49 protein-coding genes and 1 tRNA gene (1 of these 50 only partly in view) are annotated in these 57,671 nt (G+C 52.5%); 30 read left to right on the forward strand and 20 right to left on the reverse strand.

Features of this window, described 5'->3' with window-relative positions; all coding sequences use genetic code 11:
• Positions 1-19: 19 nt before the first annotated feature.
• From AB7038_RS11990 to argE, 3 genes are all read right to left on the reverse strand, one after another.
• Complete coding sequence (locus tag AB7038_RS11990; RefSeq protein WP_369453388.1) at positions 20-1,804, reverse strand: autotransporter outer membrane beta-barrel domain-containing protein; 1,785 nt, start codon at positions 1,802-1,804, stop codon at positions 20-22.
• A gap of 277 nt (positions 1,805-2,081) precedes the next feature.
• Entirely contained in the window at positions 2,082-2,981 is a 900-nt protein-coding gene (metF, locus tag AB7038_RS11995) for a methylenetetrahydrofolate reductase (protein ID WP_072871468.1), read from the reverse strand.
• A gap of 197 nt (positions 2,982-3,178) precedes the next feature.
• Positions 3,179-4,339 (reverse strand): acetylornithine deacetylase, encoded by a 1,161-nt coding sequence (gene argE / locus AB7038_RS12000; RefSeq protein ID WP_369453389.1) that lies wholly within the window; start codon positions 4,337-4,339, stop codon positions 3,179-3,181.
• Between the two features lie 97 nt (positions 4,340-4,436).
• Here argE and argC point away from each other — a divergent pair, with 97 nt between their 5' ends.
• The 4 genes from argC to argH all read left to right on the forward strand — a co-directional run bounded on the left by argC (position 4,437) and on the right by argH (position 9,013).
• The gene (gene argC / locus AB7038_RS12005) at positions 4,437-5,447 is read left to right on the forward strand and encodes an N-acetyl-gamma-glutamyl-phosphate reductase (protein ID WP_369453390.1); all 1,011 of its coding nucleotides are present in this window, start codon (positions 4,437-4,439) and stop codon (positions 5,445-5,447) included.
• 42 nt (positions 5,448-5,489) lie between these two features.
• Positions 5,490-6,263 (forward strand): acetylglutamate kinase, encoded by a 774-nt coding sequence (argB, locus tag AB7038_RS12010; protein ID WP_368889516.1) that lies wholly within the window; start codon positions 5,490-5,492, stop codon positions 6,261-6,263.
• Between the two features lie 69 nt (positions 6,264-6,332).
• Positions 6,333-7,556, forward strand: a complete 1,224-nt coding sequence (locus tag AB7038_RS12015; RefSeq protein ID WP_369453391.1) for an argininosuccinate synthase — start codon at positions 6,333-6,335, stop codon at positions 7,554-7,556.
• A 77-nt stretch (positions 7,557-7,633) separates the two neighbouring features.
• The gene (gene argH / locus AB7038_RS12020) at positions 7,634-9,013 is read left to right on the forward strand and encodes an argininosuccinate lyase (RefSeq protein ID WP_368889515.1); all 1,380 of its coding nucleotides are present in this window, start codon (positions 7,634-7,636) and stop codon (positions 9,011-9,013) included.
• Positions 9,014-9,076: 63 nt separating this feature from the next.
• On the opposite strand, the gene AB7038_RS12025 is transcribed toward argH, so the two are convergent.
• Positions 9,077-9,298 (reverse strand): helix-turn-helix domain-containing protein, encoded by a 222-nt coding sequence (locus AB7038_RS12025; protein WP_072871459.1) that lies wholly within the window; start codon positions 9,296-9,298, stop codon positions 9,077-9,079.
• A gap of 198 nt (positions 9,299-9,496) precedes the next feature.
• On the opposite strand from AB7038_RS12025, the gene AB7038_RS12030 reads away from it, so the two are divergent.
• From AB7038_RS12030 to oxyR, 3 genes are all read left to right on the forward strand, one after another.
• Positions 9,497-10,273, forward strand: a complete 777-nt coding sequence (locus tag AB7038_RS12030) for a helix-turn-helix transcriptional regulator (protein WP_369453392.1) — start codon at positions 9,497-9,499, stop codon at positions 10,271-10,273.
• 79 nt (positions 10,274-10,352) lie between these two features.
• On the forward strand, positions 10,353-11,555 hold the full coding sequence (locus tag AB7038_RS12035; RefSeq protein WP_369453393.1) for an MFS transporter: 1,203 nt from the start codon (positions 10,353-10,355) through the stop codon (positions 11,553-11,555).
• 115 nt (positions 11,556-11,670) lie between these two features.
• Positions 11,671-12,582: a DNA-binding transcriptional regulator OxyR gene (gene oxyR / locus AB7038_RS12040; RefSeq protein ID WP_369453394.1), complete on the forward strand. Its 912-nt coding sequence runs from the start codon at positions 11,671-11,673 to the stop codon at positions 12,580-12,582.
• Here the strand turns inward: oxyR and sthA are convergent.
• Positions 12,579-13,979 carry a Si-specific NAD(P)(+) transhydrogenase gene (sthA, locus tag AB7038_RS12045; RefSeq protein WP_369453395.1) on the reverse strand — a complete coding sequence of 467 codons (1,401 nt, stop codon included), beginning with the start codon at positions 13,977-13,979 and terminating at the stop codon, positions 12,579-12,581. The two genes, oxyR and sthA, sit on opposite strands and share 4 nt — an antisense overlap.
• Positions 13,980-14,183: 204 nt before the next feature.
• On the opposite strand from sthA, the gene fabR reads away from it, so the two are divergent.
• Together fabR and AB7038_RS12055 are read left to right on the forward strand one after the other, a co-directional pair.
• Positions 14,184-14,843: an HTH-type transcriptional repressor FabR gene (gene fabR, locus AB7038_RS12050; protein ID WP_024473636.1), complete on the forward strand. Its 660-nt coding sequence runs from the start codon at positions 14,184-14,186 to the stop codon at positions 14,841-14,843.
• Positions 14,844-14,866: 23 nt separating this feature from the next.
• Positions 14,867-15,241, forward strand: coding sequence for a YijD family membrane protein (locus AB7038_RS12055; RefSeq protein WP_004236587.1), 375 nt, complete (start codon positions 14,867-14,869; stop codon positions 15,239-15,241).
• A gap of 65 nt (positions 15,242-15,306) precedes the next feature.
• On the opposite strand, the gene AB7038_RS12060 is transcribed toward AB7038_RS12055, so the two are convergent.
• Positions 15,307-16,779 (reverse strand): glycosyltransferase family 39 protein, encoded by a 1,473-nt coding sequence (locus AB7038_RS12060; RefSeq protein WP_368889510.1) that lies wholly within the window; start codon positions 16,777-16,779, stop codon positions 15,307-15,309.
• Between the two features lie 215 nt (positions 16,780-16,994).
• Here AB7038_RS12060 and yihI point away from each other — a divergent pair, with 215 nt between their 5' ends.
• From yihI to hemN, 3 genes are all read left to right on the forward strand, one after another.
• The gene (gene yihI / locus AB7038_RS12065) at positions 16,995-17,498 is read left to right on the forward strand and encodes a Der GTPase-activating protein YihI (RefSeq protein ID WP_072871450.1); all 504 of its coding nucleotides are present in this window, start codon (positions 16,995-16,997) and stop codon (positions 17,496-17,498) included.
• A 263-nt stretch (positions 17,499-17,761) separates the two neighbouring features.
• Positions 17,762-18,040: a SemiSWEET family transporter gene (locus tag AB7038_RS12070; RefSeq protein WP_046895005.1), complete on the forward strand. Its 279-nt coding sequence runs from the start codon at positions 17,762-17,764 to the stop codon at positions 18,038-18,040.
• A gap of 132 nt (positions 18,041-18,172) precedes the next feature.
• A complete protein-coding gene (hemN, locus tag AB7038_RS12075; RefSeq protein WP_368889508.1) occupies positions 18,173-19,543 on the forward strand; it encodes an oxygen-independent coproporphyrinogen III oxidase in 1,371 nt (456 codons plus the stop codon).
• On the opposite strand, the gene glnG is transcribed toward hemN, so the two are convergent.
• The 3 genes from glnG to glnA all read right to left on the reverse strand — a co-directional run bounded on the left by glnG (position 19,540) and on the right by glnA (position 23,626).
• On the reverse strand, positions 19,540-20,994 hold the full coding sequence (gene glnG, locus AB7038_RS12080; RefSeq protein ID WP_368889507.1) for a nitrogen regulation protein NR(I): 1,455 nt from the start codon (positions 20,992-20,994) through the stop codon (positions 19,540-19,542). The two genes, hemN and glnG, sit on opposite strands and share 4 nt — an antisense overlap.
• An 18-nt stretch (positions 20,995-21,012) precedes the next feature.
• On the reverse strand, positions 21,013-22,062 hold the full coding sequence (gene glnL, locus AB7038_RS12085; RefSeq protein ID WP_186702239.1) for a nitrogen regulation protein NR(II): 1,050 nt from the start codon (positions 22,060-22,062) through the stop codon (positions 21,013-21,015).
• A gap of 154 nt (positions 22,063-22,216) precedes the next feature.
• Positions 22,217-23,626 (reverse strand): glutamate--ammonia ligase, encoded by a 1,410-nt coding sequence (gene glnA, locus AB7038_RS12090; RefSeq protein WP_004236580.1) that lies wholly within the window; start codon positions 23,624-23,626, stop codon positions 22,217-22,219.
• Positions 23,627-24,187: 561 nt separating this feature from the next.
• Here glnA and typA point away from each other — a divergent pair.
• The 4 genes from typA to fabY all read left to right on the forward strand — a co-directional run bounded on the left by typA (position 24,188) and on the right by fabY (position 28,286).
• The gene (gene typA / locus AB7038_RS12095) at positions 24,188-26,008 is read left to right on the forward strand and encodes a ribosome-dependent GTPase TypA (protein ID WP_368889505.1); all 1,821 of its coding nucleotides are present in this window, start codon (positions 24,188-24,190) and stop codon (positions 26,006-26,008) included.
• Between the two features lie 221 nt (positions 26,009-26,229).
• Complete coding sequence (gene yihX, locus AB7038_RS12100) at positions 26,230-26,847, forward strand: glucose-1-phosphatase (RefSeq protein ID WP_072871441.1); 618 nt, start codon at positions 26,230-26,232, stop codon at positions 26,845-26,847.
• Positions 26,848-26,880: 33 nt separating this feature from the next.
• A complete protein-coding gene (gene dtd / locus AB7038_RS12105; protein WP_369453396.1) occupies positions 26,881-27,318 on the forward strand; it encodes a D-aminoacyl-tRNA deacylase in 438 nt (145 codons plus the stop codon).
• 50 nt (positions 27,319-27,368) lie between these two features.
• On the forward strand, positions 27,369-28,286 hold the full coding sequence (gene fabY / locus AB7038_RS12110; RefSeq protein WP_072871440.1) for a fatty acid biosynthesis protein FabY: 918 nt from the start codon (positions 27,369-27,371) through the stop codon (positions 28,284-28,286).
• 97 nt (positions 28,287-28,383) lie between these two features.
• On the opposite strand, the gene AB7038_RS12115 is transcribed toward fabY, so the two are convergent.
• Together AB7038_RS12115 and AB7038_RS12120 are read right to left on the reverse strand one after the other, a co-directional pair.
• Positions 28,384-30,147: a hypothetical protein gene (locus AB7038_RS12115; protein ID WP_369453397.1), complete on the reverse strand. Its 1,764-nt coding sequence runs from the start codon at positions 30,145-30,147 to the stop codon at positions 28,384-28,386.
• Between the two features lie 130 nt (positions 30,148-30,277).
• Positions 30,278-31,663: a uracil-xanthine permease family protein gene (locus AB7038_RS12120; RefSeq protein ID WP_369453398.1), complete on the reverse strand. Its 1,386-nt coding sequence runs from the start codon at positions 31,661-31,663 to the stop codon at positions 30,278-30,280.
• Between the two features lie 241 nt (positions 31,664-31,904).
• On the opposite strand from AB7038_RS12120, the gene gltS reads away from it, so the two are divergent.
• Complete coding sequence (gltS, locus tag AB7038_RS12125) at positions 31,905-33,137, forward strand: sodium/glutamate symporter (RefSeq protein WP_004236569.1); 1,233 nt, start codon at positions 31,905-31,907, stop codon at positions 33,135-33,137.
• A gap of 50 nt (positions 33,138-33,187) precedes the next feature.
• Here the strand turns inward: gltS and recG are convergent, their stop codons facing one another.
• The 5 genes from recG to gmk are packed head-to-tail and all read right to left on the reverse strand — an operon-like array spanning position 33,188 to position 39,069.
• Positions 33,188-35,269 carry an ATP-dependent DNA helicase RecG gene (gene recG, locus AB7038_RS12130; protein WP_368889502.1) on the reverse strand — a complete coding sequence of 694 codons (2,082 nt, stop codon included), beginning with the start codon at positions 35,267-35,269 and terminating at the stop codon, positions 33,188-33,190.
• An 18-nt stretch (positions 35,270-35,287) separates the two neighbouring features.
• Positions 35,288-35,983: a tRNA (guanosine(18)-2'-O)-methyltransferase TrmH gene (gene trmH / locus AB7038_RS12135; protein WP_368889501.1), complete on the reverse strand. Its 696-nt coding sequence runs from the start codon at positions 35,981-35,983 to the stop codon at positions 35,288-35,290.
• A 9-nt stretch (positions 35,984-35,992) separates the two neighbouring features.
• The gene (gene spoT / locus AB7038_RS12140) at positions 35,993-38,098 is read right to left on the reverse strand and encodes a bifunctional GTP diphosphokinase/guanosine-3',5'-bis pyrophosphate 3'-pyrophosphohydrolase (RefSeq protein WP_024473624.1); all 2,106 of its coding nucleotides are present in this window, start codon (positions 38,096-38,098) and stop codon (positions 35,993-35,995) included.
• A 17-nt stretch (positions 38,099-38,115) separates the two neighbouring features.
• Positions 38,116-38,391: a DNA-directed RNA polymerase subunit omega gene (gene rpoZ / locus AB7038_RS12145; RefSeq protein ID WP_004236565.1), complete on the reverse strand. Its 276-nt coding sequence runs from the start codon at positions 38,389-38,391 to the stop codon at positions 38,116-38,118.
• Positions 38,392-38,445: 54 nt separating this feature from the next.
• Entirely contained in the window at positions 38,446-39,069 is a 624-nt protein-coding gene (gene gmk / locus AB7038_RS12150; RefSeq protein WP_072871429.1) for a guanylate kinase, read from the reverse strand.
• A gap of 82 nt (positions 39,070-39,151) precedes the next feature.
• On the opposite strand from gmk, the gene AB7038_RS12155 reads away from it, so the two are divergent.
• Positions 39,152-39,313, forward strand: a complete 162-nt coding sequence (locus tag AB7038_RS12155) for a helicase DnaB (RefSeq protein ID WP_369453399.1) — start codon at positions 39,152-39,154, stop codon at positions 39,311-39,313.
• 52 nt (positions 39,314-39,365) lie between these two features.
• On the opposite strand, the gene AB7038_RS12160 is transcribed toward AB7038_RS12155, so the two are convergent.
• Positions 39,366-39,983, reverse strand: a complete 618-nt coding sequence (locus tag AB7038_RS12160; RefSeq protein WP_004236560.1) for a trimeric intracellular cation channel family protein — start codon at positions 39,981-39,983, stop codon at positions 39,366-39,368.
• Positions 39,984-40,121: 138 nt separating this feature from the next.
• Between AB7038_RS12160 and AB7038_RS12165 the strand changes: the two genes are divergently transcribed.
• Positions 40,122-41,402 carry a DUF3748 domain-containing protein gene (locus AB7038_RS12165; RefSeq protein ID WP_369453400.1) on the forward strand — a complete coding sequence of 427 codons (1,281 nt, stop codon included), beginning with the start codon at positions 40,122-40,124 and terminating at the stop codon, positions 41,400-41,402.
• A gap of 10 nt (positions 41,403-41,412) precedes the next feature.
• On the opposite strand, the gene AB7038_RS12170 is transcribed toward AB7038_RS12165, so the two are convergent.
• Positions 41,413-41,751 carry a YceK/YidQ family lipoprotein gene (locus tag AB7038_RS12170; RefSeq protein ID WP_072871423.1) on the reverse strand — a complete coding sequence of 113 codons (339 nt, stop codon included), beginning with the start codon at positions 41,749-41,751 and terminating at the stop codon, positions 41,413-41,415.
• A 466-nt stretch (positions 41,752-42,217) separates the two neighbouring features.
• On the reverse strand, positions 42,218-42,790 hold the full coding sequence (locus AB7038_RS12175; protein ID WP_368889498.1) for a DNA-3-methyladenine glycosylase I: 573 nt from the start codon (positions 42,788-42,790) through the stop codon (positions 42,218-42,220).
• 184 nt (positions 42,791-42,974) lie between these two features.
• Between AB7038_RS12175 and glyQ the strand changes: the two genes are divergently transcribed.
• Both glyQ and glyS read left to right on the forward strand, forming a co-directional pair.
• Positions 42,975-43,883: a glycine--tRNA ligase subunit alpha gene (glyQ, locus tag AB7038_RS12180; RefSeq protein WP_004236554.1), complete on the forward strand. Its 909-nt coding sequence runs from the start codon at positions 42,975-42,977 to the stop codon at positions 43,881-43,883.
• A gap of 9 nt (positions 43,884-43,892) precedes the next feature.
• A complete protein-coding gene (glyS, locus tag AB7038_RS12185) occupies positions 43,893-45,962 on the forward strand; it encodes a glycine--tRNA ligase subunit beta (RefSeq protein ID WP_368889497.1) in 2,070 nt (689 codons plus the stop codon).
• Positions 45,963-46,018: 56 nt separating this feature from the next.
• On the opposite strand, the gene AB7038_RS12190 is transcribed toward glyS, so the two are convergent.
• Positions 46,019-47,110, reverse strand: a complete 1,092-nt coding sequence (locus tag AB7038_RS12190; protein ID WP_369453401.1) for a two-partner secretion domain-containing protein — start codon at positions 47,108-47,110, stop codon at positions 46,019-46,021.
• A gap of 267 nt (positions 47,111-47,377) precedes the next feature.
• Here AB7038_RS12190 and AB7038_RS12195 point away from each other — a divergent pair.
• The 9 genes from AB7038_RS12195 to AB7038_RS12235 all read left to right on the forward strand — a co-directional run.
• Positions 47,378-47,454, forward strand: a tRNA-Pro gene (locus AB7038_RS12195).
• Positions 47,455-47,616: 162 nt separating this feature from the next.
• Entirely contained in the window at positions 47,617-49,164 is a 1,548-nt protein-coding gene (locus AB7038_RS12200) for a ShlB/FhaC/HecB family hemolysin secretion/activation protein (RefSeq protein WP_369453402.1), read from the forward strand.
• A 436-nt stretch (positions 49,165-49,600) separates the two neighbouring features.
• Entirely contained in the window at positions 49,601-51,214 is a 1,614-nt protein-coding gene (gene dppA, locus AB7038_RS12205; protein ID WP_368889610.1) for a dipeptide ABC transporter periplasmic-binding protein DppA, read from the forward strand.
• A 200-nt stretch (positions 51,215-51,414) separates the two neighbouring features.
• The gene (gene dppB / locus AB7038_RS12210; protein ID WP_015422405.1) at positions 51,415-52,434 is read left to right on the forward strand and encodes a dipeptide ABC transporter permease DppB; all 1,020 of its coding nucleotides are present in this window, start codon (positions 51,415-51,417) and stop codon (positions 52,432-52,434) included.
• A gap of 12 nt (positions 52,435-52,446) precedes the next feature.
• Positions 52,447-53,349 (forward strand): dipeptide ABC transporter permease DppC, encoded by a 903-nt coding sequence (gene dppC / locus AB7038_RS12215; RefSeq protein ID WP_004236547.1) that lies wholly within the window; start codon positions 52,447-52,449, stop codon positions 53,347-53,349.
• 10 nt (positions 53,350-53,359) lie between these two features.
• On the forward strand, positions 53,360-54,343 hold the full coding sequence (gene dppD / locus AB7038_RS12220) for a dipeptide ABC transporter ATP-binding protein (RefSeq protein ID WP_004236546.1): 984 nt from the start codon (positions 53,360-53,362) through the stop codon (positions 54,341-54,343).
• On the forward strand, positions 54,336-55,334 hold the full coding sequence (gene dppF / locus AB7038_RS12225) for a dipeptide ABC transporter ATP-binding subunit DppF (RefSeq protein WP_440590468.1): 999 nt from the start codon (positions 54,336-54,338) through the stop codon (positions 55,332-55,334). The genes dppD and dppF overlap by 8 nt, the downstream gene beginning before the upstream one ends.
• 190 nt (positions 55,335-55,524) lie before the next feature.
• The gene (locus tag AB7038_RS12230; protein ID WP_072871412.1) at positions 55,525-56,232 is read left to right on the forward strand and encodes a HAMP domain-containing protein; all 708 of its coding nucleotides are present in this window, start codon (positions 55,525-55,527) and stop codon (positions 56,230-56,232) included.
• A 164-nt stretch (positions 56,233-56,396) separates the two neighbouring features.
• Positions 56,397-57,671: the 5' portion of a M16 family metallopeptidase gene (locus AB7038_RS12235; RefSeq protein WP_369453403.1), read on the forward strand. 411 nt of this gene lie beyond the right edge of the window; only the first 1,275 of its 1,686 coding nucleotides appear in the window; its start codon is at positions 56,397-56,399; its stop codon lies off the right edge, out of view.

Here is a 57,671-nt window from a genome sequence, read left to right on the forward strand (position 1 = left end):
CACAGACTGAATTAATGGATCAGAAACGTACCCGGAAGCCGAGATCCGCACTGACCGGTGTTTCACTCTTATTGCCTTTCAGGTAATTGATTTCAGTATAGAATGCCGCCTGCGGCGTGATCTGTGCATCCAGTCCCAGACCGTATTTACCGGTGCTGCCGGAGAAATCGTTGCTGAAGGTATTGGCGCGGTTAATGGTCACATCATTCTCTTTGGTGAACTCATGAACCACTGCCAGGCGGGCATACGGTTTCAGCACGGCACTGCTGACATCAAATGAGGTGGAAATCAGTGTACCGGCTTCTCCCTGAAAACTGTCCGCACTGTGAATATCAGCACGCATACCGTTGCTTAACTGATAATCCGCGCTGCCGATCCGCGCATACTGCAGTTTGCCGTATGGCTGTACAGTCAGAGCCGGCAGTATTTCATAGTTAAATCCGCTTTCGATAGTGGCAGTAAAGGCATTCTGATGATAATCGCCACGGGCGGCACTGCCGTTTTTCATCCGGCCGTTATTACTGTTGTCCAGACGGTTGCCTTTGAGCATGGTATCTGCGTAGAAACCGCTGTCGTGCAGCCAGGTGGCGTAAAGGCCGCCATGCCAGCTTTCAACCGTACCGTTGCCATAATCAGAGGTGCTGACTTTGCTGTGGCTGAAGCCGGTGAATACACCAACCAGTACGGTGGAATCCTCCAGACGGAACGGTTTATCCACACCAATCTGCATACCGTCGAGTTTGTTTTTAAACGCGGTATCGTTTTTATCATTCAGACGGGTGTTATCATGCAGATAGCGGGTCCATAATCCGTAGCTGTGCTGCGGGTTACTGTAGTAATTCCCCAGACGCTGTTGCAGGGATACGGATTCCGCCTGTAATACCTGACGTGGTGCTGCCGCCATTGCCATAACGCCTCTGGCGCTGTAACTCAGGGCGTCTGAGCGTTTACCCTGTAAGTACCAGTCAGTGCTTTCGCCGGATTGTTTATTTTCTAATGTGTACCGGTAAGCACCCAGTTCAACCATTTCGTCATCGTTAGAGAGTTTAAATACCGCATCACCACTGTTGACGTGAACGACACTAAGGTCAGATGCATTTACCGGTTCTGAACCGGTATCACGAATATTAATCTTAAAATTACCGGTAGCGCGTTTGCTGACATTAATAAAGTCGCCCCAGCCATTTGCCAGCTCAGTAGCGAGCATAAAATCACCATGTCCGGATAATGTATCAATTTCAATGCGGTTAGGTTGGGCGGCCGGGTAATATGGAACGGTAATTAATTGTCCGCCCTGCATTTCCAGGGTATGGATTGTTGTTACTAATGGCTGACCGGGTCTATCCGGCGTTTTAGCAAAAATACTTTCATCAGCGTCATCGTCATATCCATCCGGAACATGCCAGACGGGTGCGACCTGTAATTCTCCGGCCAGACGAAGGTGACTGACTGATACATTACCGGACTTAACCGGATTATGTGTTGTTACATTAATATCTGTTGAATCATTATTATAGATATCGGCTTTGCCGCCTTTTTCTATCTCAAGCGTACCTGATGAAATACTATCAGGTCCGAAAGTCAGAACTGCACCATCTCTGATAGTGGCTGAGCCTGTCAGGGTTCCGCCGTCAATGAAGAGTTCACCACCTGATTCAACAATCGCACCAGCCATTGTCTGGCCTGTGTTAACGGTAATACTTTCTGTTTGTTTTATAATATTACTTTGGGTATCCGCCATTGTCCCGGCAGAATAGCCCGCAATAGCTGCTTCAATTAAACAAACTAACACTAATTTTTTCATGTGACTTCTGACCTGCTGATATCCGTGACGACAAGCATCACACTGAGAGAGAGTGAAAAAGAATAAACATTCTTATGGTTTTTACAGCCTGTTTGCCGGGTATTATGCAGGAAGTGCGGTAGTGATACATAAGTGAAATATAACAATGACGGATAAAGAGTGAGATATAGCGCAGCGGAGTTATATTATGGTTATTTAGGTTAGTGATGATTGAAAATAACGTCAAATGCGAAACAATTTAACGATACCAATGATTACTCAATGATATCGTTATGTTTTATGCCACACAGGCCGCAGGGCGGACACCCAGGGTATGGCAGATAGCGTAAGTCAGTTCCGCGCGGTTCAGGGTGTAGAAGTGGAAATCTTTCACGCCTTCACGGCTGAGCAGTTTCACCATCTCCATTGCTACGGAAGCCCCGACCAGCTTGCGGGATTCCGGGTCATCATCCAACCCTTCAAACATGGTACCGAGCCAGCCCGGGATGCGGACGTTAGTCATTCCGGCAAAGCGCTGTAACTGTTTAAAGTTAGAGACCGGCAGAATGCCCGGCACAATCTCCACATCAATTCCTGCCGCCGCGCAGCGGTCACGGAAACGCAGATAGGTACTGACATCAAAGAAAAACTGCGTGATAGCGCGGTCTGCGCCGGCATCAATTTTCTTTTTCAGGTTAATCAGATCCGATTGCGCGCTGCGTGCTTCCGGATGTACTTCCGGATAAGCGGCGACGGAAATATCAAAATCGGCGACCGATTTTAACAATCCGACCAGGTCAGCGGCATACATATCCGGTTTGCTGCTGCTGTCCGGCAAATCACCGCGCAGCGCCACAATATGGCGGATGCCGTTGTCCCAGTAATCTTTGGCGATGGTTTTCAGCTCATCACGGGTGGCATCAATACAGGTCAGGTGCGGAACAGCAATCAGCCCGGTTTTCTCTTTGATACTTTTAATCACGGAGTGAGTGCGATCCCGCTCGCCGGAGTTCGCCCCGTAAGTGACGGAAACAAATTTCGGTTTCAGCACACTGAGGCGTTCGATGGACTGCCACAGGGTTTTTTCCATTTCCGGTGTGCCCGGCGGAAAGAATTCAAAGGATACGGCCACACGACCGGCCAGTTCTGCCAGGTTCTGATTCAGTGCTTCGTGCTGGTCTATATGTAAAAAACTCATCGCTGCCCCCGCAGTTATCCATCCGTGATTATTTGAATGTCCATACGTTTAGACGTCTGGATGTAGATTACGGGATGAATTGGTTAAACGTCAACCACTAATTGTCACAGTGCGGGTGAGGGTTTCTCACGCACTGCATGAAAGATTGTCATGATGAGGGGAAAAGCGCGGACAGGCGGGCTGTCCGCTGAGAAGAATTATTCGGGAGTTTTGCAGCAGAAATGGGTGACAAGCTGAGTCAAAAGCTCGCGGGTCGGCTCAATAAAGCGGGTTTCGAGAAACTCATCCGGCTGATGCGCCTGTTCAATTGAACCCGGGCCAAGCACCAGGGTCGGGCACAGATCCTGAATAAACGGTGCTTCGGTGCAGTAATTTACGGTCTGCGCTTTTTCGCCGAGCAGATTTTCAATCACACCGACCATTTTATGATCCGTCGGGCAGGCGTAACCCGGGATCGGCGCATGCAGCTCCTCAATCGCCAGCCGTCCCGGCCAGCGCTGTTTCACCGGCTCCAGCGTGGTATTGAGCATGTCATCAATATCACTGAGGGTCATGCCCGGCAGCGGCCGGATATCCATATGTAATTCACAGCAGCCGCAGATACGGTTTGCTGCATCACCACCGTGAATATGACCGAAATTCATGGTCGGATACGGAATGACAAACGCCGGATTATTGAATTTTTCTTTCAGCTCGTTACGCAGCGACATCAGGTGAGTGATGGATTCATTCATCAGCTCAATCGCATTGACGCCGCGCTCCGGATCACTGGAGTGGCCGGACTGGCCGGTAATGCGGATAGCATTGGAGAGGTGGCCTTTGTGCGCCCGCACCGGCTGTAACGACGTGGGTTCGCCGATAATGGCAAAGGACGGGCGGATTGCTGCATTGGCGGCAAAATAGCGAGCCCCGGCCATGGTGGTCTCTTCATCTGCGGTGGCGAGGATATAGAGCGGGTGCTGCAAATCTTTCACACTGATATCGCGCAGCGCGTCGAGGATAAAAGCGAAAAAGCCCTTCATATCCGCTGTTCCCAGCCCGTACAGTTTGTTGTTTTGTTCAGTCAGGGTGAAGGGATCTTTGCTCCAGCGCCCTTCATCAAACGGAACGGTATCAGTGTGACCGCACAGCAGCAGACCGCCGTCACCATCCCCGAAACTGGCGAGCAGATTGAACTTGCCGCGTGTTTCCGGAACGGGTTGTACCTCGACATCAAACCCCAGGGTTTCAAACCAGGTCGCCAGCAGATTGATAACAGTTTCATTGCTCTGATCAGATTCCGCTTCCGTGGAACTGATGGAAGGTGCCGCGATGAGCTGACGATAAATCTCAATAAATGCAGGTAATTTAATATTCACTGTTGACAGCCTTTAGTCATAATAGTATCAATATTCATGCAGTTTATGTGAATAAAAATACATTGTTTGTGTTTCAGGTACAAGGTGAAGATAACTTATGTTGAAAACGCTGATTATCGGTGCCAGCGGATATACCGGAGCAGAGCTCGCGGCTTATATCCAACGCCATCCGCAGACGGAACTGACCGGCCTGATGGTATCCGCCAACAGTGCCGATGCCGGAAAATGCTTTTCGGATCTGCACCCGCAGTTCCGGGGCCTGGTGGATTTGCCGCTGGCGCCGCTGACAGACCCGGTCGCCGCTGCACAAAATACCGATGTGGTGTTCCTGGCCACCGCCCATGAAGTCAGCCATGACCTCGTCCCGGTTTTCCTCGCGGGGGGTTGCACGGTGTTTGATCTTTCAGGCGCTTACCGCGTTCAGCAGGATAATTTTTACCCACAATACTACGGATTTGAACACAAACATACCGGCTTATTGGCACAGGCGGTGTACGGCCTGGCGGAATGGCAGCATGACAACATCCGCACCGCGCAGCTGGTTGCGGTGCCGGGCTGTTATCCGACCGTCTCTCAGCTGGCACTGAAACCGCTGCTGGATAATGACTTACTGAATCTGACCCAATGGCCGGTGATTAATGCCACCAGCGGTGTGAGCGGCGCGGGGCGTAAAGCCGCGCTGAATAACAGTTTTTGTGAGGTGAGTCTGCAACCCTACGGGCTGTTTACTCACCGGCATCAGCCGGAAATTGCCGCGCATCTCGGCACGCCGGTGATTTTTACCCCGCATCTCGGCAACTTTAAACGCGGGATCCTGGCAACTATTACCTGCAGACTGAAAAGCGGCGTTACCGCAGAGCAGATCAGCGCGGCCTATCACAAGGCCTATGACGACAAACCGCTGGTGCGGGTGTATGACCGCGGCGTACCGGCACTGAATGCCGTTGTTGGTCAGCCGTTCTGCGATCTGGGCTTTGCCGTGCAGGGAGAGCATCTGATTGTCGTCGGTGCAGAGGATAATCTGCTCAAAGGTGCGGCGGCTCAGGCGGTTCAGTGCATGAATATTCGTTTTGGCTTTAATGAAACGCTGTCCCTGCTGCCACAGTAAGCAGACAGCCCGGCTCACTTTTTTATCTGACGGAAAACAGAAATGGAACCATTAGTCATCAAATTAGGCGGTGTGTTACTGGACAGCGAAGAAGCTCTCGGGCGTTTATTCACCGCACTGGCCGCATACCGGGCGTCAAATGACCGCCGCATCGTCATCGTTCACGGCGGCGGGTGCGTGGTGGATGAACTGATGGCGAAATTACAGTTACCGGTGGTGAAAAAGCAGGGACTGCGGGTCACGCCGGCGGATCAGATAGACATTATCACCGGGGCGCTGGCGGGCAGTGCCAACAAAACATTGCTGGCGTGGGCGACCCGTTATCAGCTTAACGGCACCGGTTTGTGTCTCGGGGATGGTCAGAGTGTCAAAGTCACGTCATTAAGTGACGAACTGGGCCATGTCGGCAAAGCGGCACCGGGCAACCCGGCTCTGCTGAATCTGTTACTGAACAACGGTTTTCTGCCGGTCATCAGCTCCATCGGTATCACGGAAGACGGGCTGCTGATGAATGTGAATGCGGATCAGGCGGCCACCGCCATTGCGGAAACGCTGGGCGCGGATCTGGTCCTGCTGTCGGATGTCAGCGGCATCCTGGACGGCAAAGGCCAGAAAATCAAAGCACTCGATGGTGTACATGCACAGAAACTGATCGACGACGGCATTATCACCGACGGCATGATTGTAAAAGTGAATGCGGCGCTGGAAGCTGCGGCCACACTGGGACGGCCGGTGGATATCGCCTCCTGGCGTCATGCGGATCAACTGCATTTATTATTTGATGGCGAAGCCATCGGCACGCGGATTTCCGCGTAATCCGGATTATCAGCACATTGACAGAATCACTCCGCAGCGGCGGATAACATTTACTGAAAGGACAGGGTTATGACAGAGGCAAAAAAAACAGGCATTAAAAAAATCGTACTGGCTTACTCCGGTGGTCTGGATACATCGGCGATTATTCCGTGGCTGAAAGAGCACTATGATAACTGCGAAGTGGTGGCGTTTGTCGCCAATATCGGCCAGAGCGCGGAAGATCTCGATGGTGTTGAGCAGAAAGCACTGAACTCCGGGGCATCTTCCTGCTATGTCGTCGATCTGCGCGAAGAATTTATCAAAGATTTTGTTTATCCGGTGCTGAAAAGCGGTGCACTGTATGAAGGTAAATATCTGCTGGGCACCTCGATGGCGCGGCCGATTATCGCCAAAGCCCAGGTGGAGCTGGCACTGAAAGTCGGTGCGGATGCCCTGGCACACGGTGCAACCGGCAAAGGGAATGACCAGGTGCGTTTTGAGGGCACCTACACCGCCCTGGCACCACAGCTGAAAGTCATTGCGCCATGGCGTGAGTGGGATCTGCGTTCCCGTGAGGCGCTGCTGGATTACCTGAAAGTCCGTAATATCCCGACCACCGCGTCCCTGGAAAAAATCTACAGCCGTGACGAAAACGCATGGCATATCTCCACCGAAGGCGGCGTACTGGAAAGCCCGTGGAATCAGTCCAATGCGGATTGCTGGGTATGGACCGCCGATCCGCAGGAAGCGCCGGATCAGCCGGAACTGGTCACTGTCACCATTAAGGCCGGTGAAGTCACCGGGGTGAACGGCAAAGCGCTGTCTCCGTATAACTGCCTGAATGCCCTGAATGAACTGGGTGCGAAACACGGTATCGGCCGGATCGATATTATTGAAAACCGGCTGGTGGGGATGAAATCGCGCGGTTGTTATGAAACCCCGGGGGGCACCATCATGATGGCGGCACTGCGCGGACTGGAAGAGATCATCCTCGACCGTGACAGCTTCAAATGGCGTCAGCAGATTGGCCTGGAAATGTCCTATGTGGTGTATGACGGACGCTGGTTTGCCCCGCTGCGTAAATCCATTCAGGCAGCGGCGGATTCCCTGGCGGAAGAGGTCAGCGGTGAAGTGGTGCTGAAACTCTATAAAGGACAGGTCACGGCGATCCAGAAACAATCCGTCAACAGCCTCTATTCCGAAGAGTTCGCCACGTTCGGCGAAGATGACGTGTACGACCACAGCCATGCGGGCGGCTTTATCCGTCTGTATTCACTCTCCTCGCGGATCCGTGCACTGAAAGCGCAGAAATAACCGGCGGGAGACAGGGAGATTACGCACAGGGATGTGTATCAGACTGATTTATCATTAAAAACAGAAAGGGAAAAAGTATGGCACTGTGGGGCGGACGCTTCAGTCAGGAAGCAGATCAACGGTTCAAACAATTCAACGACTCGCTGAGATTCGACTATCGTCTGGCGGAGCAGGATATCACCGGCTCTGTGGCCTGGTCGAAAGCACTGGTGACGGTCAATGTGCTGACCGCACAGGAGCAGGCGGCGCTGGAGCAGGCACTGAATGAGCTGCTGGCGGAAGTGCAGGCCGACCCGCGTGCCATTCTGCGTAGTGATGCGGAAGATATCCACAGTTGGGTGGAAGGCAAACTGATCGGCAAAGTCGGTGATCTGGGAAAAAAACTCCACACCGGACGCAGCCGTAACGACCAGGTGGCAACCGATTTAAAACTGTGGTGCAAAGAGGCGGTCAGTCAGATCCTCGCGGCATTACAGGAATTACAGCAGGCGCTGGTGCTGACGGCGGAGCAGAATCAGGATGCGGTGATGCCGGGTTACACCCACTTGCAGCGGGCACAGCCGGTGACATTTGCTCACTGGTGCCTGGCGTACAGTGAAATGCTGGCACGGGATGAAAGCCGTGTCCGCGATGCCCTGGCGCGTTTTGATTACAGCCCGCTCGGTTCGGGCGCACTGGCCGGAACCGCGTATGCCATCGACCGGGAACAACTGGCCGGCTGGCTGGGATTCGCCGGTGCGACCCGTAACAGTCTCGACAGTGTGTCTGATCGTGACCATGTGCTGGAACTGCTCAGTGATGCGGCGATCAGCATGGTGCATCTCTCCCGTTTTGCTGAAGATATGATTTTCTTCAACAGCGGCGAAGCGGCATTTATTGAATTATCTGACCGCGTCACCTCCGGCTCTTCCCTGATGCCGCAGAAAAAGAACCCGGATGCCCTTGAGCTTATCCGTGGTAAATGCGGCCGGGTGCAGGGGGCACTGACCGGTATGATGATGACCCTCAAAGGTCTGCCGCTCGCCTATAACAAGGATATGCAGGAAGACAAAGAAGGGCTGTTTGATGCACTCGACAGCTGGCTGGACTGCCTGCATATGGCGGCTCTGGTGCTGGAAGGCATTCAGGTAAAACGCCCGCGCTGCGAGGAAGCGGCCAAACAGGGTTATGCCAACGCGACAGAACTGGCGGATTACCTGGTGGCAAAAGGTGTTCCGTTCCGCGAGGCGCACCATATTGTCGGCGAAGTGGTGGTCGGCGCGATAGCAAAAGGCGTGGCACTGGAAGAAATACCGCTGACAGAATTGCAGGAATTCAGTCCGGTGATTGCCCTGGATGTGTATGACATCCTGTCACTTCAGTCCTGTCTGGAAAAACGCTGCGCGAAAGGCGGTGTTTCACCGGAGCAGGTGGCTGCGGCCATCAGTGAAGCCAAAACCCGGCTGAAACTGGTGTAACATAATGCATTGTCCCCGGATCACGCTCTGTTCCCCGTGATCCGGGGTTTTTATTTATTATCATCAGTATATTTTTTGCATATAACGCGAAGGCCATATTTCAGCTGGTGATACATTCAGGAAATCCGCAATAATCTTTTCGCCTTTCGGCCAGCGCCGGGCAAGGGCATTATTCAGTGTCGATGGCCGTAATCCGGCATTACGCGACAGTGCCGACAATGATGTTCCTCTTTTTTTGATGGCGGCAATAATATCCGCCGGATGCCAGTCTTGTGCTTTATTCATATTTATTCCTTTATTAATTAATCTGACTAAATTTAGTGAGTATTTAATATCATGCTAATTAGTAATGTTAGTTCTGAAATTAAAGGGTAAGTTAAATTATAAATTTTAAAATACGGGTAAATTGAGGGGTTGAAATTTCATTTCACTATGCTAAACATTAAAGTGATTCAACGTGAATACACTTGCACAGGGAATAATATGAATATTCAAAGTATCGCAATGGAAGAATTATGTAATAATCTGACAAATGATTTTTCTCAATATTTTGACTGGAATGATATGGGGATTAATTATTCCAGAATTAATCTTTCTGAAAAATCCGTCAATGTATTGTCCAGTGACTATGACTGGTTACTGACATTCTGGGGGGATGATATGGATTTACGTATCGGGGAACGCCTGAGTGCAGGAATGCAGTACTGGAGTAACTACAGTGATGAATACAGAGCGGTTTTACGAAAAGGGAAAAATAGTCAGTTCAAAGTGGATTTCTGTACGAAGCACGGTGATTTATTTGAGATTGTGTCCATCAATTCAGGAAAAAAATTATCTGTCGCGGATATGATGACCATCTATAAATGGAAACCAGTTATTTCTGATTACGCAGACAGACTCTGGCAGAAAAAAGAAGAATTGATTTTGCCATTACGGGCAGAAATAAATAAATCTGATAATGAAAGTGATCGGATAAATAATGACTCTGCTGATATTTTAGATATCCACCAATATATGCGTTTCGGCAATATCCGTTTTACCCGCAAAGAAATCCTCACCATCCGGTTATTATTATCTCACCGTAAAGTAAAAGAAATCAGTGCAGTGCAGGGATGTTCGGAAGCATCGGAGCATAAACGTATTCAGCGGATAAAAGAAAAACTGGGCTGCCCGCATGCCTCGTCCGGCGGGGTATTTAATGCGCTGAAAGAAAACGGGATCACACTGGCGTGTCTGGATACGCTGGTAAGTCTGCCGTAAGCCATCTGTATAAATAACAAAATAACAGAACGGGCTGCCGGGTAGCCCGTCTTTTTATCAGGATCAAAGGGAACTGAGAATGAAATGGAGATACCGGCTGGGAGCCGTGGCAGGGAATGCACTGGAGTATTACGATATCGCGGTTTTTGCGGCAATCTCCGTATATCTCAGTGCTGAGCTTGAAAGACTGGGCTATGAATCAGCGACCGAAATGGTCTGGGGAATATTTGCGCTGCGTTTTCTGGCACGTCCGATCGGCGGCTATATTATCGGGCGCTATGCGGACAGGGCAGGGAAAAAGGCGGCATTGGTTTTAACCAGCCAGATTACCGGCGTTGCGACATTATGTATGGCGCTGTTACCCGTTCATTTGCTGGGCTCTTATACACCGATTGCGATTCTGTTGCTGCAGATGGTGTTGTCTTTCAGCTTTGCCGGAGAAAATCCGTCGCTGATGACATATTTATTCAGTGATGCAAAGAAAAACGAATATGCCAGGATTTCCGCTCTGATTGTCGGCAGTTCTGTTACCGGCGTTATTGTGTCTCTCGGGTTGGTGCTGGCACTGGAAAATATGCTCACACCGGAGATGATGCAAACTGTCGGCTGGCGGATCCCGCTGCTGGTCGGGGTGCTCAATATTATTATGAGTTTCTGGTTCCGCACCAGGTTACCGGCACTGCCGGTACAATCTGTTATCACAAAGCGTGTTGACGGCCTGCGGGCATTACTGATTTTCCTGATGACCGTGCCGGGATCTGCGGTATTCTATTCATATAATATGTCCTCTTCACTTGTACGGGATCATATCGGGGCGGAATCCCTGAAAAGCAGTTATGCGATTTTTTCATCCTGTTTATATCTGTGCTGTATTCTGACCTGCGGGTGGCTGACCGATAAATACAGCTCGGCAGAAAAAGTGTTTAAAAGCGCGTCAGCGGCACTGGTCATTTTTTCTGTCCCGCTTTATTTCTTACTCAGCAGCGAACAAACCGGCCTGGTCATTACCGCTCAGTTAATCCTGACCATTAATGCATCCTGCATCTCCTGCACACTGGCATCGGTGATTGCCGGTATTTCCCGTGGTCACACCACCACCTTAAGTCTGGGATATAACCTGGCATCCACCCTGATCGGCGGATTTACTCCGTTAATTATCGGCTGGCTGGTGTCATACGACCTGACATATGCCGGGGTGTATATTGCGGCCTCCGGTCTGACCGTCGCACTTTCTTACCGGTTAATGCGGAATAGTGATGTGAAGGCATATGCTTACCGGTAACGCTATAGATTTTCTGTCTGTTCCCGTCCTGCGATTTAAGCTCGACTAACAATGCAGTTGCGTTATGATAGTTATCAATTGATTTTATCTATTAATCGCAGACGGAGACACAGGCATGAATATCCGGGATTTGGAATATCTGGTGGCACTTTCTGAGCATAATCACTTTCGCCGGGCGGCAGATGCCTGTCATGTCAGCCAGCCGACACTGAGCGGACAGATCCGCAAGCTCGAGGATGAACTGGGTGTGATGCTGCTGGAGCGGACCAGCCGCAAAGTCCTGTTTACCCAGCAGGGAATGCTGCTGGTGGATCAGGCCCGGACCATTCTGCGGGAAGTGAAAATCCTTGAGGAAATGGCATCCCTTCAGGGGGAAAGCATGGCGGGGCCGCTGCATATCGGGCTGATCCCGACTATCGCCCCGTATCTGCTGCCGCATATCATTCCGGAACTGCACCGGTTGTGGCCGAAGCTCGAAATGTATCTGCACGAAGCCCAGACCCATCAGCTGCTGGCGCAGCTGGACAGCGGGAAACTCGACTGCGCAATTCTGGCGCGGGTAAAAGAAACCGGCAGCTTTATTGAAGAGCCGCTGTTTAATGAGCCGATGAAACTGGCGATTTATGATGAACACCCGTGGGCATCCCGCCAGGAAGTGGAAATGCATGAACTGGCCGGGGAAAAACTGCTGATGCTGGAAGACGGGCACTGTCTGCGTGATCAGGCGATGGGGTTCTGTTTCCAGGCCGGCGCGCGGGAAGATACCCACTTCCGGGCGACGAGTATGGAAACCCTGCGCAATATGGTGGCGGCAGGCAGCGGTATCACGTTACTGCCGGATCTGGCGATTCCGCCGGAGCACAAACGCGACGGCGTGTGTTACCTCTCCTGCACCAATCCGGAGCCTTTCCGTGAAGTGATCCTGGTTTACCGTCCGGGGTCGCCGCTGCGCCGCCGTTACAGCCAGCTGGCAGAGGCTATCAGTGCAAAAATGTGTGCTTATTACCAGCAGGAGCCTGCTGCTTAAAATAAGCGGTTAAGTCCGTTCAGTGCGGCAACCCGGTAGGCCTCCGCCATTGTCGGGTAGTTGAAGGTGGTATTGACGAAATAATCGATGGTATTACCTTCACCTTTCTGTTCCATAATTGCCTGGCCGATATGGATAATCTCAGCCGCACGTTCGCCGAAGCAGTGGATCCCCAGAATCTGCCGGGTTTCGCGGTGGAACAGGATTTTCAGGCTGCCTGCATCCAGCCCGGCGATTTGCGCCCGTGCCAGATGTTTGAACTGCGCCCGGCCCACTTCATACGGGATCTTCATCGCCGTCAGCTGCTGCTCTGTTTTACCGACCGAGCTGATTTCCGGAATGGTGTAAATCCCGGTCGGGATATCCTCAATCAGATGCAGCGGGGCATCGCCGTCATGGGTGATAGCACGGGCGGCAATCCGCCCCTGGTCATAGGCCGCTGAGGCGAGGCTCGGGTAGCCGATAACATCCCCGACCGCATAAATCGCCGGATTGCTGGTCTGGTAGGTATCATTGACACTGATGAGACCGCGGCTGTCAGCAGTGATCCCGACATGCTCAAGACCGAGGTTATCCGTGTTACCGGTGCGGCCGTTGGCAAAGAGCAGGCAGTCGGCCTTCACTTTTTTCCCGGAGCGGAAGTGAATAATCACACCGTCATCTGTGCCCTCAATCCGCTCATACTCTTCATTCTGGCGGATAACCACGCCGTTGTTCCAGAAATGATAGGTGAGAGCGTCCGACATCTCCTGGTCGAGAAACGCCAGCAGACGGTCGCGGGTGTTGATCAGATCCACCTTCACACTCAGACCTCGGAAAATAGAGGCATATTCACAGCCGATAACCCCGGCGCCATAAATGATGACATGGCGCGGTTCGTGTGTCAGTGACAGAATAGTGTCGCTGTTATAGATACGGGAGTGGCTGAAATCCACATCGGGCGGGCAGTACGGGCGTGAGCCGGTGGCGATAACCACATTATCTGCGCGAAGAATATCGCAGCTTCCGTCACTGTAACGCACACGGACATCACCCTCTTCGGTAAATTTAGCTTCGCCGCAGAACATGGTACAGCCGTTGCGCTCGTAAAAGCCGCGCCGCATACCGGTTTGCTGGGTAATCACCCGCCCGGCATGCGCCAGAATTTCAGAAAATGAAGATTTCAGAATCCGGGAGTTATCACTGTACAGCGGATTCTGGTTAAATTCGATAATACGGCTGACGGCGTGGCGCAGTGCTTTGGAAGGAATCGTTCCCCAGTGGGTACAGCCGCCGCCGACGTCGTTATAACGCTCAATCACGGCAACCCGTTTTCCCTGCTTCACAAGTCCCATTGCCACACCTTCGCCACCCGGGCCGGAGCCGATGACAATGGCGTCAAACTGGTTCTGTTGCATATGAGAAGTAACCTGTTTATACATAAGTTAACAACATCATCTTAACATCAGATGGAAAATCAGCCTATGATTAGTAAGGTTTACAGGTCACACTTCGGAAAATCTTTTTTTCAGGAATTTCACCGGCCATAAGCTAATCATCACTGAAAAAAGTATTAAGTTTGTTATATTGATCCGTCTGAATAAATTGAGAGTCTGAATTCCGTGAGTAACGTGATTGGTGTAAGAGCAAAACAAAAAGAAAAAACCCGCCGGGCCCTGATTGAAGCTGCCTTCAGTCAGCTCAGCGCCGAGCGCAGTTTCACCAGTCTGAGTCTGCGTGAGGTTGCCCGTGAAGCCGGGATCGCCCCGACCTCTTTTTATCGTCATTTCAAAGATGTGGATGAGCTGGGGCTGACGATGGTGGATGAGAGCGGGCTGATGCTGCGCCAGCTGATGCGTCAGGCGCGTCAGCGTATCGCCAAAGGCGGGAGTGTGATCCGGACATCAGTTGCGACATTTATGGAGTTTATCGGTAATAACCCCAACGCTTTCAGGTTATTATTGCGTGAGCGCTCCGGCACATCCGCGGAATTCCGTGCGGCGGTCGCACGGGAAATCCAGCATTTTATTGCAGAACTGGCAGACTATCTGGAACTGGAAAGTAAAATGCCGCGTCAGTTTACTGAATTGCAGGCAGAATCGATGGTGACCATCGTTTTCAGCGCCGGTGCGGAAGCACTGGATATTGATTTGGAAAAGCGGGCGCACCTGGAAGAGCGGCTGGTATTACAGCTGCGGATGATCGCCAGAGGCGCGTATTACTGGTACCGCCGCGAACAAGAGAAAATGCATGACCCCGATTACAACACCCCATTAATCTAGCACTTATCACCAAGGAGAACGTTATGACGGAACAACATCGCCGTGACAAAGGAACCTTACTGCTCGCGTTTATTGTCGGGCTTTCAGTACACGGTACTTTTTCAGCACTTTTTAATTCCGCAGTCCATTTTTCGGTTTTTCCGGTTCTGGCATTGTGCCTTGCGGTCTATTGTTTCCATCAGCGTTACCTCAACCAGATGCTGCCGGAAGGCATGCCGAAACTGGTGACCGGGACGTTCTTCCTGGGTCTGTTCTCCTATAACGCCCTGATGCGCGCAGAATATCCGGAAGCCGGATCAAACTACTTTTCTGCCGTCTTTATTGTGATTATTGCTTTGTGGCTCTACCGGGCGATGAAACAGCGCCGTGCCACCGGGCAGGATGAAGTGACAGAGTAATTGCGGTAACTTACTGAATATACCCCCGGTGGCAACCCGCTGCCGGGGGTTTTTTTGTGTCTGCTTTATTGTTCCGGCCGGACAATTCCCAGGCAGACCGCTTCTTCTTTTGCGCCCGGCTGTGACTGATAGACCACCTGTTTACGCTTCGCGATAACCAGATCCGGCCAGTCTTCCTGGGCACCGGTAAACGGTTCGTCCGCACAGGTCTGGTTTATTTTGCCGATCAGCAGAGCACCGTGACGGCGGATATCATCACGGGTGACATGCAGATTATAAATATTGGTTGCCCGGTAATCATGGCCAAACTCATTGATCCACGGCTGAAGTGTTTCCGGCAGATGTTTACCGTAAAACGTTACCCATTCATGCAGGTATTCCCCGCCGGTGTATTTCAGTGGTTTTCCGGTTTCCTGCTCCCACCAGCTTTCCGCCTCCGCAGTAAAGGTTTTCAGCCCGATATTTTTTTGCCCGGCATCGCGGATATTGAGGCTCATCACTGCGGCATAGCCTGTGATAACGATAACCGCAAAGACTATCAGCCCGTTCATCACGTTTTTCAGCGGTTTTACCGGCGGTGTGACCACAGAGCAGATCAGTGCCGGAATGCACAGCAGAACAAAAGGTTGCAGCCACTCGGTAATACGTCCGCCTTTATGGAAGGTGAACCAGATATAAATTACAGCGAGCGGTGCCAGAATCATGATATTGATAAGCCGTTTTGCCTGTTCTTCCGGCCAGCCGAAACAGCCGCCTTTCAGGCGGATAATGACGGCGATAATGATCAGCGGATAGAACACCGTAAACAGTGAACCGGTGGTTTTCAGGGTCAGGCCGGTTTTAATCTGTGAATCGACCCATTTAAAGGCGGCAAAATCATTATTTACCAGCCAGATAACATTCGGGACGACCAGTGCAAACCAGATGGCTATCGCAGCATAAAACCAGGGGGAACGGTAACTTTCCCGCGCTTTCGGCACAAACAGGGTGAAGAGAAAGACCATCCCGACGAGTGCGAGCGTGGAATATTTCCCCATGGTCGCCAGCCCGGATGTCAGTGCAAAACCAATCCACCAGGCGGGATTGTCATAAACGGCGCGGACAAAAAAGTACAGCATCCACGGCCAGAAGGTGACCAGGATATAGTTATCATTATAAGGGATTAAATCGAAATTAATGATCCCGGACAGATTCAGTGACAACAGTGCCAGCCAGGCGTAATCAGAACGCTGTGTGAGGCGGTGTGTCAGATACCATACCCCGCACATACCAATGCCGATGCCGGTAAAATGAATAAAATACCAGTAAAAATCGGCGGCAATCAGATCAGGGAAGGCGATGACCGGGTACATCAGCATACCGACCAGCCACGGATTTTTCGGTGCACCCCATTCACCGGTTTTGCCCCAGTTCAGGGCTTCCACGGCATCGTAGGGCACCGTCGGATCCAATCCGTAGCTGACAATAATCCAGAGCGTGACATAAGCAGCGACCCAAAACCAGACAGGCCGGTGCGACGTTTGTTGTGAAAAGTGCATAATTCTATATCTTGGTTAAAATAATAGCTGTGTTCATTATTCACCCGGAGGCGAAATGATGGATCGTTTTGACGGAAATCAGGGTAAACTAGCCGCCAGCGAATCATTGTCATGGCTGCGGGCAGCCCGGAAGCCATGAATATAGTTTTGTACTGTTCATTTACGTGGTAAATGTTAACACAAATTAATCAGTTATTTTTAAGCGAGTAAGGTATATGGCCGCTATTTCAAAAAAACCATCCCGGTCACGGACACCAAAGAAAAGCCGTGAGGAGCTCAACGCGGAAGGCCGTGAACGCAAACGGCAGAAAAAACACCGCGGTAATCCGTCCGGTGCCCGTCAGCAGGATGATGCCCGCAAGACCGGCCGTGGTGCGGAGAATGCGGTTGCTGACCCGCGTATCGGCAGTAAAAAACCGGTTCCGCTGTTTGCGGAAGGTAAAACCTCCGTCAAACCGGCGGTAAAAAAACCGGCTGAGCCGGTCAAAGCCAGACTGTCTCCTGAAGAGGAGCTGGCAAAACTCGAGAACGACGAGCGTCTCGATGCACTGCTGCTGCGCCTTGAGAACAACGAAACCCTGACCGCAGAAGAAAACACCTACGTTGATACCATGCTGGAGCGTATCGATGCGCTGATGGAAAAACTCGGTATTTCTCTTGATGAAGATGATGATGAAGAGAAAACCGACGACATCATGCAACTGCTGAAAGGGCGCTGATCCTCAGTTATTTTGCTGAAACCGGCGGTACTGCATCAAAACCGGCGTAACGGGCGACTGTTATGCCGGTTTTCTTATTTTAAGCCTACGTGTTTGCCGTGTTGCCTGCCTTAACAGAGGATTAAATACCGTCCGGGCGGCGGTTATCTGCAATATCAGCGCTGTTTTTCTGTGACAGTCATGGCAGATATCTTACTGAGAATAATAAATAATTCTGAAGAATAATACAGGATTATGCTGATACGGTTCTCCGGGAGATTCCAATGAGTAATACACAACGTCAGCCGCATGATCACAGCCGCTTTATCCGCTGCCTTGGCTGGGTGGCAACCTTTACGGCATTCTGTATGTATGTCTCCTATATTCCTCAGATCATGGATAATCTGGCGGGGCATAAAACATCACCGTTACAGCCGCTGGCTGCTGCATTTAACTGTACGCTCTGGGTGATTTACGGCATTAAAGTGAAAGATTTGCCGGTTGCTGTCGCCAATGCCCCCGGTGTCCTGTTCGGATTAGCGGCAATGCTGACCGCCTTATAGCGATCTGCCTGATTATCCGTCTGTGGCACGATCATATTAATCGGGCGGCAGATCCGATAAACTGTGCGGCACACAAAACCGTCAGAGAACGGAAATACATTAATTCTGCAATGGTGAGGCAAAGGGGAGAGCATGTCTGACGCGATCATCTGGGATCTGGCATTGATCCGGAAATATAACTATTCCGGTCCGCGATACACCTCGTATCCGACCGCACTGGAATTTAATCAGCAGTACAGTGACAGTGATTTTATCGCCTCAGCAAACCGCTATCCGGAGCGCCCGCTGTCGTTATATGTGCATATCCCGTTCTGCCATAAATTATGTTACTTCTGCGGCTGTAATAAATTAGTTACCCGGCAGAAGCATAAGGCGGATGAATACCTGGCTGTGCTGGAGAAAGAAATCGCCGCCCGTGCCCCGTTGTTTGCCGGACGCGAAGTGCATCAGATGCACTGGGGCGGCGGTACGCCGACCTATCTCGATAAAGCGCAGATCAGCCGTCTGACCGGCATGCTGCGTCAGCATTTCCGCTTTGCGCCGGATGCCGAGCTTTCCATTGAAATCGATCCGCGTGAAATAGAGCTGGATGTTATCGACCATCTGCGGGCGGAAGGATTTAACCGCCTGAGCATGGGGGTGCAGGATTTCAACAAAGAAGTGCAGCGCCTGGTCAACCGCGAGCAGGATGAAGCCACGATTTTTGCGCTGGTGGAGCGTGCCCGTGCAACCGGGTTTGAATCCGTCAGTATCGACCTGATTTACGGGCTGCCGAAACAGACCCCGGAGAGCTTTGCCTTTACCCTGAAACGGGTGGCGGAATTGTCACCGGATCGCCTGAGTGTCTTTAACTATGCCCATCTGCCGAACCTGTTTGCCGCCCAGCGGAAAATCAAAGATGAAGATCTGCCTTCCGCAGAGCAGAAACTGACGATTTTACAGCAGACGATTGAAAATCTGACCGGCAGCGGTTATCAGTTTATCGGGATGGATCACTTCGCCAAACCGGATGATGAGCTGGCGATCGCCCAGAATAACGGCATCCTGCACCGTAATTTCCAGGGGTACACCACCCATGAGGAGTGCGATTTGCTGGGCTTTGGTGTCTCTGCGATCAGCATGCTGGGTGACCACTATGCCCAGAACCAGAAAGACCTGAAAACCTGGTATGCACAGGTGGAAGAGCGCGGCAACGGGTTGTGCCGTGGTCTGGTGCTGACGGAGGAAGACTGCCTGCGCCGCGATGTGATTAAGGCGCTGATCTGCAACTTCCGGCTGGATTATGCGCAGATTGAAAAGCAGTATAACCTGAATTTTAAAACCCATTTCGCCGAAGATCTGCAATTATTGCAGCCAATGGCGGATGACGGACTGGTTGAGATCCGTGACGATGCTTTGGTGGTCACACCGCGCGGACGGCTGCTTATCCGTAATATCTGTATGTGTTTTGATACTTATCTGCGCAACCAGATGCGTCAGCGTCAGTTCTCCCGCGTAATTTAATCTGTTTCCGGGGTTGATGCGGTGTCATCAATCCCGGCATCTTTCAGTTTCCGCGTCAGCGTATTGCGCCCCCAGCCCAGCAGACGGGCGGCATCCTGCTTGTGTCCGTTGCTGTAATTCAGTGCGCACTGCAGCAGGGTACGTTCAAACAGCGGCAGAGCATCCGCCAGCAGATCGGTTTTCCCGGCCCGTAACTGTGCATCCGCCCACTGCGCCAGCTGCTGATCCCAGTTGCCGGCTGCCGGATTATGGCTGTGCTCGCTGCGGATATGTTCTCCGGCGGCAGTCATAGTCAGGTCGGCAGGCAGATCCTGCGGCAGCACTTCCTGGGTGGCGGACATCACGGTCAGCCAGCGGCAGACGTTTTCCAGCTGACGGACGTTACCGGACCACGGCAGCTGCATCAGCAGCGCTTCGGTATCCGGATGCAGGGTTTTCGCTTCTGTTCCCAGCTCTTTTGCGGTTTTCTGCAGAAAATGACGTGTCAGACGCGGAATATCTCCCGGCCGTTCCCGCAGCGGCGGCAGCTGCATGCGGATAACATTCAGGCGGTGAAACAGGTCTTCACGGAATTTACCTTCCGCCACCAGCCGTTCCAGATCCTGATGAGTGGCGGCAATAATCCTCACATCCACTTTCACCGGCGCGTAACCGCCGACGCGGTAAAACTGGCCTTCCGCCAGCACACGCAGCAGCCGGGTCTGAATATCGAGCGGCATATCGCCGATTTCATCAAGAAACAGCGAGCCGCCGTCCGCCTGCTCAAAACGCCCCTGCCGTACCTGTGATGCCCCGGTAAATGCCCCTTTTTCATGGCCGAAGAGTTCCGATTCAATTAAATCTTTCGGGATCGCCGCCATATTGAGGGCAATAAACGGCGCATCCGCCCGCGGGCTGTGATGGTGCAAAGCATGCGCCACCAGCTCTTTCCCGGTCCCGGATTCGCCGTTAATCAGCACACTGATGGAGGAGCGGGATAACCGGCCTATCACCCGGTACACCTCCTGCATGGCGGCGGATTCACCGATGATGCCGGACACCGGATCGGCTGCTGCCTCCTGCCGTACCGGCAGATGCTGCTCGCGGTAATGTTCGAGGGCGCGGGCGACCAGCGTGACGGCATCATCAATATCAAAGGGTTTCGGCAGATAATCAAACGCGCCCTTCTGGTAAGCATTCACGGCCGCATCCAGATCGGAATGGGCGGTCATAATAATCACCGGCAGTAACGGGTTATGCTGTTTGACCGCTGCCAGCAGAGACAGGCCGTCCATGCCCGGCATCCGGATATCGGAGATCAGAACGTCCGGCTGTCCGCTGTTCAGGGCCGCAAGGACATTTTCAGCACTGTCAAAACAGACACAGGTATAACCGGCGCTGCTCAGTGCGCGCTCAAGCACCCAGCGGATCGCGCTGTCATCATCAACGACCCAGATTTTTCCCGGCTGCATATGACCTCCTCAACAGGCTTACTGACGGATTGGCAGATAAAGTGAAAATAAGGTGTGACCCGGCCAGCTGCTGAATTCAATTTTGCCGTTATGCTGATCGATAAGATTGCGGGCAATGGATAAACCCAGCCCGGAGCCGCCTTCACGACCGCTGACCATCGGGTAGAACAGGGTATCCAGGATATGCGGCGGAATACCCGGGCCATTGTCCTCAATATCAATCCTGGCGGCCAGCCGGTAGCGTTCACCGTGCAGCATTACCTGGAATGCGGTGCGGGTGCGCAGAATAATGGTGCCGCCGGCGCTGTGCAGGGCTTCCAGGGCATTGCGCATAATATTGAGGATAACCTGCTCGATCTGGTCGGGATAATGCGACAGCTCCGGCAAACTGGGGTCATAGTCTTTGACCAGCGTGATATTGTCCGGCTTTTCCAGATTGATGAGCTGAAAAACCCGCTCTGCCACATGGTGAATACTCTGCAGGCTTTTCTGCCCCGGATGCTGGGGGCCGAGAAGGCGATCAACCAGTGCCCGCAGGCGATCGGCCTGTTCGATAATCACCTGTGTGTATTCCTGAAGTGCCGGATCCGGCAGCGCGCGGGATAACAACTGTGCGGCACCGCGCAACCCGCCGAGCGGATTTTTGATTTCGTGCGCCAGTCCGCGCACCAGATCACGGGCGGCGGCCTGTTGCGCCTGTTGTAATTGTTCCTGGGTAATGCGCCGGTGACTGTCGAGCGGTGTCAGTTCGAGCAGAATAAAATCGCCGGATACCGGCTGGGCACTCAGCGAAAGAGCGTGCATCTGGTTATTCACCACCAGGGTCACATCGTTGTCAGTAAAGCTGTGGCCTTCTGCCAGTGTGGCCTGCAATGTGGCGGTATCGAGGGAAAGGTAGCTGTATAAAATAGGGAGCGGTGTGCCGGTGAGTTTACGGGCACTCTGGGCGAATAACTGCATGGCCGACTGATTGGCGTAACGGATAATCAAATCATTATCCAGCAGCAGGACACAGTTGATCAGTGAATCAAGGAGCTGCTCTGCCTGCGGTTTGTTATCCGGGTTCATTGTTATCCACCTCTTTGCACCAATTTGGTGCATTGTAGCGTATTTACCCCGCAGGAGAAAAGGACCCGCCCAACGGCGGGTCAAGTGCTTCACGGCAACAAAATAAACCGGAACCTGTCACTCTGAGTGCCGCCAAACAGCGGCACTATCAGAATCACACGCTGTAATACATATCAAATTCAACCGGATGCGGAGTCATATTCAGGCGCTGAACATCGGCGCGCAGCAGGTCGATATAGGTGTTAATCGCATCTTCGGTAAACACACCGCCGCGTACCAGGAACTCATGATCCGCTGCCAGCGCATCCAGTGCATCGCCCAGAGACGGTGCGACAGTCGGGATTTCTTTCGCTTCTTCCGGCGGCAGGTCATACAGGTTTTTATCCATGGCATCGCCCGGATGAATTTTATTGATGATACCGTCCAGACCGGCCATCAGCTGAGCGGCAAAGGCCAGATACGGGTTAGCTGCCGGGTCCGGGAAGCGGACTTCAATACGGCGGGCTTTCGCGCTGGACACAATCGGAATACGGATTGAGGCCGAACGGTTACGTGCGGAGTAAGCCAGCATGACCGGTGCTTCATAGCCCGGCACCAGACGTTTGTAAGAGTTGGTGGTCGGGTTGGTAAAGGCATTCAGGGCACGGGCGTGTTTGATGATCCCGCCGATGTAATAGAGCGCCATTTCTGACAGACCGGCATATTTATCCCCGGAGAACAGGTTAACGCCGTCTTTTGACAGGGACATATGGCAGTGCATACCGGAGCCGTTATCGCCGACCAGCGGTTTTGGCATAAAGGTCGCGGTTTTGCCGTAGCGGTGCGCCACATTCTGCACCACATATTTGTACATCTGGGTTTCGTCCGCTTTCAGCGTCATGGTATTGAAACGGGTGGCGATTTCGTTCTGGCCGGCAGTACCGACTTCGTGGTGATGCGCTTCAACGACCAGACCCATCTCTTCCATGACCAGACACATTTCAGAACGCAGATCCTGTGAGGAATCGACCGGCGGCAGCGGGAAGTAACCGCCTTTCACGCGCGGACGGTGGCCTTTGTTGCCTTCCGGATAGACAGTACCGGTGTTCCAGGCAGCTTCAATATCGTTGATATGATAGTAAGCACCGGAGATATCGGCACCGAAACGGATGTCATCAAACAGGAAAAACTCAGGTTCAGGCCCGAACAGGACGGTATCCGCAATACCGCTGGTGCGCAGGAAATCTTCGGCACGTTTGGCGATAGAACGCGGGTCACGGTCATAACCCTGCATGGTGTTCGGCTCTAACACATCACAGCGCAGAACCAGTGTCGGGACTTCAAAGAACGGGTCGATCAGGGCGGATTCCGCAATCGGCATCAGTACCATGTCAGATTCGTTGATGCCTTTCCAGCCGGCCATTGAGGAACCGTCAAACATTTTTCCGTCTTCGAAGAAATCTTCATCTACCTGATGAGCAGGGATCGATACATGCTGTTCCTTGCCTTTGGTATCGGTAAAGCGTAAGTCCACGAATTTAACGTTGTACTCTTCCATCATGGTCAATACATGTTCAACAGACATATTCAGATCTCCTGGTTTGGGATGTTCCGTCAATCCTCTGGTGGTCACCCGGAGGGACACTGATTGCGGTTCTCACATTGCTTGATAAACATAAAGCGAAAAGCGTGCCAACTTTTTTAAAAGGGGGTAAACCGCGTTACAGCGGCGGGTTACTCAGATAAGGATAACGGAAACGGGGTAAATTGCACCATATTGGTGCATTTCTGATTCGACTTGCGGATCCGGGATGCACTGTTATGGTGCAATGAAATCAGTGCACTGTTTCCCGGCCACAAACGCAAAAAAAGTATCTCTTTTATCCTGAATAGGTTTATGATATGCCCCTCTGAATTCGTCGCTGAGCGTGGTATGCGCCGCTGATTTTGTAAAAAAATGGCAGGATGAATTTTATCTCTATGTTTTATAATCATTTATTTTTTAAGTGAGATGTATCACACTTCTTTCACTTGCCTCAGAGAACGTGTAAAATACCACCAAACATCTACACCATAGATGGGCGTTGTTGAAAAGAATGCTATCTGTGACGTAATTCCCATCCATTAACGAAAACGGTACAAGTCTTTGTCTATCGAGAAATTAAGAAATATTGCCATCATCGCTCACGTTGACCATGGCAAGACCACGCTGGTCGATAAATTATTACAGCAGTCCGGTACGTTTGATGAGCGTTCAAAACCGGAAGAGCGTGTAATGGACTCCGGCGATCTGGAAAGAGAGCGCGGCATTACTATTCTGGCAAAAAATACCGCGATTACGTGGAACGACTATCACATCAACATCGTTGACACCCCGGGGCACGCCGATTTCGGTGGTGAAGTAGAACGTGTGATGTCCATGGTTGACAGCGTACTGCTGCTGGTAGATGCGATGGACGGTCCTATGCCGCAGACCCGCTTTGTAACGCAGAAAGCGTTTGCAAACGGTCTGAAACCAATCGTCGTTATCAACAAAATTGACCGCCCGGGCGCGCGTCCTGACTGGGTTATCGACCAGGTATTTGACCTGTTTGACAACCTCGGCGCAACTGACGAGCAGCTCGACTTCCCGATCATTTACGCATCTGCGCTGAATGGTATTGCGGGTACCGATTATAACGATATGGCGGATGACATGACCCCGCTGTATGAAGCGATCGTAAAATATGTTGAGCCGCCTCAGGTTGACCTCGACGGCCCGTTCCAGATGCAGATCTCCCAGCTCGATTACAACAACTATTTAGGTGTTATCGGGATTGGCCGCATCAAGCGCGGTAAAGTCAAACCAAACCAGCAGGTTACTGTTATTGATGCGGAAGGTAAAACCCGCAACGGTAAAATCGGTAAGGTTCTCGGACATTTAGGTCTGGATCGTATCGAAGCGGAAGTTGCTGAAGCCGGTGATATCATCGCGCTGACTGGTCTGGGTGAACTGAATATCTCAGATACTATCTGTGACACCAACTGTGTTGAAGCATTAAAACCACTGGCCGTTGATGAACCAACCGTCAGCATGTATTTCTGCGTTAACACCTCACCATTCTGCGGTAAAGAAGGGAAATATGTGACTTCCCGTCAGATCCTTGACCGTCTGAAGAAAGAGCTGGTTCACAACGTGGCACTGCGCGTTGAAGAAACTGAAGACCCGGACGCATTCCGTGTGTCAGGCCGTGGTGAACTGCACTTATCTGTTCTGATCGAAAACATGCGCCGTGAAGGTTTTGAGCTGGCGGTATCCCGTCCGCGCGTTATCTTCCGCGACATCGACGGCCGAAAACAGGAGCCGTTCGAGCAGGTGACTCTGGATATCGAAGAGCAGCACCAGGGTGATGTGATGATGGCACTGGGTGAGCGTAAAGGCGAACTGCGTGACATGATGCCGGATGGCAAAGGCCGCGTACGTCTGGATTACAGCATCCCGAGCCGTGGTCTGATCGGTTTCCGTACTGAATTCATGACTATGACTTCCGGTACCGGTTTACTGTATGCCACATTCAGTCACTATGATGATGTTAAACAGGGTGAAATCGGCCGTCGTCAGAACGGTGTGATGATTTCCAACGGTCAGGGTAAAGCAGTTGCTTACGCACTGTACAGCCTGCAGGATCGCGGTAAGCTGTTTGTCGGTCACGGTACTGAAGTGTATGAAGGCCAGCTGATCGGTATTCACTCACGTTCAAACGACCTGACAGTTAACTGCCTGACCGGTAAGAAACTGACCAACATGCGTGCATCCGGTACTGATGAAGCGACCACACTGACTCCGTTTATCGAGAAAACCCTGGAACAGGCGTTAGAATTTATCGATGATGACGAATTAGTGGAAGTAACGCCGAAGTCTATCCGTCTGCGTAAACGCCACCTGACTGAAAACGACCGCAAACGCGCATACCGCAGCAAAGATTAATCTCTGCCGGTTGTTTTGATTCATGCCACTCAGGGCGCCTCCGGGCGCCCTGAGCTTTTTGTGTGTCCTGATCACATACCGGTCACAGGCTGATAACCGTACTGAAATACGGGCGGGATCGCAGTCCCGGATATTTTTTCTCACCGAAAATGGTTTTCACTCTGTTCAGGAAGGGAGTCTGCGGGTAGAGTAAAAATAATTCATCAACCCGGAGGGATGGTATGCTTTATATTTTTGACATGGGTAATGTCATTATTGATATTGATTTTAAACGTGTTTTATCAGTCTGGAGCAATCTGAGCGGCAAGCCGCTGTCCGAACTGAGCAGTGATTTTATTCACGGTGAAACCTTTAAACAGCATGAATGCGGCAAAATTTCCGATGTTGAATTTGCCGAAGCTATTAATGACCAGCTGGATATGTCGCTGAGTTTCGATGAGTTTGCCGAAGGCTGGCAGGCTATCTTTATCTCTGTCCGCCCTGATGTGATTGATATCATGAACAGGCTGCGTGAGCAGGGTCACCGCGTGGTGGTGCTCTCTAACACCAACCGCCTGCATCAGGATTACTGGCCGCAGCATTACCCGGAAATCGCCGCTTCCGCGGATTTCCTGTATCTTTCCCAGGATCTGGGACTGCGCAAGCCGGATCCGGATATCTATCAGTATGTGCTTGAAACCGAAGAATTTGAGCCACAGGATGCCGTGTTCTTTGATGATGTCCGCGAAAACGTGGATGCGGCAACGGCACTCGGTATCAAAGGCGTGTTTGTCACTGATCGTGACACAGTCTCCCGTTATTTTGCAGAGTATGATTTTTCAGCAGAAGTGACTGAGTAATTCAGGTGTGATTGTTTTTTAAACGGATATGACATGATTGCATTAATACAGCGTGTGACCCGCGCGGATGTCCGGATCGCCGGGGAAATTGCCGGTGAAATCGGTCCCGGATTGCTGGTTCTTCTGGGTGTTGAGCGGGATGACGACGAACAAAAATCAAAACGCCTGAGTGAGAAAGTGATGGGTTACCGCACTTTCAGTGATGCGGACGGAAAAATGAACCTGAATGTGGCGCAGTCCGGCGGTCAGCTGCTGGTGGTGTCACAGTTCACCTTAGCAGCAGAAACACAAAAAGGAATGCGTCCGGGATTTTCAAACGGCGCGGCACCGGAAAAAGCCAATGCCTTATATGAGCACTTTGTAGCGCAGTGCCGTGCAGCAGGAATGGTGACGGAAACAGGCCGGTTTGCAGCTGACATGCAGGTCAGTCTGACAAACGATGGTCCGGTCACTTTCTGGCTGCAGGTATGATACAACAGTCTCAGGCCGGTCACCGGTTACCACTGACAGGAGAAAGTGCGATGTATCATTTACGTGTACCAAAAACCGATCAGGAGCTGGAAAGCTATTTTCATTTCCGCTGGGCGATGCTGCGCAAGCCGCTGAATCAGCCGCAGGGGTCGGAAAAGGACGGTTATGATACCTATGCACATCATCAGATGGTGGTGGATGAAACCGGGCAGCCTGTGGCTGTCGGCCGCTTGTATATCAATGCAGAAAATGAAGGCGCGATCCGCTTTCTGGCAGTTGATCCGCAGATGCAGGGACGCGGACTGGGCACACTGATTGCACGCGCACTGGAGTCCGTGGCACGTCAGGAAGGTGTTAAGCGGATTGTCTGCAGTGCCCGTGAGGAAGCGGTCGCATTTTTTGAAAAATCAGGTTTTGAAAACAGAGGACCGATTACAGGCCCGCAAACGACGCCTGTTCGTCATTTTTTTATGATTAAATCCGTTGAAACCCTCGATGCAATTCTGCATCGTCCCGACTGGTGTGCTGAATTACAGAAAGCATGGTATGAAACCATTCCCCTGAGTGAAAAAATGGGGATCCGCATTACGCAGTATACCGGTCAGGAATTTATGACCACCATGCCGGAAGGCCCGAACCAGAACCTGCATCAGACCATTTTTGCCGGCAGCCAGTTCTCAATGGCGACACTGACCGGCTGGGGGCTTATCTGGCTGCTGTTACAGGAAAATTCCCTGGACGGCGATATTGTGCTGGTGGATGCCAATATCCGCTACCGCAAGGCAGTGGCCGGCAGACCGGAAGCCATTGCTTCCCGTGATAAACTCAGCGGTGATCTGGATCGTCTGGCGCGCGGCAGTAAAGCGCGGATTAAGCTGGAAGTGACTGTCGGGCAGGGGGATGAAGTCGGCGCTGTTTTTACCGGCACCTATATGGTGCTGCCCGGCCAGAAGCACGGCGCGGAGTAACGGGTAAGATACATTTCTTTTGCCCGTTATCAGAGCTCCCCGGTTTCAGAAGATCACACCACAGCGCCCTGAGGCGCTGTTTTTGCATCAGCAGATGCTACAGAATTTCCCCGGTTTCGCTGTTATCCGGGATCACCCGCTGCTCAGGCGGGGCAGAAGGCACCGGCTCTGGGGATACCGGGGTGTTGCTCATCTGTCCCTGTGTGATAGCCCGGTTTATCTGATTCCCCTGTTTGTCCTGTCCGGAGAGCATGCCGCTCAGTGTGCTGCGGATATCCTCTGCCCGCAGTTGTCCGTTCAGACGCAGCGTGTAATTGGCGCTGCCGGTCAGCGGAGCAGGCTGCCAGCCCCATTGTGACAGGATCTGGCTGTCTGCCCCGGTTGCCTGCAGTGTGAAACTGAAAGGTGCGGTACCGGATGGTGTCGCCTGAAACTGCATCTTCAGTAACCCTTCCCCGGCAGAGGCGGCAAACTGTGTGGTTGCCGCGCTGTCAGCCCCGGCAGTCAGTGTCAGATACGGGCGGTGCAGTTCAACCCGGTTAAAGGTGGCATTGCCGGCACTGACAGAAAGTTCGCCGTCCCATAAACCCCACTGACCGGATTTCAGGATCTGCATGGTTTTGATGTAGCCGTTCACATTGGTGAGCTGGAACGGGAAAACCGGCTGTGTATCAATCAGCAGGGCGTTGGAGACTTTAATATCCTGTAAGCGGATAGTATCAATTCCCTGCGGGGCGGTTTCCTGTAATGCGGCAAACCACTGTTCCGGCAAACTGTACAGCAGGTTGTCGGCGACACCGCTGGTGATATCCAGTGCCCGGGTAGCGCGGTTCCACTCCCCGGTAAAGCGCAGAATACTCTTGTCATAGCGACCGGTCAGGCGGTTGACAGCAATTTGATCGCCGCGCAGTTCCAGGGTGCTGATAATGTCAGAAAAATGCTGCCCGCTGAGTGTCAGATCTGCTGCGGCGATATCTGCCTGTCCGTTGTCTGTCTGCCAGCGTCCCTGTTTAAAGGCCAGATTTTTGACTGTGCCTTCCAGATAGTTAACCGCCCACTGATGACCTTCGAGCTTGATATTGGTGGCGGTGATATTTTTGGCCTGAATATCCGGCAGATTCTCTGTGCTGTCTGCCAGTTGTGTCAGTGATTGCGGTGTCTGCCAGCGGATATCATTAAGCAGCAGGTTATCCAGTTGCCACTGACCTTCGGCGCTGTGGCGTCCGGTGGCGGTGATCAGGCCGTTTTCCAGTGTGGCGGTCAGGTTATCAAACGTGAATTGTTTTCCGCTGACTTCACCCTGTGTCAGGATATTTTTCAGCGGCAGGCCGTAGTAGTTCAGGCTGTTGGCGGAAAACTGGTATTTACCGTTACCGGTCAGATCACTGCCCTGCGGCTGCCACGGCGTGATCCCGCCGGTAACACCTTCCGCATCAATTACCCGGTTGCCGTCGGTGCGGCGGAGTGCGGTCTGATTGAGTTGTAATAACCCGGCACTGACCGGCAGGGTGCTGCTGTCAGCAGCATCAGAAATTTCGATATCCCCTTTCTGCACAATGATACGGGCAAACCAGCCGGGTTCAGAAAAACTGCGCCAGTCCAGGGTCAGCTCAACATTGGCCGCTTCCAGGGCAAAATCACCGGAAACCGTGCTGATGCTGACATCACTGAGCGAAATAAGTGAAGGAGAGGAGAGCGAGTGACTTATCGCGGAAAGCGAGACTTTGTAGCGTGTATTGTCACTGATAAGGGCTGAAACCTGTTTTGTGCCCCATGATGTCTGCACCACAAGGGCCGTGGCAACAATAAGAATAATGACCAGTGTTATCAGCCAGAAAACAGCCCGTCCCAACCATTTCATAATGCGCTCCCCGAGAGATAATCCTGAGGGCATACTAGCGTGAGGCTCTTTGTGGTGACAAGGATTATCGCGGTTTTTCCGCACTGAGCAGCCCACGTGACCGTTTCCGGTCACGTGGTTAAACAGATGATTATTTCTCCGGCGGGAAAATCAGGTTCAGGGCAATCGCGGTCAGACCGCCCGCCGCAATTCCTGAGGAAAGCAGGGTTTTCAGCCAGTCCGGTGCGAACTGCAGGATCAGCGGCTGCTGGGAAACACCCATGCCGACAGCCAGCGACAGCGCGATAATCATAATCGCGCGGCGGTTCAGGGTTTCGCGGGAAACAATGCGCACACCGGATGCCGCAATCGTCCCGAACATAACAATGGTTGCGCCGCCGAGTACCGGCTCCGGAATATGCTGCACAAAGCCGGCGACAGCCGGGAACAGTCCCAGTACGATCAGCATCAGCGCCACCACATAACCGACATAACGGCTGGCAACACCGGTCAGCTGGATCACGCCGTTGTTCTGCCCGAAACAGGAGTTCGGGAAGGTGTTAAAGACCGCAGACAGGGCAGAATTAAGGCCGTTTGCCAGTACACCGCCTTTCAGGCGCTTCATATAGAGCGGACCGGACACCGGTTGTTCGGAGACATCGGACGTGGCGGTAATATCACCAATGGTTTCCAGCGAGGTCACCATAAAGATCAGGATCAGCGGCAGCAGCAGGTTCCAGTCAATGGATAAGCCGTAATAGAGCGGCGCCGGGATCACGACCACTTCCTCCGGGATTTCCGCATGGTTATCCGGCAGCATGCCCATCCACCAGGCGGCCAGATAGCCTGCTGTCATCGCCAGTACCAGTGAAGCGACGCGCAGATACGGGTTTTTCTGGCGGTTCAGCAGCACAATCACCGCCAGCACAATACCGGCGAGGATCAGGTTATTGGCTGAGCCGAAGGTGTTATCCGCCATTGCGCCATAACCGCCGCCGATGGAGGTCAGCCCGACCTGAATCAGTGACAGGCCGATAATCATCACCACCACACCGGACACCAGCGGTGTGATAATGCGGCGCGCCAGATGCAGGAAGCGGGAGAGGATCACCTCTGTCATCGCCGCCAGCATCAGCGTGCCGAACAGTGCCGCCATCATCCCTTCGGTATCCACACCGTTATTTTTCAGTGCCATACCGCCCATAATCAGCGGGGCAACAAAGTTAAAACTGGTTCCCTGAATGGAGAGCAGACCGGAACCGACCGGCCCCCAGGTGCGGATTTGCAGCAGTGAGGCCAGTCCGGATGCGAACAGGGACATACTGATGATCCGCTGGGTATCATGAGCGGAGAGCCCGAGCGCCTGGGCGATAAGCAGTCCCGGCGTAATCACCGCCACAAACATGGCCAGCAGATGCTGGCAGGCGGCAAACAGCGTCTGCGGCAGCGGCGGACGATCTTCCAGGCGATAGATGAGTTCACTATTTGTACTAATGGCAGAATTTACACTGGTTTTATCTGAAATTGCAGAATTCATGTCAACAGGTCCGGGATAAGCAATTTCCGTATTTTAATGATCTGCGGCACAAAAGCAATCGTTTGCGCGGATGGTATGTTATTTTTTATAGCGGAATATAATCACAGTTTTATTTATTTTAACTTGTCTTTATCCGCTTTTTTTTCTTTAATCCGGATACCTGCTTTTTTCTTTTGCGTAATAGGGACGTTATTAACGCGATACTGATGTAACAAATACCAACAATAAAAGGGGTACGTGAATGTATCAACTCGACGTTTACGGCACGCTGGTTGCGGCCACACTCGTCCTATTACTGGGACGTAAACTCGTAAAAACTGTACCATTCCTCGAAAAGTATACTATCCCTGAACCTGTGGCCGGTGGTCTTCTGGTCGCGATTGTATTATTGGGGCTCAAATCCGGTATGGATCTGGAAGTGAAATTTGATGATTCACTGAAAGACCCGCTGATGCTGGCTTTCTTCGCCACTATCGGCTTAAATGCCAACTTAGCCAGCCTGAAGGCGGGCGGTAAAACATTATTTATCTTTGTGATTGCCGTTGTGGGCTTACTGATTGTGCAGAACAGTGTCGGTATTTCCCTGGCGAAAATGATGGGGCTTGACCCGCTGATTGGTCTGCTGGCCGGTTCTATCACACTTTCCGGTGGTCACGGTACCGGGGCGGCATGGGGTAAAATTTTCAGCGACAGCTATGGTTTCACCTCTGCAACAGAAATCGCGATTGCCTGTGCAACCTTTGGTCTGGTGCTCGGCGGCCTGATTGGTGGTCCGGTGGCCCGTTTCCTGATCAAAAAGACAGCCATGAGCGATGTGAAATTACAGGATGATGAAGCACCGACCGCGTTTGAAAAACCGCAGGCCGGGCGCATGATCACTTCAATGGTTCTGCTTGAAACAATCGCGCTGATTGCTATCTGTTTGCTGGCGGGGACGTATCTGTATGGTGTTCTGACGGATTTCTTCACGTCGATGCAGTGGAAGTTCCAGATCCCGGCATTCGTGTGTGTTCTGTTTATCGGGGTTATCCTGAGCAACAGTCTGTCACTGATGGGCTTTTACCGTGTGTTTGAGCGGGCGGTGTCGGTACTGGGTAACGTCAGTCTGTCACTGTTCCTGGCGATGGCACTGATGAGCCTGAAACTGTGGGAAATTGCCTCTCTGGCGGTACCGATGCTGGTGATTCTGGCGGTGCAGACCGTGGTGATGGCGCTGTATGCTGTCTTCGTCACTTACCGGGTGATGGGGAAAAACTATGATGCGGCGGTACTGGCTGCCGGTCACTGCGGTTTCGGGATGGGCGCGACACCAACTGCGATTGCCAACATGCAGGCGGTAACTGATCGCTTCGGTCCTTCCCATGTGGCCTTCCTGGTGGTGCCGATGGTAGGGGCGTTCTTCCTCGATCTGATTAACGCACTGGTTATTCCGTTCTTCCTGGCGTTACCTATCTTCCCGGCTGCGGGCGGGTAACAGAACAGTTCTTAAAGCAGGCAAGCCACTCTTCCGGGTGGCTTTTTTCGTTATACGTTAGTGTATTGTGTGCGTTCCGGCAGCCAGCGTTCGATCAGCGCTTTCGACTGTTCCGGATAGTTCTGGTGCAGATGCCGTGCCACGCGCTGCACTTCCGGCAGCATGCCCTGATCGCGCAGTAAATCCGCGACTTTAAATTCTGCATTGCCGGTCTGGCGTGTGCCGAGCAGTTCGCCCGGCCCGCGGATTTCCAGGTCTTTCTGTGCGATAACAAAGCCGTCATTGCTGTCCCGCAGTACCTGAAGACGTAGTTTTGCCGTCTGTGTCAGCGGGGTTTTATACAGCAGCACACAGTGGGAGACTGCAGAGCCGCGTCCGACCCGGCCACGCAGCTGATGCAGCTGTGCCAGCCCGAGCCGTTCCGGGTTTTCTATAATCATCAGGCTGGCATTCGGTACATCCACCCCGACTTCAATCACTGTGGTGGCAACCAGCAGATCCAGCTCACCGGCCTTAAACTGCGCCATCACCGTCTGTTTTTCTGCCGGTTTCATGCGGCCGTGAACCATCCCGACCCGCAGATCCGGCAGTGTGGCAGACAGTTCATCAAAGGTGACCTGAGCCGCCTGGGCTTCCAGCAGATCAGACTCATCGATCAGTGTGCAGACCCAGTAAGCCTGGCGTTTTTCATCCTGACAGGCACTGCGTACCCGCTCAATAATCTCATGGCGGCGACTGTCCGGGATCGCCACCGTGGTCACCGGAGTTCTGCCGGGCGGCAGCTCATCGATAACCGAGGTATCGAGATCGGCATAGGCTGTCATTGCCAGAGTGCGCGGGATCGGCGTGGCGGTCATGATCAGCTGATGCGGATGAAATCCCTGCTGTTCGCCTTTTTCCCATAACGCCAGCCGCTGGTGGACACCAAAGCGGTGTTGTTCATCAATAATGACCAGTGCCAGGGAATGAAAACGGATATGTTCCTGAAAAATAGCGTGTGTGCCGATAACCATCGCCACATCACCGGCAGCAATGGCGTCTTCCTGTGCCTGCCGTGCCTTGCCTTTCTGTTTCCCGGCAACCCAGCCGACGCTGATACCCAGCGGCTCCAGCCACTGGCGGAACGTATTGGCGTGTTGTTCAGCCAGCAGTTCTGTCGGTGCCATCAGCGCCACCTGTTTGCCGTGTGCGATAGCACGGAGTGCCGCCAGTGCAGCGACCAGCGTTTTCCCTGAGCCGACATCCCCCTGAATCAGGCGCATCATCGGCACTGGTTTTGCCAGATCCTGCTCTATTTCCGCTACCACGCGCTGCTGGGCATTGGTCGGCGAGAAGGGGAGTTGCGACAGGAACTGATTTTTCAGTGTTTCCTGCGGTGACAGCGGCAGTGCGTGATAACGCTGTGCCCCTGCTCTGACCGCCAGCATGCTGAGGTGATGCGCCAGCAGTTCTTCCAGCACAATCCGTTTCAGTGCCGGATGCTGCCCGCTTTCCAGTTCGGCAAGCTGTGTATCCGCCGGTGGCCGGTGCAGCGTTTTCAGCGCCTGCGGCAGACTCATCATGGAGCGGGTCAGTTCCGGCGGCAGTAATTCATTGATGGCGCAGGTATTGAGCAGTTCCAGCGCCTGATCGAGTAGTTTACGGAGTGTGGCCTGGCGGACACCTTCGGTGGTCGGGTAGATGGGCGTGAGTGTTTCCTGCAATTCAACAGTCGTATCACTCTGACGGACTTTGTATTCGGGGTGGAAAATTTCCGGGCCGTTTTTGCCGCGCCGGATTTCGCCGTAGGCAGTGACCTGTTTTCCGGCCGCCAGCGCATTTTTCATCGCCGCCGAAAAGTTAAAGAAACGCAGGGTTAAGATGCCGGTACCGTCGCTTATCTGGCAGGTCATCATCCGTTTGCGGCCAAAGACCACATCGGTGCGCAGCACTTCGCCGCTGACGGTGGCATAAATCCCCGGTAACAGATCGGTGATGGTATAAAGCCGGGTCTGGTCTTCATAACGCAGCGGCAGATGGAACAGCAGATCCTGAAGGGTATGCAGACCGATACCGGCCAGTTTGCCCGCCTGCCCGGCCCCGACGCCGTGTAAAGTCGTGAGTGGGATAGCATCAAGCAGTTGACCTTTCATTTTCTGCTCCGTTTCGTATCAGGCGGATGGTTTCTTCTGTTGCATGGCAGCCCACCAGCTGTCCGGCGCAATGATATGGCCCTGTTCATCAATCTGCGGACGGGGCAGTTTTTTCTCACGGGCGACCTGGGCCAGCACCGGATAACCGCGTTCAAACAGCAGGCGCTGCTGTTCATCCTGCGCCAGGGCGCAGCGGGGATGCTCATAGAGACCGGCAGCTTCACGCTGGCGCTGTGCCTCATAGAGGATCACAGCGGCGGCAACAGACACATTCAGTGACTGTACCATGCCGGACATCGGGATCATAATATGCTGATCCGCCAGCCGGATGGCTTCCTGAGATATGCCGGTTTTCTCCGAGCCCATGATAATGCAGGTCGGGCGGGTAAAATCGACAGCCCGGAAATCCACCGCGCTGTCAGACAGATGTGTGGCAAGAATCTGCATACCCTGAGATTTCAGCAGGGTCACGGCATCAGCGAGTGTGTCGTGGTTATGCACATTCACCCAGCTGTTGCTGCCGGCGGCGGAAGAGACCAGGGTTTTGATCTTTTCCGGCCAGACCGCATGCAGATCATGGATACCGACCGCATCCGCGCTGCGGATCACAGCGGAGACATTGTGCGGTTTATGCACTTCCTCAAGACACAGGGTGAGGTCGGGCTGGCGCATCGCCATCATCCGGCAGATGCGCTCATAACGTCGGGAATTCATACCGTGTGATTAATTCCGGTTGCGGCTGACGCGCAGGACATCCGGCATAATGCGGATCTTACGCATAATATTCGCAAGCTGGATACGGTCTTTTGCGGTCAGGCGGATAAAGGCGCAGTAAACGCGGCCATCTTTCTCTTCGGTATTCATACTCTGAATACTGGAGTTGGCATCATTAATTGCGGCGGTCAGGTTAGCCAGCGCGCCCTGGTGGTTAAACATATCCACTTTGATTTCAGCAATGAAATCCGTGTCGATATCATTATCCCACTCAACAGCCATGAATTTTTCCGGCTCTTTTTCATATCCGCGGATATTACGGCAGGATTCATGGTGGATAACCAGCCCTTTACCCGGACTGATATGGGCGATAATCGGGTCACCCGGTACCGGACGGCAGCATTTGGCGAAGGTGATAAGCACTCCGTCCGCGCCTTTGATCGGCAGCTTGCGGGTGGTGCTCTCTTCAGTATTGCTTTCCGGTTCATTCAGCAGATTACGGGCAACCACCACGCTCATGGCATTCCCCAGACCGATTTCCGCCAGCAGGTCATCCAGAGTGGCCAGTTTCATCCGTACCAGCTCACGGCTGATATTTTCCTGCGGAATATCCGTGATCTTACGGCCATTACCGAGTGCATGGTTAAGCAGACGACGGCCCAAATTAACGGAATCATCCCGTTTAAGGTTTTTCAGTAACTGACGGATTTTCGCCCGGGCTTTTGAGCTGACAACAAAGTTCAGCCATGCGGCATTTGGCCGGGCACCCGGTGCGGTAATAATTTCAACGGTTTGTCCGCTGGTCAGTTGCTGAGAGAGCGGGTACGGCTGGCGATCAACGCGCGCACCGACACAGGAGTGGCCGATGTCCGTATGCACGGCATAGGCGAAATCCACCGGGGTGGCGCCGGTCGGCAGTTCCACAATCCGGCCTTCCGGCGTGAAGACATAAATCTCATCCGGGAAGAGATCGGATTTCACGCTCTCAATAAATTCAAAGGTGTTACCGGTGCTTTGCTGAAGTTCTATCAGGCTCTGCATCCAGCGGTGGGCACGCACCTGTGCGGTGGTGCCGGATTCACCGTGCTCTTTATAAGCCCAGTGTGCTGCCACCCCCATTTCCGCCATCTGATCCATATCTTCGGTCCGGATCTGCACTTCCACCGGCACCCCGTGAGGGCCGATAAGGGAGGTGTGTAATGACTGATAGCCGTTGGCTTTCGGGATGGCGATATAATCTTTGACGCGGCCGGGACGCGGTTTGTACAGGCCGTGAACCTGACCTAATACGCGGTAACAGGTGTCGACAGTGCTTACAATCACGCGGAATGCATAAATGTCCATGATCGAGTGAAAACGCTGCTCTTTCAGGTGCATTTTCCGGTAGATGGAGTAGAGATGTTTTTCCCGTCCGCTGACTTTGCAGCTGATCCCGGCTTCCGTCAGACGTCCTTCGATTTCAGATAAAATCTTCTGGATCATCTCTTTACGGTTGCCGCGCGCTGCTTTTACCACTTCTTTGATGACGCGGTAGCGGTTCGGGTAAAGGGCTTCGAATCCCAGCTCCTCAAGCTCCGTTTTGATATGGTGAATACCGAGACGGTGAGCCAGAGGACTGTAGATTTCAAGGGTTTCGCGCGCAATACGGCGACGCTTATCAGGACGCAGAGACCCGAGCGTGCGCATGTTGTGCGTGCGGTCTGCCAGCTTGATGAGAATGACACGGATGTCTTTCACCATCGCCATGACCATTTTGCGGAAGTTTTCAGCCTGAGCTTCTTTTTTATCGCGGAAGTTCAGTTTATCTAACTTCGATACCCCTTCCACCAGCCCGGCAACGGTGGTGCCGAACAGTTGTTCAATATCCTGAAAGGTGGCAGGCGTATCTTCAATAACGTCGTGCAGCAGTGCTGCCATCAGTGTTTCGAGGTCGAGACGCATCTCAGCCAGGATACAGGCAACAGCGACCGGATGGGTAATATACGGTTCGCCACTGGAGCGGGTCTGCCCTTCGTGAGCATCCCGCGCAACGACATAGGCTTGTTTTAACAGATCAATCTGCTCTTTCGGCAGATAATCCTTAACAATATGGTTCAGGCTTTCAAACAGGTACAAGGCAGACCTACCTTAACTTAACGACGTCCTTCGGCGATTGCAGAAACCGCTTGCATTTCAGCAGCTTCCTGCTCCTGTTGTTCCTGGCGCTCACGGGCGTCAAGGATCTGGCCGTTGATCAGATTTTCTTCGATTTCGCGCAGGGCGATCACGGTGACTTTATCGTTTTCTTCCGGAACCAGAGGCTCTTTGCCGCCGGCCTGTAACTGACGCGCACGGCGTGCTGCCACTAATACGAGGTCAAAACGGTTACCAATTTTTTCTACTGCGTCCTGGACTGTTACGCGTGCCATAGGTGTGCTACTCCACAGATAAATAAATGACTCGGCATGATACTGAAAGTTGTATCACTGTGCCAATAATTTGGCGATTAAAGCATCATGTCGCTGAACCTGGCGACCTGAACGCAGACGTTCCGCACGGATAATCGTCTGTAAATCGGTCAGCGCGACATTAAAATCATCGTTCACAATCAGATAATCGTACTCGCCATAGTGCTGCATTTCACTGACGGCCTGTGCCATACGTCCGGCAATGACCTCGTCAGTGTCCTGACCACGGCCGCGCAGACGGCGCAGCAACTCTTCACGGGATGGCGGCAGAATAAAGATACTGCGGGCTGCCGGCATCTGTTCGCGGATCTGGCGGGCTCCCTGCCAGTCAATATCAAGAAATACATCAACACCGGAGTTCAGGATATCTTCCACTGTTTTACGGGCGGTACCGTAGTAATTCCCGAAGACACAGGCATGCTCGAGAAACTCATTACGGCTGATCATGCTTTTGAATTCATCTTCAGTGGTGAAGAAATAATGCTCTCCGTGCACTTCGCCCGGGCGGAGACCGCGGGTGGTGTGCGAAACAGAAACCTGGGTGTCATATAAAGGCTGTGTTTTCAGTAATGCCTGAATAAGACTCGATTTTCCCGCACCACTCGGCGCAGAGACAATATATAACGTACCTTGGGTCATTGTTGATGTCTTGTCTGATTGGGGGTTGAAAAAGCCTCGGGGAATAAATCCCCGCATATAGTATACACACACGCGCAGCGACATGCAGCGTTCAGGTGATTATCTGCTGAAAATTTCTTATTTTTCCGGGCAGATGAATACGGATGTTTCATTTTTCCGCACCGGCGGAATAAAAATGTATGCATTTCCCCGTCAGTTACATGACAGTGCGGTACAACAGGAAAAAACAGACAAGCAGGGCTGATAAACAGCACCGGAACCGGTATTGTCCGGTTCCGGGTGAGTGGTTACTGCCGTTAATCCTGATTTTCGTAATTAAAGACCGGCAACCCGAGGCGGTAGCGGATGGCAATTAACCGGGATGTCAGACCGGCCACCAGGGTAATAATGATGACGGCATCGCGGGGCAGCGGCGTGTAAAACAGTAATCCCATATAGAGCCAGGCGGCGGCAAAGGAGATACCGGCATATAATTCTTTCTGGAAAACCAGCGGAATGGTGTTACACAGCATATCGCGCAGCACACCACCAAAAACACCGGTGATAACGGCGGCAATGGCCGCAATGATCGGGCCGTAGTTCATATCGAGTGCTATCTGAGCGCCGATAATGGAAAATACCATCAGCCCGATAGCATCCAGGATCAGGAAAAGACGGCGCAGATGCTTCATCATCGGTGCAACCCAGATAGTAATAACGGCAGCACAGGCAACCGTAATAATATATTCAGGATGTTTGACCCAGCCCAGCGGGTAATGGCCCAGCAGCATATCGCGGACAGATCCGCCGCCGATAGCGGTGGCGGAGGCGATAATAATCACGCCGAAGACATCCATTTTACGGCGGCCGGCGGCCAGCGCTCCGGTCATGGCTTCAGCGGTAATACCAATAATGTACAGGATACTGAGTAACATAGTCTTATCATTGCCGGTTTATCGGAAGGTTAGCATAGTCAGCACAGCCGTAAGTCTCGACTGAGTTTTTTTAGTCTGACCCAATCGGATTACCTGAGGTTATCCGAACTGATGGTATAAAAAGAGAGTATCACTCTAATGAATGAATATCAGATAACAACAACACCCCGTCATCATCAGCTTACTAATATTAATGTATGGACGCCGGATAGCCAATGGCTGGTTTATGATGTCCGCCCTCAGGGGGCTTCATTTACCGGTAAAACGATAGAAAAAATTCATGTGAATACAACAGAAATCCGTGAAATTTACCGGGGAACTGCCGGGGCCTGTGTGGGGGTGGTGACGGTCAGCCCTGAATTACCGGTGCGCTATGCCTTTATCCGCGGGCCGCTGAACCCGGATCCGCAGTGGCAGTATGATTTTCATCACCGTCAGGGGGTGATGGTCAGTGATGATGAACCGGGTGTTGCACACAATATTGATGCTTTCTGCATCACGCCGCCTTATCAGCCCGGCGCTCTGCGCGGCGGTACACATGTGCATGTGTTCAGTCCGGACGGGGAGTGGTTGAGTTTCACCTACAATGACCATGTGCTGCATGAGCGGGATCCGGCGCTGGATCTGCGTAATGTGGCGGTGGCGGTTCCGCTGCATCCGGTATGTACCGGGAAACATCACCCGCGTGAATATGACGGGGAATTTTATTGCTGTGTGGTCTCGCGGACAACTCCGGCACCGCAGCCCGGCAGTGATGACATCAGCCGGGCATACGAAGAGGACTGGATTGGTGAGCAGGGGTATCTGCGGGCTGACGGCTCCCGTCAGCGGCGGGCGATTGCGTTTATCGGGGATACCCGGTCAGAAAACGGTGAGGTGATCCCGGAGATTTTCCGTCTCGATCTGCCGGAGCGGCCTGAAGATTATGCCGTTGTCGGTGATCTGCCGCCTGAGGGAACTGACAGCACGATGCCTGCCCCGCCGGCGGGGGTTACTCAGACGCGGCTGACATTTACTCATCAGCGCAGGTATCCGGGGTTGGCAAAACAGCCGCGTTTCTGGCTGCGCAGCTCACCGCAGGGCGACAAAATTGCGTTTCTGATGCAGGACGACCAGGGAGTTGTTCAGTTGTGGACAATTTCCCCGCAGGGCGGGGAACCGCATCAGGTCACTTCCGGCAGTGACAGTATTGAATCCGCATTCAGCTGGGACAGCACCGGGCGGTATCTGGCTTTTGTCCGCAAAGGATTGGTCATGGTGTGCAGTGCTGAAACCGGAGTGTGCCGGGCGGTGACGGCACCATCGGCAGAACCGGTTTCAGGGGATGCGGTGGTGTTTTCACCGGATAACAGCCGGGTGGCATTCCTGCGCCGCACAAACGGCTGGCAGCAAATCTGGGTGGCAGACACCGGGCTGTAACAGTGGCTGATTATTCCTGCGGTGCGGGTGGCGGGGAATTGTGCGCGGTTTCCGCTGCTTCCAGGCGTTTTACCCGTTCCGCAGGGGATGACTTACTGTTGTCTTTGCCGTCGGTGGCATAATCAACCGGGGCCAGAAGGGTATCGAGGACAGCGGAGAAAGGCAGGTCAATGGCGACAATCGGCTTCATTACCCAGCCGGTTTCGTCATCCTGCAACATAGCGATACTGTTTTTGGTCCCGGGATAGTAGCCCTCCGTCGGGCCGGTCCGGGTCATAATGCTTGAGCAGCCGCTGAGTATCGTACTCAGTCCCAGCAATCCGCTTATTATCATACATTTGCGTGTCATAACATGTCCCTGCATATACAGCGGGCGGGTACCGGTAATTATTTCACCCGACCGGCGTACTATTCCATAAATAGAGTGTACTGAGAAGTTTTTGTTTTTTTGTGTGATCCGGGTTTCCGTTTAACGGCGGAGCGTTATCACGGCAAATTGTCACCGGCAAAATACGCAGATCACAGACAAAGGGTACCATCCCCGGGGAACTGTTTTAACAGAACCGGCGGAATTATCTGTCAGAAAGTGTGACTGAATTTATTGAACAGTGCGGTTTGTCGGCGCTAATACAATGATGATAGCAGGATTATTACAGCCATTACCGGAGGCGCTTCCGGGTAAACTGGGACGCATTACTGAACGGTGTGAAGTAAATGCCTTGTGCTTTATACCGGCCGGTAATGTCAGTTAACAGATCCAAAGTCCTCGTTATACCTTTACCCCGTTATGTTCTTACCACATAACGGGGATTTTTTTACCGGCGGCTGCAACAGTGCGGCAGATGATCATCAACCATGCCGACGGCCTGCATAAAGGAATAACAGATAACCGGTCCGCAGAATTTAAACCCGCGTTTTTTCAGTGCTTTTGCCAGAGCATGGGACAGCGGCGTATCCGCTGGGATGGTGCTGCTGTCAGTATGGTGGGTAACCAGCGGCGTGTTACCGGTGAAATTCCACAGAAAATCACTGAAATCCTCACCGGCCTCCTGCATCGCCAGATAAGCTTTTGCATTACTGATAATGGCATTGATTTTCGCCCGCTGGCGGACAATCCCCGGATTTTGCATCAGTTTATCCACATCGGCATCTGTCATGGCCGCCACTTTTTCGGGATCAAACTGAAAGAACGACTGCCGGTAATTTTCCCGTTTTTTCAGGATCACCAGCCAGGAAAGACCCGCCTGCTGGCCTTCAAGGCAGATCATCTCAAATAATTTATGGTTATCCCGCTCAGGGACGCCCCATTCGGTGTCATGATACTGAATGTAGAGCGGGTCATCAGTAACCCAGGCACAGCGGGTCTGAGCAGCAGCGGACAGTGACATTGTGTTCTCCCGGAAAACGGCTTTCCCGTTAATTTATACTGGATAAATATCCATGTAAACGGGTATGTTTCCGGTTTTTCGATCCGGGCGGAAAAAGATCGGAGAAGCGCTGTATAGTCCGGCGGTCAGAGGGTATACTGAATGACTTTATTTTATTATTCATTTTCTCGCGTGCGGATCCAACATGCAAAAGTTTGATACCAAAACCTTCCAGGGTCTTATCCTGACATTACAGGATTACTGGGCGCGCCAGGGCTGTACCATTGTTCAACCACTGGACATGGAAGTCGGCGCCGGCACTTCACACCCGATGACGTGTCTGAGAGCGTTAGGGCCGGAGCCGATTGCGGCGGCCTATGTGCAGCCATCCCGTCGTCCGACGGACGGCCGTTACGGGGAAAACCCGAACCGCCTGCAGCACTATTATCAGTTTCAGGTCATCATCAAACCGTCTCCGGATAACATTCAGGAACTGTATCTCGGCTCTCTGAAAGAGCTGGGTATTGACCCGACGGTTCATGACATCCGCTTTGTTGAAGATAACTGGGAAAACCCGACCCTGGGTGCCTGGGGATTAGGCTGGGAAGTCTGGCTGAATGGCATGGAAGTCACGCAGTTCACTTACTTCCAGCAGGTCGGCGGCCTGGAGTGCAAACCGGTTACCGGGGAAGTCACTTACGGTCTGGAGCGCCTGGCGATGTACATCCAGGGCGTGGACAGCGTTTACGATCTGGTCTGGTGTGACGGCCCGCTGGGCAAAACCACCTATGGTGATATCTATCATCAGAACGAAGTTGAGCAATCCACGTATAACTTTGAATACGCCGATGTGGACTTCTTATTCACCTGTTTCGAACAGTATGAGAAAGAAGCACAGTCCCTGCTGGCACTGGAAACTCCGCTGCCGTTACCGGCCTACGAGCGTATTCTGAAAGCGGCTCACTCTTTCAACCTGCTTGATGCGCGCAAAGCGATTTCGGTGACGGAACGTCAGCGTTATATCCTGCGTATCCGTACCCTGACCAAAGCCGTTGCTGAAGCTTACTATGCCTCCCGTGAGGCACTGGGCTTCCCGATGTGTAAAAAGAACTAAGAGGCTGTCATGACACAACAGACTTTCCTGACGGAAATCGGCACAGAAGAGTTACCGCCGAAGGCGCTTCGTTCTCTTGCTGAATCTTTTGCGGCCAACCTGACTGCAGAACTGGCCGCTGCTAACCTGACTCACGGTGATGTGACCTGGTATGCCGCACCACGCCGCCTGGCAGTAAAAATTGCCGGTCTGGCGGAATCCGCTGCTGATCGCGAAGTGGAAAAGCGCGGCCCTGCGATTGCCCAGGCATTTGATGCTGAAGGCAAACCGACCAAAGCGGCGGAAGGCTGGGCACGCGGCTGCGGTATCACCGTTGATCAGGCTGATCGCATGGTCACTGACAAAGGTGAGTGGCTGCTGTACCGTGCGGTGGAAAAAGGGAATAAAGCCAAAGAATTACTGGCAGATATGGTCAGCCGTGCGCTGGCAAAACTGCCTATTCCGAAACTGATGCGCTGGGGTGATAAAGAAACTCACTTTGTGCGTCCGGTTCATACTGTCACGATGCTGATGGGTGCGGATGTCATTCCGGGTGAAGTTCTGGGGATCACCTCTGACCGTGTTATCCGTGGTCACCGTTTTATGGGTGAAGCAGAATTCACTATCGCACACGCAGATGAGTATCCGGCAATTCTGGAAATCCGCGGTAAAGTGATGGCGGATTACGATGCCCGTAAAGCCATGATCAAACGTGATGCGGAAAAAGCAGCGCTGGCACTGGGCGGCGTGGCTGACCTGACTGACAGCCTGCTGGAAGAAGTCACTTCACTGGTGGAATGGCCGGTTGTGCTGACAGCAAAATTCGAGGAAAAATTCCTCGCGGTTCCGTCTGAAGCGCTGGTTTACACCATGAAAGGTGACCAGAAGTACTTCCCGGTTTACGACAAAAACGGCAACCTGATGCCGAACTTTATCTTTGTCGCCAATATCGAGTCTTCTGATCCGTCACAGATTATCGCAGGTAACGAAAAAGTCGTGCGTCCGCGTCTGGCGGATGCCGAGTTTTTCTTCAAAACCGACTGCAAAAAACGTCTGGAAGATAATCTGCCGCGTCTGAGCACGGTCCTGTTCCAGCAGCAGCTGGGCACTCTGCGTGATAAAACTGATCGCCTTGAAGCGCTGGCAGGCTGGATTGCCGGTCAGATTGGCGCGGATGTGAATCACGCGACCCGTGCCGGTCTGCTGGCCAAATGTGACCTGATGACCAACATGGTCTTTGAATTCACTGACACCCAGGGTGTGATGGGCATGCACTATGCACGCCATGACGGTGAATCCGAAGACGTGGCACTGGCACTGAAAGAGCAGTATCAGCCGCGTTACGCCGGTGATAACCTGCCGTCAACGCCGGTGTCTGATGCGCTGGCGATTGCTGATAAAATGGATACCCTGGCGGGGATCTTCGGCATCGGCCAGCATCCGAAAGGGGATAAAGACCCGTTTGCTCTGCGCCGTGCTGCGCTCGGTGTGCTGCGTATCATCGTTGAGAAAGGTTATAACCTCGACCTGGAAACGCTGACACAGGAAGCTGTCCGCCTGTATGGTGATAAGCTGACGAACGCGAATGTGGTCACTGATGTGGTTGATTTCATGTTAGGCCGTTTCCGCGCCTGGTATCAGGAGCAGGGTTTTGCGATTGATACTATCCAGGCGGTGCTGGCGCGTCGTCCGACCCGTCCGGCAGACTTTGATGCCCGCATGAAAGCCGTCACTCACTTCCGCACACTGGACGAAGCTGCTGCCCTGGCTGCCGCTAACAAGCGTGTTTCCAACATTCTGTCGAAGAGTGATGATGCACTGAACGATACCGTTCTGGCATCATTAATGAATGCACCGGAAGAAATTCGCCTGGCAGCCTATGTGACTGACCTGAAAACACAGCTGGCACCACTCTATGCAGAAGGTAAATATCAGGAAGCACTGACTGAACTGGCTTCTCTGCGCGAAGCGGTGGATGCGTTCTTTGATAGCGTGATGGTGATGGATAAAGATGATAATATCCGCCGTAACCGTCTGACATTATTAAATGAACTGCGCAACCTGTTCCTGGGCGTTGCGGATATTTCGCTGTTGCAGTAATTTTTATTAAACAGTGATGTTACGATATAAAGCCCGGTCTGACCGGGCTTTATTTTTTATTCAAACGGCAGTAATAATGCGCCTTCAGTTTTCCGGATATCCATTTTATTCAGCTCAATATCCTGCTTTCCGCCGATATAATTTGTACCGTCAAAAATCAGAGTGAAATCGCTGATCGGGCTTTTCGGATTAAGGTAATTTATTTTCATCTGACCGTTATTTTCAATGCTGCTGTTACTCATAATGGTATTCATCAGCAATGTATTAATCTTACCTGATGGTGTATTTTCAAATCCGGAATGATGCAGATCCATTGTCAGCTGGTTATGGCCATACATTGGTGTTTTTTCCGGATCAGTCAGCTGTAATTCAGGCCCGATGGTTATCTGTCCTGCATTCCGTATTTGCGCAGCAGCAGAATGAATATACATGTTATCCGCTTTGATATGGCTGTTCGCTTTGATATTCAGAAAGTTATTGGTATTTTTTCTGTTTTCCAAAGAGTAATCCGGATTGAGCATTTCCAAATCACGAAGACCGCTGTTTGTTTTTGCCAGATCATAATGTCCGATATAGGTCGCCAGATTTTTGGTTTTCAGCTGACTGTTTTTCATATCAATAGCGGCGGCAATTAATGTGAGTTTATCCGTATCAGCAAAATGTTGTTCTGCGGTGTTCAGCATGCGGACTTTTCCGCTGATATTCCGGTAACCGGAAAACTGCCCGTCCGGCGTCATACTGACATTTGCTGCGGCCAGACTCAAACTGTTCACACCGGTCACACTACATCCGTTACAGGCAATACCGTTCGGGTTGGCAATAATCAGATGAGCTTTTTGGCCATCCACATGTATATTGCCGCGCAGACGTGATTTTTCACCTGAAAGCACTTCGTTAATAATTGTCCCGGCACCGGTTTCACGGTTATTAAATACCACACCGTTCTTACCAACATTAAACTGATCGTAGGCATTATAAGAAACACCGTGTGTGTTTGCCGGTGCGATATTGATTGTGGTGTTGTTTCCCTGACGAACGACCTGAGTCGTCTCCGCAGAGGCAGGATTAACGCTAATATCCGCTGCAGAGGCGAACTGAGCGAGGAAAAGGGCACTGCTGATAACGGACAGCTTTACTATTTTTGGCATAACCACTCCCTGGTTGTTGCTGAGGTATAAAATCCACGGGCAGGATAAATAAAGTCGCTGACAGGGGATATGAACAGAGTGGTTATTTTTTGTCAGTTTTCAGCATTCCGATAGCAAATAAAAAACATACCGTTTACCAATAAGCGGATAAAAAACAGAAATTTGGCTGATAAACCGGCGAAATAAAAATAATGGGGCGAAAAATAAAAAATTCCGGTTTCAGCTCTTGACGTTTAGCCTTTCCGGCAGTAATATCCATCCCGCTTTCGGCGAGTAGCGCAGCTTGGTAGCGCAACTGGTTTGGGACCAGTGGGTCGTAGGTTCGAATCCTATCTCGCCGACCATATTAAGAAAAACCCTGCTTTTACAGCAGGGTTTTTTGCTTTTCAGCATCCGCCGTTTTTCTTCTCTGTTACTCTCAAAAATTCCGCCGCTTTTTTGATATCGCTGTTTTCTGTTATCCGTTTAACTGCCCGCTGAAAGGATTTCATCAGACGGACGGATACATGATACAAAAAACAATTGCTGCTGCTGCGATGGCAGCCTGTGGCTGTGCGTGGGGCAGTATATACACTTCTCCGCCGGTTTCCCCGGCCTCCTGCGCCATACTGTCAGAGGTGGTGATTAAGCAGCGTGAATTAATCGGGGTATCTTATCTGGCGGATGAATTTGAAAAAAACATCACCGGGCGCTGTCTGACATCAGAACAGATGGCGGAAGCGGTGATGGCTCTGGAGTCAGCGGTGCATGAGGCGGGTTTTATCACAGCACAAATCAGTGTACCGCCGCAGAATGTCAGTGACGGCACACTGACCCTTCACTATCTGCCCGGTTATCTGAGTGGTTACCGCGATAAAGAGGGCGGGGGCACGCATTTCGGGCTGAATCTGATTTTCCCGCAGCGGGCGGACGGGCAACTGAATATCCGTGATACCGAACTGGGAATGACTCATCTGAATCAGCTGCCCGGCCTGGGGGCTCAGGCCGCAGTTGAACCTGATCCTCAGAACCCCGGTAACAGTATTATTACCATTGCCCGGCAGAAAAAACGCAGCATCAGCGGCTCACTGGAAATCAATAATCACGGCAGTCCGTCAACCGGCAGCAGGCAGATAACTAACCGGCTCAGCCTTGAGAATCCGTTGCAACTGTATGATCGCCTGTTTATTTATACTCTGCGCGATACGGATCGCGACCATTCTGCCGGGGTGAAATTTATCTACGGGCAATACCGGCTTCCCTTCCGGCACTGGGAGTTTACCGCCGGCGGCAGCTACAGTGAGCAGAAGCAGCAATACCCGGTGTACCGGGGATCACTGGACTATTTCACCCGCAGTAAAACGCTGGATCTGAGCCTCGGCCGTAAGCTGCTTCTGACCCCGGCGCATGATGTCACCCTCAGCAGCGGAATTTCTGCGCTGACCCGGAATGTCACACTCGGACATACGCCGCTGGTACTACCTGAACGCCGCTCTGTTTACTGGAACGCCGGACTGAACCACCGCTGGTATCATCCGGCGTTCACTTTTCAGTATCAGGTGCAGTATAAGCATTCCCTGAACCGTTTTGGTGCGCTGCCGGTAACAGAAAAAAAGCTGAAACATACCCGGCAACTGATGGCGGAAACAACACTGACCGTCCCGTTCCGTCTGGCCGGTCAGCCGTTTTATTATGAAAATGTTATGCGCGGCTTTATTAATGCAGATAAGGCAGATGAGATGGATTATGAATCCCTGAGCGGCCGTTATTCAGTGCGCGGTTATCCGTTCTCCCACAGTATGAGTTCTGCCCGGGCATTCATCAGCCGTAATGAGGTGGTATGGCAGCAGGTATTGCCGGGACATAACCTGTATCTGGCTGCTGACGCTGCACTGCCGGGTGTGGCCATTTCCGGCGGAGGCCGGTCTCATGGCCTGGCCGGTACAGAAATCGGGATTAAAGGTGTTTACAGCGCACTGAGCTATCAGGTTTTTGCCGGTATGCCGCTGAAAGAGGCGGAGAGAGTACCGGTATTTTCACCTGTGTGGGGTTTTTCTGTCAGTGTCCGCTACTGATGATAATTGATTTCATTATGTGATAGTTCCGGTGTATACCAGGCAGGAGGCGGATTACCACCGCAGTTGTGGCAAAAGGTGCAACGGAAAACACTGTGACAGCGATATCAGACAAAATAATCGCGCAGTAATTAAGCATTCAGTCACAAAATCCGTATAATTTTTATCAGCTGTTTATTCTGTGAACGTTTTATCCGGCAGCTGAATAAATGCTCAGTTGTGTGCCCGCTCAAACATTTTAGCTGTTTTTGTTATCAAAACGTTTGATTTGTGTGTTTTATGTGTAGTCATCGTCCATAGTCAATAGTATTGACTGCCTCTGTGACAGTTGATTTAGTGAAGTGTCAGAAAATAATAAACAAACTGAAATTTGTGGTCCGGCACTGCCGGACGACAGAGCAAACACGACATTCAACGACAGGCGGAGATAATGATGATGAGAAGCGCCAAACGTAAGACAGGATTAGCGAAGCTGGGTATTACACTGGTTGCCCTGGCGGTGTCTGCAAGCGTCAATGCGGCGGGAACACTGGTTTTTTGTTCTGAGGGATCACCGGAAGGATTTAACCCGCAGCTGTTCACCTCGGGAACCACTTATGATGCCAGCTCCGTGCCGCTGTATAACCGGCTGGTGGAGTTTAAGCCGGGCACCACAGAGCTGGAGCCGGGCCTGGCGGAATCCTGGGATGTGAGCGAAGACGGAAAAACCTATACGTTCCATCTGCGCAAAGGGGTGAAATTCCACAGCAGCAAGGATTTCAAACCGACCCGTGATTTCAATGCGGATGATGTGGTCTTTACCTTCGACCGCCAGAAAAACCCGGATAACCCGTATCACAAAGTGTCCGGCGGCAGTTATGAATATTTCAGCGGTATGGATATGGACAAAATCATCGACAAAGTTGAGAAAGTCGATGACAACACCGTCCGTTTTCAGCTGAGCCGCTCTGAAGCACCATTCCTGGCAAACCTCGGAATGGACTTCGCCTCCATTCTTTCCGCCGAATATGCCGATCAAATGCTGAAAGCCGGTACACCGGAGAAAGTCGACCTGAACCCGATCGGCACCGGGCCGTTTGTGTTGCAGCAGTACCAGAAAGATTCCCGTATCCTGTATAAAGCTAACGATGATTACTGGAACGGCAAACCGAAAATTGACCGCCTGGTCTTCTCCATCACCCCGGATGCCTCTGTCCGTTACGCCAAACTGCAGAAAAACGAATGTCAGGTGATGCCGTACCCGAACCCGGCCGATCTGGAGCGTATGCGTGAGGATAAAAACATTGTCCTGAAAGAGCAGCCGGGCCTGAACGTCGGCTATCTCTCCTATAACGTCACGAAAAAACCGCTGGATAACGTCAAAGTGCGTCAGGCACTGAATATGGCCGTTAATAAAGATGCCATCATTGACGCGGTGTATCAGGGTGCAGGCCAGAAAGCGAAAAACCTGATCCCGCCGACCATGTGGGGCTACAACAACAGTATCGAAGACTATCCGTATGATCCGGAAAAAGCCAAAGCGCTGCTGAAAGAAGCAGGTATGGAAAACGGCTTTGAAATCGACCTGTGGGCGATGCCGGTTCAGCGTCCGTATAACCCGAATGCCCGCCGTATGGCTGAGATGATCCAGGCAGACTGGGCGAAAGTCGGCGTGAAAGCCAAAATTGTGACCTATGAGTGGGGTGAGTACCTCAAGCGCGCGAAAGCGGGTGAACCTCAGACTGTCATGATGGGCTGGACTGGTGACAACGGGGATCCGGATAACTTCTTCGCCACACTCTTCAGCTGTGCGGCCAAAGAGCAGGGTTCTAACTACTCGAAATGGTGTGATCAGTCCTTTGAAAACATTATTCAGCCGGCACGTACCACCGCTGATCCGAAAGAGCGCGCCAAGCTGTATGAGCAGGCTCAGGTGGTGATGAAAGAGCAGGCGCCTGCGCTGATCGTTGCACACTCAACAGTGTTTGAGCCGGTGCGCAAAGAAGTGAAAGGCTATGTGGTGGATCCGCTGGGTAAACACCACTTTGACAATGTTTCTATCGAAAAATAAGTAAACCGGAAATGAGTGTTACCGGTCTGCCGCCTCCTCCGGGGGGCGGCAACCCTGTATCGAACCGCATTGCACGGACGACGCAGAACACATAACTAAAACAATATTATTCATCGTGTGAGTATAAAGGGAAAGTCCTCCCTTTCGTCCGGTCTTATGACCAGAGCGCTGTCAGCGGCCATTACAAGAGAAACAGGGATATGCTGCAATTTATCCTCCGGCGTGTCGGGATGGTAATACCGACATTTATCGGTATTACGTTACTGACGTTTATATTTGTTCATCTGATCCCGGGAGACCCGGTCACTATCATGGCGGGTGAGCGGGGAATTTCCCCTGAACGCCACGCCCAGCTGATGGCGGCACTGGGGCTGGATCAGCCTTACTGGAAACAGTACCTTCATTATATCAATGGTGTCCTGCACGGCGACCTCGGCCTCTCTCTGAAGAGCCGCCAGCCGGTGTGGGAAGAGTTTGTCCCCCGCTTTAAAGCCACGCTGGAACTTGCTGCCTGTGCCATGATTTTCGCCATTTCTGTCGGGATCCCGGTCGGGGTGCTGGCGGCCGTCAAACGCGGGTCGATCTTTGATCATACCGCTATCGGGGTCTCCCTGACCGGCTATTCGATGCCGATTTTCTGGTGGGGCATTATGCTGATCATGCTGGTGTCGGTGAATCTCGATCTGACACCGGTTTCGGGGCGGTTATCGGACAGTGTGTTCCTCGATGACAGTCAGCCGCTGACCGGCTTTATGCTGATTGATACCCTGATCTGGGGTGAGGACGGCGATTTTCATGATGCGGTGATGCATCTTATTCTGCCGTCTATTGTGCTCGGTACCATCCCGCTGGCGGTGATTGTCCGTATGACCCGCTCGGCAATGCTGGAAGTGCTGGGTGAGGATTATATCCGTACCGCCCGCGCCAAAGGGCTGAGCCGCATCCGCGTGATTGTGGTGCATGCACTGCGCAACGCGCTGCTGCCGGTGGTGACCGTTATCGGCTTACAGGTCGGCGTGATGCTGGCCGGCGCGATTCTGACCGAAACGATTTTTTCCTGGCCCGGTATCGGCCGCTGGCTGATTGATGCTCTTCAGCGCCGCGACTATCCGGTGGTGCAGGGCGGCGTTCTGTTGATCGCCATTCTGATTATCCTGGTTAACTTGTGCGTGGATTTACTCTACGGCGTCGTTAACCCGCGGATCCGTCATAAAAAATAACAGGAGCGCACAATGTCTGAGACGACAAATACTACCGTGACCCGCGCGCCTGAGCCGCTTTCCCCGCTGCGCGAATTCTGGCACTACTTCCGGCGTAACAAAGGCGCGCTGATCGGCCTGATCTATATTCTGCTGATGCTGCTGATCGCCGTTTTTGCCCCGCTGCTCGCCCCGCATCTGCCGGATGAGCAGTTCCGTGATCATTTATTACAGCCGCCGGTCTGGCAGGAAGGCGGCTCATGGCAGTTTATTCTCGGTACTGATGATATCGGCCGCGATATTCTGTCGCGCCTGATGTACGGCGCACGGCTTTCACTGCTGGTCGGTTGCCTGGTGGTGGCGCTGTCGCTGCTGCTGGGGGTGGTGATTGGTCTCGCCGCCGGGTATTTCGGCGGCTGGGTTGATGCCCTGATCATGCGTATCGTCGATATTATGCTGGCACTGCCGAGCCTGCTGCTGGCTCTGGTGCTGGTGGCGATTTTCGGTCCGTCGATTGTTAACGCCTCGCTGGCGCTGACCTTCGTGGCACTGCCGCACTATATCCGTCTGACCCGCGCGGCGGTGCTGACGGAAGTGAGCCGCGACTATGTGACCGCGTCTGCGGTGGCCGGTGCAGGGCCGGTGCGCCAGATGTTTGTCAATATTCTGCCGAACTGTCTGGCACCGCTGATTGTGCAGGCATCTCTGGGTTTCTCCAACGCTATTCTGGACATGGCGGCATTAGGTTTCCTCGGAATGGGGGCACAGCCGCCGACACCGGAGTGGGGAACCATGCTGTCCGATGTTTTACAGTTTACGCAGAGCGCGTGGTGGGTGGTGACCTTCCCGGGCCTGGCGATTTTACTGACGGTACTGGCGTTTAACCTGATGGGCGACGGATTGCGTGATGCCCTTGATCCTAAGCTTAAGCAGTAGAGGTGCAGACATGGCGTTATTAACAGTTGATAAATTATCTGTTCACTTCGGTGAAAAAGAGATGCCATTCCGCGCCGTTGACCGGATCAGCTATCAGGTTGAGGAAGGTGAAGTGCTCGGGATCGTCGGGGAATCCGGCTCCGGTAAATCCGTCAGTTCGCTGGCGATTATGGGGCTGATTGATTTTCCGGGCCGGGTGATGGCGGATAACCTTGAGTTTGACGGCCGCCATCTGCTGACCATCTCAGAAAAAGAGCGGCGTGAGCTGGTGGGCGCGGATGTGGCAATGATTTTCCAGGATCCGATGACCAGCCTGAACCCCTGCTATACCGTGGGGTATCAGATTATGGAAGCCCTGAAAGTTCACCAGGGCGGCAACCGGAAAACCCGGTTACAGCGGACTATCGATCTGCTGACGCTGGTCGGTATTCCGGATCCGAAATCGCGGCTGGATGTCTATCCGCACCAGTTATCCGGCGGGATGAGTCAGCGGGTGATGATTGCGATGGCGATTGCCTGCCGTCCGAAGCTGCTGATTGCGGATGAGCCGACAACGGCGCTGGATGTGACCATTCAGGCGCAGATCATTGAACTGCTGCTGGAGTTACAGCAGCAGGAAAACATGGCACTGGTGCTGATCACCCATGACCTCGCGCTGGTGGCGGAAGCCGCTCACCACATTATTGTGATGTATGCGGGGCAGGTGGCTGAGTCCGGTAAAGCATCGGATATCTTCCGCGCGCCGCGTCATCCGTATACTCAGGCACTGTTGCGGGCGTTGCCGGAATTCGCCGGTAACAAGAGCCGTCTGGCATCACTGCCGGGGGTTGTGCCCGGTAAATATGACCGGCCTGAGGGCTGTCTGCTGAACCCGCGCTGCCCGTATGCCACGGATTTATGCCGCAGCACGGAACCGGAACTGCGTACTGTCGGGGCGCGTCAGGTGAAATGTCATACCCCGCTGGATGATGAAGGGAGACCGGGCCATGAGTGAAACCACACAGCCGCTGTTACATGTCAGTGATCTGAAAAAATATTATCCGGTGAAGAAAGGCTTTTTCTCACCGGAGCGGATGGTGAAAGCCCTCGACGGAGTCTCATTTGATTTGAACCGCGGGAAAACCCTGGCGGTGGTCGGGGAGTCCGGCTGCGGGAAATCAACCCTCGGCCGTCTGCTGACCATGATTGAAAAACCGACCGGCGGGGAGCTGTTCTACCAGGGACAGGATCTGCTGGTGGCGGATAAACATGCCGAGAAACTGCGGCGGCAGAAAATCCAGATTGTGTTCCAGAACCCGTACGGCTCGCTTAATCCGCGTAAAAAAGTCGGGCAGATTCTGGAAGAGCCACTGGTTATCAACACTTCCCTCAGTGCGACAGAGCGCAAAGAGAAAGTGCTGGCGATGATGGCGAAAGTCGGTCTGAAAACCGAGCATTACAGCCGTTATCCGCATATGTTTTCCGGCGGTCAGCGCCAGCGTATTGCCATTGCCCGGGGGCTGATGCTGGATCCGGATGTGGTGATTGCCGATGAACCGGTATCCGCGCTGGATGTGTCCGTCCGCGCTCAGGTACTGAACCTGATGATGGATCTCCAGGATGAGCTGGGTCTGTCATATGTGTTTATTTCCCATGATTTATCGGTGGTGGAACATATCGCGGATGATGTGATGGTGATGTATCTGGGGCGTTGTGTGGAAAAAGGTACCAAAACGCAGATTTTTGAAAATCCGCGCCATCCTTATACACAGGCGCTGCTCTCTGCGACACCAAGGCTGAATCCGGCACAGCGCCGCGAGCGGATAAAACTGACCGGCGAGTTGCCGAGCCCGCTGAATCCGCCGCCGGGATGCGCCTTTGCCGCCCGCTGCCGTCACGCGTTCGGCACCTGTACTCAGTTCCGTCCGGAGCTTAAATCCTACGGCGGACAGCTGATTGCCTGTTTCGCGGTGGACAGGGAAGAAGAGGCAAAAATTTCCGCATAACATTCTGTTTTACAGTAAATTACAGAAAAACATGTTTTAACTGAACACAAACAGCGATAATGGAGGGCTCCGTTATCGCTGTTTGCTGTCTGACGGGTGAGATTAGATCAGCACAAAGCACAATGATGACGTATAATCACTGCGTATGACGAAAGATGTGATAACTGAATTGTAACGAAAGGCGTGGAATATGCGTGTAAAAGTCAGAAAGTCACTGACTATCAAACAGATGTCAGTTGTCGCTGCGGTGACTTTGGTGACGATCGCACTTTTTATGACGCTTCTGTTATCACATCTGATACAACAGCGGAAAGATGATTACATCAATCAGCTTTATAATTCGTCAGTACAGGTCAGGAAGCCGCTGGCAGATGCCTTGTTAGGGTCGGATTTAAACGCAATAAAATCGACGCTGATAACATTGCGGGCCAGCGGGATTTTAGGACGCGCGATTGTGATGACGCCGGAAAATGTTCAGGTGATAAGCCTGGATTTTGCCACACACCGTCCTATTCCCGGCACAGCAAAAATGATTTTCGGGATCCCGGTTGAGATTAAGGTTCCGCTTTACGCCTACGGCGTGGCACATACCGGCAAACCCCCGCAGGGTTATCTTATTCTTCAGGTGGATGATAACCGCATATACCGCTTCGCGATGAATGTTGTGGCACTGATGGTGACCAGTTATCTGTTACTGGCGCTGGTGCTGGTGATCGCGATAAGCTGGTGTATTAACCGCCTGATCGTGCGGCCGCTGCGTAATATGGCCCGTGAGCTGAACAGTGATGAGCCTGCGGAGCAGCTCAGTTGTTCGGCATACCATGAGGATGATGAACTTGGTTTGCTGGCGAAGGGTTACCGGAACCAGCTGAACAAACATAAACCGGAGTCATCATAAAACTTCCCGGACGGTTTGCTGTCTAAACCCAGACGAATCAAAAGGGCGTCCCGGAAGCCGGTCATTTTTTGCCTGTACGTATCGTCTGATATAACAGTATTTCCGGCATCAGTGGTAAACCTCAGAAGAAGGCATACCAGGGATTCATATTAAAAGAGGTTAGCATGCAACGCTCTTATTTACGTGTTTTACTCGGTGGCGTCCTGATTGCCGTCACATCTCAGTTACACGCAGAAGCATTACAGCCGGACCCGGCATGGCAGCAGGGTAAACTGGCAAACGGATTCAGCTGGCAGCTGCTTCAGACTCCGCAGCGCCCGAATGACCGCATACAGATGCGCCTTTCTGTTCAGACCGGCTCCATGATGGAAAAACCGGCTGAAAAAGGGTTCGCTTATCTCATCCCGAAAGTGGTGATGTTTAACAGCCAGAGCCTGAACACACAACAATTATCAAATCTGCTGCGTAACGGGATAAGCCCGGATATGCCGCTGCCGCCGGCGATTGTTTCCTATGATTTCACTCTCTATAACCTGAGCCTGCCGAATAATAATCCTGAGGTGCTGAAAGCGGCACTGAGCTGGATGGCGGATGTCTCAGGTCACGGAATTTTTAATCAGGAAACCGTTGCTGCTGCCCTGGCCGCGCCGGACTCTCCGGTCGCCACCTATCCGCCGAATATCAATGATCCTATCTGGCGTGCCCGGTTAAAAGGCACCACCCTCCAGGGGTTTGACCCGGTGCCGCCGCCTGCGGGCAAAATTGATGTTGAGGCACTGAACAGTTTCTATCAGCGCTGGTACACACCGGATATGGCGACACTGTATGTTGCCGGGCCGGTTGATAAACGCGCGCTGGAAGACGGCATCAGCAAAGCATTCGGCTCCCTGGAAGGTAAACGTCAGACGCCGGTCAGTGTCGCCACACTGCCGCCGATGAAACCTCGCTCAGTCCATGCCGTGAATGAAAATCAGAAAGACGATATGCTGGCGCTGGTCTGGGATCTGAACTGGTCTTCTGTCAAAGATTCGGATGCACTGAACCGTTACTGGTTAAATGACCTTGCCCGGGAAGCGCTTTTTGGTGCATTACAGCAGGGCATCGGCAAGAAAAATGAAAAATTCATGGCAATGAATATGGATTGCCGGATGCAGTATCAGCGCGCCAGCTGCATGCTCAGCCTGCGTGCACCGAATGAAAAAATGCCGGTGATTGTCTCTGAGCTGGCCGGTGAACTGGCTGTGCTGAAAGAAAAAGGGATTTCCGCTGAGAACTTTGATGCCCTGATTGCCATGAAACAGGCACAGCTTCAGCAGTTGTTTGCTATCTATGCCCGTACCACGACAGATATCCTGATCAACCAGCGTCTGATGTCCCAGCAGAGTAATATCATTGATATTCCGCCGGAGCAGTATCAGCGCCTGCGTCAGACGTTCCTG

Source organism: Morganella morganii (assembly GCF_041099235.1).
GTDB lineage: Bacteria > Pseudomonadota > Gammaproteobacteria > Enterobacterales > Enterobacteriaceae > Morganella > Morganella morganii_E.

Coding starts and splice junctions, on each gene's coding strand:
- AB7038_RS11990 (WP_369453388.1), bottom strand. CDS start 1,804: ATGAAAAAATTAGTGTTAGTTTGTTTAATTGAAGCAGCTATTGCGGGC.
- metF (WP_072871468.1), bottom strand. CDS start 2,981: ATGAGTTTTTTACATATAGACCAGCACGAAGCACTGAATCAGAACCTG.
- argC (WP_369453390.1), top strand. CDS start 4,437: ATGTTGAAAACGCTGATTATCGGTGCCAGCGGATATACCGGAGCAGAG.
- argB (WP_368889516.1), top strand. CDS start 5,490: ATGGAACCATTAGTCATCAAATTAGGCGGTGTGTTACTGGACAGCGAA.
- AB7038_RS12015 (WP_369453391.1), top strand. CDS start 6,333: ATGACAGAGGCAAAAAAAACAGGCATTAAAAAAATCGTACTGGCTTAC.
- argH (WP_368889515.1), top strand. CDS start 7,634: ATGGCACTGTGGGGCGGACGCTTCAGTCAGGAAGCAGATCAACGGTTC.
- AB7038_RS12025 (WP_072871459.1), bottom strand. CDS start 9,298: ATGAATAAAGCACAAGACTGGCATCCGGCGGATATTATTGCCGCCATC.
- AB7038_RS12030 (WP_369453392.1), top strand. CDS start 9,497: ATGAATATTCAAAGTATCGCAATGGAAGAATTATGTAATAATCTGACA.
- AB7038_RS12035 (WP_369453393.1), top strand. CDS start 10,353: ATGAAATGGAGATACCGGCTGGGAGCCGTGGCAGGGAATGCACTGGAG.
- oxyR (WP_369453394.1), top strand. CDS start 11,671: ATGAATATCCGGGATTTGGAATATCTGGTGGCACTTTCTGAGCATAAT.
- sthA (WP_369453395.1), bottom strand. CDS start 13,979: ATGCAACAGAACCAGTTTGACGCCATTGTCATCGGCTCCGGCCCGGGT.
- AB7038_RS12055 (WP_004236587.1), top strand. CDS start 14,867: ATGACGGAACAACATCGCCGTGACAAAGGAACCTTACTGCTCGCGTTT.
- AB7038_RS12060 (WP_368889510.1), bottom strand. CDS start 16,779: ATGCACTTTTCACAACAAACGTCGCACCGGCCTGTCTGGTTTTGGGTC.
- yihI (WP_072871450.1), top strand. CDS start 16,995: ATGGCCGCTATTTCAAAAAAACCATCCCGGTCACGGACACCAAAGAAA.
- AB7038_RS12070 (WP_046895005.1), top strand. CDS start 17,762: ATGAGTAATACACAACGTCAGCCGCATGATCACAGCCGCTTTATCCGC.
- hemN (WP_368889508.1), top strand. CDS start 18,173: ATGTCTGACGCGATCATCTGGGATCTGGCATTGATCCGGAAATATAAC.
- glnG (WP_368889507.1), bottom strand. CDS start 20,994: ATGCAGCCGGGAAAAATCTGGGTCGTTGATGATGACAGCGCGATCCGC.
- glnL (WP_186702239.1), bottom strand. CDS start 22,062: ATGAACCCGGATAACAAACCGCAGGCAGAGCAGCTCCTTGATTCACTG.
- glnA (WP_004236580.1), bottom strand. CDS start 23,626: ATGTCTGTTGAACATGTATTGACCATGATGGAAGAGTACAACGTTAAA.
- yihX (WP_072871441.1), top strand. CDS start 26,230: ATGCTTTATATTTTTGACATGGGTAATGTCATTATTGATATTGATTTT.
- dtd (WP_369453396.1), top strand. CDS start 26,881: ATGATTGCATTAATACAGCGTGTGACCCGCGCGGATGTCCGGATCGCC.
- fabY (WP_072871440.1), top strand. CDS start 27,369: ATGTATCATTTACGTGTACCAAAAACCGATCAGGAGCTGGAAAGCTAT.
- AB7038_RS12115 (WP_369453397.1), bottom strand. CDS start 30,147: ATGAAATGGTTGGGACGGGCTGTTTTCTGGCTGATAACACTGGTCATT.
- AB7038_RS12120 (WP_369453398.1), bottom strand. CDS start 31,663: ATGAATTCTGCAATTTCAGATAAAACCAGTGTAAATTCTGCCATTAGT.
- gltS (WP_004236569.1), top strand. CDS start 31,905: ATGTATCAACTCGACGTTTACGGCACGCTGGTTGCGGCCACACTCGTC.
- recG (WP_368889502.1), bottom strand. CDS start 35,269: ATGAAAGGTCAACTGCTTGATGCTATCCCACTCACGACTTTACACGGC.
- trmH (WP_368889501.1), bottom strand. CDS start 35,983: ATGAATTCCCGACGTTATGAGCGCATCTGCCGGATGATGGCGATGCGC.
- rpoZ (WP_004236565.1), bottom strand. CDS start 38,391: ATGGCACGCGTAACAGTCCAGGACGCAGTAGAAAAAATTGGTAACCGT.
- gmk (WP_072871429.1), bottom strand. CDS start 39,069: ATGACCCAAGGTACGTTATATATTGTCTCTGCGCCGAGTGGTGCGGGA.
- AB7038_RS12155 (WP_369453399.1), top strand. CDS start 39,152: ATGCAGCGTTCAGGTGATTATCTGCTGAAAATTTCTTATTTTTCCGGG.
- AB7038_RS12160 (WP_004236560.1), bottom strand. CDS start 39,983: ATGTTACTCAGTATCCTGTACATTATTGGTATTACCGCTGAAGCCATG.
- AB7038_RS12165 (WP_369453400.1), top strand. CDS start 40,122: ATGAATGAATATCAGATAACAACAACACCCCGTCATCATCAGCTTACT.
- AB7038_RS12170 (WP_072871423.1), bottom strand. CDS start 41,751: ATGACACGCAAATGTATGATAATAAGCGGATTGCTGGGACTGAGTACG.
- AB7038_RS12175 (WP_368889498.1), bottom strand. CDS start 42,790: ATGTCACTGTCCGCTGCTGCTCAGACCCGCTGTGCCTGGGTTACTGAT.
- glyQ (WP_004236554.1), top strand. CDS start 42,975: ATGCAAAAGTTTGATACCAAAACCTTCCAGGGTCTTATCCTGACATTA.
- glyS (WP_368889497.1), top strand. CDS start 43,893: ATGACACAACAGACTTTCCTGACGGAAATCGGCACAGAAGAGTTACCG.
- AB7038_RS12190 (WP_369453401.1), bottom strand. CDS start 47,110: ATGCCAAAAATAGTAAAGCTGTCCGTTATCAGCAGTGCCCTTTTCCTC.
- AB7038_RS12200 (WP_369453402.1), top strand. CDS start 47,617: ATGATACAAAAAACAATTGCTGCTGCTGCGATGGCAGCCTGTGGCTGT.
- dppA (WP_368889610.1), top strand. CDS start 49,601: ATGAGAAGCGCCAAACGTAAGACAGGATTAGCGAAGCTGGGTATTACA.
- dppB (WP_015422405.1), top strand. CDS start 51,415: ATGCTGCAATTTATCCTCCGGCGTGTCGGGATGGTAATACCGACATTT.
- dppC (WP_004236547.1), top strand. CDS start 52,447: ATGTCTGAGACGACAAATACTACCGTGACCCGCGCGCCTGAGCCGCTT.
- dppD (WP_004236546.1), top strand. CDS start 53,360: ATGGCGTTATTAACAGTTGATAAATTATCTGTTCACTTCGGTGAAAAA.
- dppF (WP_440590468.1), top strand. CDS start 54,336: ATGAGTGAAACCACACAGCCGCTGTTACATGTCAGTGATCTGAAAAAA.
- AB7038_RS12230 (WP_072871412.1), top strand. CDS start 55,525: ATGCGTGTAAAAGTCAGAAAGTCACTGACTATCAAACAGATGTCAGTT.